A 53,095-nucleotide genomic window follows, 5' to 3' on the forward strand; every position below is an offset into this window, starting at 1 on the left:
GCGGCCGCGCTGCGTCCGCGCCCGCGGCCTGACAAAGAGCCAAGAGTGATTTGTAGGCGGCAATCTCGTAGTGCTCGAACGCGTCATTGGCGAATGTGTTCTTCAGTATCTCGTCGCCCGCCATCGAATGCCCCATCGCCATCATATTGGCCATGAACGACTGGGCGGTATCCTTCAGACTCGACGTACTTTCGCCGCAGGCGTCGAGGCACTCCTCCAGGCGCCGGAGCTGCTCGTTGGTCTCGCTGAGATGGCTAATCACCCTTGACTTCACCTCGGGGTATTCGTCGAGCCGTTCCGACTGCCGCTCCATCAATTCTCGTGCCTGAACCTCCATTGCATGTGCGTTTCGTAGCCCGATGACGAATATGTCGCGCGCCGTCTGTGCCATTTGTCTCTCCTTCTTGTTCCTAGGAAACCGACGGGCAAAAACATTACCCGATGTCCAATGTTCCTATTCGGAGGCACGTGCGCTCTTTATTCGCAGAATAGCCAACGCACGATGCTGGTGCTCGGAATTGAAGGCCGGAATGACCGCACGGGGTTAGGAACAAACCACAGCCCCCACGGTTGCGGGACTGATCATGCCCCAACCTTCGAGGACCTTTCCATGTACCACCATGTCAAGAAGCTGATGTTCACTGTCCGCGTCGATGAGCCGGACCCCCGGTTTGGCAACATGCTTCTTGAACAGTTCGGCGGCGCCAACGGCGAACTGGCCGCGGCGATGCAGTATTCGATACAGGGCTTAAATTGCGAGGATCCTGATCGTAAGGATCTGCTGATGGACATCGGCACCGAAGAACTGAGCCATCTCGAAGTTGTAGGTACCCTCGCCCGCATGCATCTCAAACCATCCAAATTTGATCGTCAGGCTGCCGAGGCGGATCCGCTGATTGCGATTGCGGGCGGCGGAGGCGTGAATTTGTTCAATTCACAAGGAAACGCATGGACCGCGGATTACCTGAAAATCACAGGCGAGCTAGATGTCGACCTGCGCAGCAACATTGCCGCAGAAGCGCGAGCCAAGATCGTCTATGAGCGGTTGATCAATTTCTGCGACGACGCTGGTACCAAGGACGCCCTGCAATTCTTGATGACCCGCGAAATCACCCATATGAAGGCCTTCGCGCTGGCGCTCGAGAGCCTGGCCAAGCCAGCCCTCAGTATCGGCCGTATCGCGCCCACCCCCGGCCTCGTCGACCAGTTCTTCAACGATTCCACCGGTAGGGGCGATCACGGCGAGATCGACACCCGCGGTCCCTGGAATGAAGGTGGCGATTGGGTCTTCACGGAATCGCCAGCCATTCAGGCCGGAGACCCGGGACCAGCGACAGCGATCGTCACGGAAAGCTCGCCCCCGGCAGACGAGGCTGGCCTTAGCGACCTCCTGATCGACGAACTCCGCGACATCCTGCATGCGGAGAAGCAGCTGACCAAGGCGCTGCCCAAGATGGCCGAAGCGGCACGGTTCGACCAGTTGCGCGAGCTGTTCGAACAGCATCTGGCCGAGACCGAGAACCAGATCGAACGTATCAACGAGTGTTTCGAGCTTCTCGGCAAGTCCGCCCGCGCGAAGCCTTGCAAGGGCATGATGGGTTTGGTCGAGGAAGGTCAGGAGATCATGGCCGAGGGCGAACAGAAGGAAGATGCAGCCGCCGATTTGGCCTTAATCGGCGCCGCACAGCGCGTCGAACACTATGAGATCGCAGGCTATACTACTGCGCGCAACCTCGCCCAACAGCTGCGCCACAGTGCAATCGTCAGCTTGTTGTCAAAGTCGCTGGCCGAGGAGGAAAATGCAGACCAACTACTCAACCAGGTCGCCCGCTCGCTGATGTCGGTTGCAAAAATGCCGGACGCGATTGAGCGGGCTGAATAGTCAAGCATGAGAGGAATCGCGCACTCCCCGATGATCCGTCGCGCGTCCTCGGAGTGCGACGGATTTAACGTCTGGTCCGCGAAGCTATCGAGAACCCGAACTTGGCCACAGCAAGCGTCTTCGCGAGACGCCGGCCGGTAAGCGCCAGTTCGGCAGCGCCAATCCCATTTGAGCGGCGAGACTGCCGCGCCCTTTACGGGCATGAATAATGGCGGCCCTGCTCGGTCCGCGTGCCTTATCGGCAACTGACTTGGCCGTCACGTTCTCGCCGGCCAGGATCTTCGCCTCGAATGCGCCGCGCTGACTGCGGCAGCGACGGACTCGCCGGCGCCACGAGCGCGCCCAGTTCCGTGCCTTGCCTGTGACATCCGGGGCTTCCTGGGGAAATAAGATGCTTTGGGTCCAACTTGGGTCCGCGTTCGCATTGCGTTCGACGGGGCCTTACGGTAAGCGATTGAAATTCCTGATCTGGAAGGGTGGCCGAGTGGTTTAAGGCACCGGTCTTGAAAACCGGCGTGCCTGCAAGGGTACCGTGGGTTCGAATCCCACCCCTTCCGCCAATAGATCAATGATATCAGATCATTATTGGGGAAGGCGGACCCTTGAACGGTCCGCTCAAACGCCCTTCCCGCGTTCTTGCGGCAAGTTGCCCAACACTGATTAAGAAAATTGGAACCGTATTTTGCTCAATTGTGTTGGGGTTGCATTGGCACTGCTGGAGGCGACCAGAATGACGGATGAGCAGCTAGCTCTTCAGGCCGTTCGTGATGCCCAGGGCATACTTGAGGAATACTTGCAGCCGCGACCGCGCAATAACGAGCGGGTCATCCTTGATAGATTGGTGGAAGTATTGGAGCGGCCCGAGCTTCTGGTCGCCGTCAACCGGATGCAGCGCGGCCTGTAGGGGCCTCGCCGCCCGCCTCCGCCGCTTCACTGGCCTTTGCAAGTGCCAGCCAATCGGCTGCGAGCATCAGCCAGGCATCTTCGTCCGCCGGACAACGAGCCTCCGCTGCGCGGTCTTTGCATTCCTGAGCTAGCTGACGAAACCGGATCAAATCTTCCCTCATGGCGGAGCTACGCTCCAATTGAGCAAAAGTTGCAGAGGGCCAGTCACGATGAGCGAGACACCGGATATCCCGGCCTATTCCCGCGCCGGGACCAAATAAGTTGCGGCGGCGTCATATCCCCGTGGCATGTGTGTTGCACTTCAACGGGTACTGGGGATTTCAGGGGCCCAGGACGAAACAGGCGCCGTTGGGACAGCGTATTTCGAGCCCGGCGGCGTATCTTTTGAGGCACGCTTTCAGCGATCAAGCTCACGGTCCGGCCAGGGATTGCGGCCGTCCCTCAGCCACAGCAGTGCGTCGGTCCAGAAGCCGGCCGCGTGACCGTCGTGGAAGAGATCGAAATGACCGATGCTCTTGCGACCGTAATCCGACGGCTCGAGCAGCACGGCCGTGCGCGGCGTGCCGGTGTAGTAGCCCAGTGTGCGGCGGATCGCAGGCACGGTGCCGAGTTCGTCGTCCGACACGGCGATGGCGAGGATCGGCGCCGTGACCGCCGCCATCCGTGACAGAACCGCTTGCCGCTCGCCGCGCGGATGGCTGCGCTCGAAGCGAGCCCTGCGAAAACTCCATTCATTGGCAACGCCAGCGGGCAGATCCTCCAGCCAGCCGAGCCTGCGGCCGGGAAAGTAGCCGCAGAGGGCGGTCATGACGGGCATGGCGACATGCCATTTGAGGAACAGACCGGCCCGCCGGCGCGGCGCATAGTCGCCCCACCAGGCATATTGTGCGCCAACCGTCAGCATCCGCTCGATCAAGCCGGCGCTCTCGGCCAGGCCCGGCAGGAAACCGCCGATGCTGTGGCCGACGACGATCAGGCGAGCCGACGGCAAACGCTCACGCATGAAGCAAAGCGCCGCCTCGAAATCGAGTTCGCCCCAGTCGCGCCAGCGATAGCCGCAGCCTCGCAAGCGGGACGGCCGCGAAGCCCCGATGCCGCGATAATCATAGGTGAGGACGTCGAATCCATGGTTGGCCAGGAAGCATGCGTAGCGATGGTAATAGCGCGCCGCCACCCCTGTGGCCGCATTGACGATGATGCTGCCGAAGGGTGCGCCGGCCGGCGCAAGCCACAGATGAGCGCCGATCGTCACGCCGTCGCGGCAGGAAATCGTGACGGCCGTTCCATCCTCAATCGATATGCGTAGTGCCACCTTGGTCATGTCTGCGACGATAAGAGGTGGCCAGCGTTGTGTATATTCACTGGTCAGTATACATAAGCGCCCATGAGCGAGACTGGCCGTTCGACGCGTGAGCGCATTCTTCAAGCCGCCGGCAAGTTGTTCTATGGCGAGGGCATCCGCGCCGTCAGCGTCGATGCAGTGGCGGAGAAGGCCGGCCTCACCAAGCGGACGCTCTACTATCATTTCCGCAGCAAGGACGACCTGATCGCGGCCTATCTGGAGATCCGCGACCAGCCAAATCTGGCCCTGTTCAAGCGGTGGTTCGCCGAGGCCCAGGGCGATGTGGCCGCAAAGGTCGAAGCGATCTTCCGCAATCTGGCGCGGTCGGCGCGGCATTCCAAATGGAAAGGTTGCGGCTTCCTGCGCACCTCGGTCGAATTGGTCAACCTGCCCGGCCATCCGGCGATGGTGATCGGGCGAGCGCACAAGAAGCGTGTCGAGGACTGGCTCTGCTCGGTCTTCGAGGAGGCGATCGCCTCGCGCGAGGCCCGGCAACTTGCGCGGCAGATCATCCTGCTCATGGACGGCGCGTTTGCGGTCGTCCTGCTGCATCGCGATCCAACCTATATGGAAACTGCCGGAGCAGCGGCCGCCCGCCTCGTCCGCGGGATGGTGTCGACGCCGCGCAAGTCAATCAAGGCTGCCAAGATCGGGCGGACCATCCGGCCCCGGATTGGCTGACGCGCGATCGAGCGTTCCCGCCACCCGGCGCGCGACCGACGGCCAGCGCATCGTGCGGCGGATCGTTGCCGCTTTCGTGAAAAATGGTGCACATTTTGAGAAGCATGGTGCGACCAAATTCTGCATGACAGGCTGTGTTCGCGTTATCCGAACACCCGGTCGAAGCGAAGGATATCCAATGCGATTTGCGCTTTGCTTGGGCGTGCTGATCGTGCTGTGCGCGGCTGCCGAGGCGGCGACGATGCGTCGCGCCAGACATCCGGAGCGGCACTTTCGTCTCGAACAGCCCGTTGTTCCGGCTCCGCCCAAAGGCTTCGCCGTGCCCGGCTGGACCGACGAGGAAACGCGACAATGGATCAACGGCGCCTCGGGCCCCAAAGGCTAGAGCAAGGGCTGGTGAACGCGCGCCAGGCACGTCGCAGTAGCCAAGCTCGGCGCGGAATGCTACCCGACAAGGATGGCGGCAGTCCCCGATGCGCAGCTAGGCACAGGCAAAACAGGAAAACTGGGTTTCCTGCCGCGCCTCGAATCCTTGCGTGGCATCGCGGCGGTTTCGGTCGTCGGCTATCACATCACCAGCCAGTTCACCGACACCTACGTCACGGGCATGGCGCCGGTCGTGATGTTCTTCGTGCTCAGCGGCTTCGTGCTGGCGCGCTCGCTGCAGAACAATCCGAACCCGATCACGTTTCTGCGGCATCGCCTGTTCCGGCTCTTCCCCGCCGCGATCGGGGTGGTCGCGCTGCTGACGCTGCTGCATCATCAGTACGGCTTCTATGTCGGCTACGAAACGAAATTCGATCCGCTCAACATCGTGCTCAACGCGATCATGGTCCGCCACGACATCAACGGCGTGATGTGGTCGATGACGGTCGAGTGCTTTGCCACGCCGGTGATCCTGCTGTCGTTCTGGATCTTCCAGCACCTCGGCCCGCGGCCGCTCATGGTGTCGATCGCTGTCCTGTTCGGACTCTCGTTCTGGGGCGCCTATGTGCATCTGCTCGGCGGCATTGCCAACCTCGCGCCGCTCTACGCTTTTGTCGCCGGCGTGCTCTTGCAGATGCAGGGCGGGCGGACGGCCGAGCGGCTCCGCACGGCCGCTGTCTGGATCCTCTCGATCGCGGCCATCGCCCTGCTCTGCTTTTGCGGAGCACAGAAGCAGACTGCGCCGATCATTGCGCTGGAAACCCTGAGCTCCTCGCTGCTAGTGCTGCTGGTTGCCTTTCGAAGCGCGATCGGCCTGTTCGCCGTTCTCGATCTTCGTCTCGTCCGCTTCTATGGCCGTATCTCCTACAGCTTCTATCTGCTTCACCCGATCGGCATGTCGCTCGCCGCCCGGCTGCTCGACGCGAGGGATCTGCCCGTCCTGCTCGCGATCTCGGTGACGACGATCGCGGCCATCGCCCTGACGACGCCGATGGCCTGGTTCTCCTGGCGCTATATCGAGAAGCCCTTCATCGCGCTGAGCCGGCTGGCCGCAAAACAGCCGTCGCCGGCAAGTGCGATCGAACCTGGGGCAAGTGGTGTCTCTTGCACCGACATCAGAGAACGATGTCGAGGAGGCGCCGAAGATACTCTAAACACCTTTGGAAACGAGTGACGAGATCAACATTGCCCGGAGCAAAACACCCCAATTGTTCGGATGCACTCCGTCGTGCGTGAGGGCCCGATGGTTGGCCTTGCCGACGCCGCTTGAACTGAAAAGATCAAGACATTGGATGCGGTTTATTTCTGCCACCCGCAGCATGGCGGCGACGTAGTCGCGGAGAAAAACTCCCACCTCATTCGGATATACGTCGCTGTCGCGATCGTCGTAGGTCGGTAACCACCACGGCGTGATCAGAAAGATCCGCGCCGTAGGGCAGGATTTCCTGAGGAGCGCGATCGAATGGTTGAGAGCTCCTTTGAAGGTCTCGCGGCCTACGTCATCGTCCGAGCCGATCGGACGATCGTAGCGGAATTCATTGGCGCCATACTCCAGGCCAATGTGAGTGACGCCTGAAAAATTCGTCGCTTGCAGGTTGCCGAGAGACGAGTCGCGGACCGGCTCTCCGGTTCGTTTTTGTGCAGACCAATCGCCTGAGGCGATCGAGCTGGCGATGGCGTAGAGTGAAACGGGGTCGAGTGACGGAAATTTATGTTGACCTGCGCACGAGCCAGGAAAGGCGCCGTTTATGGCGAACATTCCGAGCCGCTCGCCTATGATGCTCGGTGCGGCTCCGCCATGGGTCGAGCCGGTGCCGGCACTGATGCTGGTTCCGAGCTGAAGATAACAACCGCCACGCATGGTATTCCGGCTGCCAGCCCAAAAGGCTGTGCCCAGCAGGCCTGCCGCGCCGATCCCCAATGTCTTGAGAAAAGCCCGCCGCTCCATATTCGGGCTCTCTAGCATCGACGACTTCGTCCGGGCAACTTTCGGGGTAGTTTCGTTTGCACTTCCAAGCAACCCATCCGCAGCTATGAACCGATGCTGGTCTTGACCTGGAATCCGAGACAGCGGCTATCCGGGTTTCCCCGCGCCCCGCCACTACTCCACTCCTGTGCGGATGACAAAATGGATTCCGTCGCATCGTCCCGGAACGTCAGCGGAGAAAAATTCGCCAGCGATTCCAAGGCGGTTTGCCCCGTCCCAGCAATCGGCACTATGACACCGGGCGTCTCATCCAAATGAGGGGCGGCGCGATCATCACGAACGTTGCGGTGAGATGCGTGGACGCGGGTGTTGCGAGTGGCGAGCACGACTATCCGTGGATGGCGAAGTCGACTTTCCCTGCGCCCTCCGATATCGAGGAGGTGAAACGCAAAGCTCGGGCACGCGATGCCGGCAGAACGCGGAGTCACATCCCTCATCTACACTCCACCGTCATGCCCGCGAAGGCGGGCATCCAGTAGCCGGCAGCCTCTCGACTCAAAACACTGCCCTCTCTGGAATACTGGATCGTCCGCTTTCGCGGACGATGACAGCGGAGAGCTGTTTGAAATTTGAATCGGACTCGTAGGATGGTAGAGCGAAGCGAAACCCATCATTCGCGAGACTTGCTCCATCGCGATGGGTTTCGCTTCGCCCTACCCCGCCCCAGCCGCGACGCATATTCGATCGCTTCGGTCAGGCAATGTCAGGCAGTGCCGGGGTCGACGGAGGCCCGGACGGATCGATGGCCTTGCTGAGCCGCCCGACCTCCTGCGCGAAATGCGGCCAGAAGCCTTAATTGCTGCATGATGCTGTGCCGGAAATGGGGGCACGTCGTAGGCGCCGCCTTCGCTGGACGCAATCCAGCAATGGCGATGCCCCCCGGCTTTACGCTAGAATGTGCGTTGCTCCAATGCAGGAGGTGTGGCGATGCCGAGAAAGGGAATCACCGGCCACGACGAATGGGTCATCACCGAGGCGCTGGCGACGGCGCTGGTCGCCCTCGAACAGCTTCCGCCCAAACACCAGCCGCGACCGCATATGGAAGACATCCGAAAATTGCTTGCCGCCGGCTGCGATCGCGGAACCGTCACCCTGCACCTGGCCCAGGCCAAGTGCCGGCTGTTTCCGGACGCCGATCCGCTGGCGATCTACGAGGAATACGGGCTCAGCGACGGCCAAGGCTAAGACTTTAAAGGGTGAGACCTTAGCGGCTGATCCGCCAGATCGTGCCGTTGGCGTCCTCGGTGATCAGCAGGGCGCCGTCGCGCGCCACGGCGACCCCGACCGGGCGTCCCCAGACCTCGGAATCGTTGATGACGAAGCCGGTCGCGAAATCCTCGTACTCGCCGGTCGGCACGCCGTCCTTCAGGCGGATGCGGATCACCTTGTAGCCCGTGCGCTTCGATCGGTTCCACGAGCCGTGCTGGGCCGCGAAGACGTCGCCGCGATATTCGGCGGGGAAGTTCTGGCCGTCATAGAATGCGAGGCCAAGCGACGCGGAATGCGCCTGCAAGAGCACGTCGGGGACCGTGATCTTGTCCTTGAGGTCGGGGCGCGCGCCGACATGCCGAGGATCCTCGTTGGCGCCGATGTAGAACCACGGCCAGCCATAGAACGCGTTCTCGCGGACGCGGGTCACATAATCGGGCACGAGGTTGTCGCCGAGGCCGTCGCGCTCATTGGTCGAGCACCACGGCACGCCCGTTTGCGGCTGGATCGCAAGCCCGACGCAATTGCGGATGCCGGTGGCAAAGATGCGCTGGTTCCTGCCGTCGGGATCGAAGGCAAGCACCGCGCCACGATCGGTCTCGTTGCCCCAGGCGGCGCCCAGCGGGCGCTCGCGGCTCCAGGCTTGCAGGCCTCCCGGAGGGCTACCCATGCCCTCCCCCGAATTGCCTGCGGAGCCGACCGAGACCAGCATCCGCGCATTGTCAGGCGTAAAGACAAGGTCGCGGGTCGAGTGACCCCAGCCATGCGGCAGATTGACGACGACCGTCTCCGGCTTTCCGGAAGCCTTGAGGTCGCCATTGCGATAGGCAAAGCGGACCACGCTTCCGGTGTTGGCGACGTAGAGCCATTGCGGATTGTCGCCACTCGGAAAGAATGCCATGCCGAACGGACGATCGAGGCCGGTGGCGTAGACTTCGTTGACCGACGGTTTGGCTGCCCCATCGGCGGCGCGCAGCAGGCGGATGCGCCCGGCGCGTGTCTCGGCGACGAAGATGTCGCCATTCGGCGCGGTCTTGATGATCCGTGGGCCGTTCAAGCCGTCAACGAACAGCTCGGCCTTGAACCCTGGCGGCACCTGCGGAATTGCGGAGGACGGCCGCGGCGCGACCCGCGACATGTTCGCAGTCGATGGCGTCGCGCCGGGCTTGGGCAGATCCCGCGGCGTGATCAGGCGCAGGGTGCCGGGCTTGTCACGCTGCCAATCGCCATAGGCGTCCGGTCCCTTCAGCACAGCCGGCTGTGCGCTTGCACCAGGCGGGATCATCAACGCGAGCAAGCTCGCAATCGCGACGCGTATTGCAATGGGCTTCCAGAGCATTTCACATCCTCACGCGAGATGACGATCTCGCGAACGCGCATCCATAGCGCAGAACCTTGGTAGGCTCATTTCACAATCTCGTCTGAGGTTGCGGCGATTTGGCCGTCAATGTCCTCTTGCCGGCGCCTTGAGATCGATCGAGCGCATGATCAGCGCGAGCGGGATCATCAGGGCGCCAATGACAGCCAGCGTCCAGAACACATCGATATAGGCGAGGAAATCGACTTGGCGCTGCAAGGTCTGGCCGACCCAGGCGATCGCCTGCGAGGCCGCATCGGAGGCGTTGGAGCCCTGCGCCTGGAAATAGCGCGTCATCGCGTCGATGGTCTGCTGGTAGCCGATGTCGGACGGCGCGGCATGCTCGACCAGCCGGCTCTGATGGAATTGCTGGCGCTGCGCCAGGACGGTTTGCGCCAACGCTACTCCCATCGAGCCGCCGATGTTGCGGGCAACATTGATCAGCGCCGAAGCCTGATTGGTCTTGTCCGGCGGTACGCCGTCGTAGGAGGCCGTCGTCACCGGCAGGAACAGGAATGGCAGGCCGATGCCGAGGAAGATGCGCGACCACGCCGCGTAGCCATAGGTGATATCGGGCGTGAGGCCGGTGAGATGCCACATCGAGAGCATTACGATGGTCGCACCGACGATGATCAGGTATTTCGGCTGCACGATGCCCACGAGCCTGCCCACGATCGGCATCATGATCATCGTGAAGATGCCGCCCGGCGACAACGCGAGCCCAGCGAGCATCGCAGTGTAGTTCACCTCCGCCTGCAGCAATTGCGGCAGGATCTGAGTGGTCGAGATCAAGACCGCGCCAGTGCCGAGCATCACCAGGAAGCAGGCTGCGAACTGCCGCCGGCCCAGCAGGCGGAGCTCGATGATGGGATCGTTGCGGGTCAGTTCCCAGGGGATCAGCGCCAGCAGGCAGAAGCCTGAGATCAGCGCAAAGGCCAGGATCATGTTGGATCCGAACCAGTCATTGCGCTGGCCTTCGTCGAGCACGAATTCGAGCGAGCCGAGTCCGATCGCGACCAGCACGAAGCCGACATAGTCGACGCGGAGTCCCTTGCGGAGCAACTCTCGCCGTTCTTCCTCCGCTCCGGACGGTTCCTTGACCAGCGTCCCCACCAGGAACAGGGAGATCAATCCCATCGGTCCGTTGATCAGAAACACCCAGTGCCAGGTATAGGTATCGGTGATCCAGCCGCCGAGTGTCGGCCCGATCACCGGCGCCACCACTACGGCGATGCCGTAGATCGCAAAGGCCTGACCACGCTTGGCCGGTGGAAACGAGTCGGCGAGGATCGCCTGCTCGGATGTCGCCATCCCTCCCCCGCCGAGTCCTTGCAGGATGCGGAACAGCACCAGGGATTCCAGACTCCAGGCAAACCCGCACAGCAGCGAAGCCACGGTAAAGGTGGCCACGCACATCATGTAGAAGCGCTTGCGCCCGATGACGGTCGAAAGCCAGCCGGAAATCGACAGCACGATCGCGTTGGCGACGAGATAGCTGGTGATGACGTAAGTGCTCTCGTCGATGCCGACCGCCAGCCCGCCCGCGATATGGCGCAGCGCGACGTTGGCGATCGTCGTGTCCAGCACCTCCATGAAGGTCGCGATCGAGACGACGAAGGCGATCAGATAGGGATTGTGTCCGCCGGCCGCCGAGCGCTCCGCCGACCAGCCGCCGGCCTGCGTCGCGTCAGTCATCGCACCTTCGTCCAGGGTACGACCGACATGCCGGGGCCGACGGGAACGTCATCGGGCCAATGATCGACCACGATCTTCACCGGCACGCGCTGCACCACCTTGACGTAGTTGCCGGTGGCGTTCTCCGCCGGCAGCAGGCTGAACACCGTGCCCGAACCGGGCTGCACCGAGTCCACGCGCCCGGTCAGCCTGCGGTTTGGATAGGCGTCGATCGTGAATTCGACGGGTTGGCCCGGACGCATGTCGCGAAGCTGGGTCTCCTTGTAGTTCGCCACGATCCAGACCTCGTCGGGCACGAACATCATGATGCTCTGCCCGGCCGTCGCAAGCATCCCCTTGGCGCCGCTGAGCTTGACGACGCGCCCGGACTGCGCCGCCGTGACGTTGGTGTATTCGAGATTGAGCTTGGCCTGATCGCGCTGCGCCTCCGCCTGCTGCAGCGATGCCTTGGCACTCTCCCGTTGGGCCTGCAGCGGCTTGATCCCGAGCTCGGCGACAGTGACTGCGGTCTTTGCACGGGTGGTATTGGCCTGCTGCGCCTCGAGATCGGACTTGGTCTGTTGCTGACGTTGCAGCGTGCCGGCGCCCTTCTGCAGGAGATCATCGGCGCGCGCGGCTTCCTGCTGGGCAAATTGCAGTTGCGCTTCGGCCTGCGCGAGCTGCGCTTTTGCCTGGTCGATCTGGGCCTGTTGGCTGTCGATCTGGGCCTCGATATTGGCGATATTGGCCCGCGCTGCTGCGACCTGCCCCTCCGCCTGCTCGACCGCGATCCTGTAGTCGCGATCGTCGATACGGGCGAGCAGATCGCCCGCATTGACATGCTGGTTATCCGTGACGGGTACGTCGACAAGGTAACCGCCGACCTTCGGCGCGATCGAGAAGCTGCGCGCCGCGATGAAAGCATCATCGGTAGATTCGTAGTTACGAACTTCGAGCCAGTAGATGCCGCCGCCGATCAGCGCAGCCAGGAGAACGCAAGCGCCTGCAATCGCGAGCAACCAGTGCTCGCGGAGCCGATCGAGCATTGACGGCCCGTCGGGCGTGGTCGGCGGACTGTCGCGCGTTTCGCTGACGTCCCTGAGTTCAGGCTTCTGCTCGGGAGCGCGTTCCGGAGGCCGTGTTTCTTCCGCGGACGGCCCACGCTCTCGGGTCGTGGCATCCACTGCAGCACCTCAAGCGAAGGAGATCATTTGCAATCGATCTGGCTAACCAAGCGGTCAGAACATGGTTCCCGCGAAGCCATCGATCGGGCGTAGTTGGCGATTGGAACCCTCGCGCATACCGACGGTTCTCAGTGCTTCATTGCACTCCAGATATCGCGGGGTTCGCTATGTCCCAGACCGTCGGTGATTTCGTCGTTCAACGGCTTCATGATTGGGGCGTGGAGCACATCTTTGGTTATCCGGGCGACGGCATCAACGGCGTGTTCGGCGCGCTCAATCGCGCTGGCGGAAAGATCCAGTTCATCCAGGCGCGGCACGAGGAGATGGCGGCATTCATGGCGTCCGCCTATGCCAAATTCTCAGGCCGGCTCGGTGTGTGCATCGCGACCTCGGGCCCCGGTGCCTCGCATCTCGTCACCGGGCTCTATGATGCGCTGATGGACCATCAGCCGGTGCTCGCGATCGTCGGGCAGCAGGCGCGCAACGCGCTCGGCGGCCAGTACCAGCAGGAACTCGATCTGGTCTCGATGTTCAAGGACGTCGCCGGCGCCTATGTCGCGCAGGCCTCATCGCCCGCCCAGGCGCGACATCTGATCGATCGCGCCGCGCGTATCGCGCTGGCGCGCCGCACCGTCACCGTGATCATCCTGCCGAACGATCTTCAGGATCTGTCTTACGAGGATCCGCCGCGCGCGCATGGCACGTTGCACTCGGGCATCGGCTATAGCGCGCCGAAGACGGTGCCGCACGACGCAGATCTCGATCGTGCGGCCGAAGTCCTCAATGCCGGCAGCAAAATTGCAATGCTGATTGGCGCCGGCGCCCTTGGTGCTGCGGATGAGGTGATCGCCGTCGCCAACAGGCTATCCGCCGGCTGCGCCAAGGCCCTGCTCGGCAAGGCCGCCCTTCCCGATGACCTGCCCTGGGTCACCGGTTCGATCGGACTGCTAGGAACCGAGCCGAGCTATCGGCTGATGACGGAATGCGACACGCTGTTGATGGTCGGGTCGGCATTTCCCTATTCCGAATTCCTGCCACAGGAAGGCAGCGTCCGTGGCGTCCAGATCGACATCGATGCGAGCATGCTGTCGATCCGCTTCCCCATGGAAGTCGGCCTCGTCGGCGATGCCGCCGAAACACTGCGTGCGTTGCTGCCGCGGCTTCGCCAGAAGCCGGCCGACGGCTGGCGCAGCGGAATCGAGGAAAATGTCAGGAGCTGGTGGAAGACGCTCGAGGACCGGGCGATGCAGCCCGCCAACCCGGTCAACCCGCAGCGCGTGACCTGGGAATTGTCGCCGCGGTTGCCGGAGCGTGCGATCATCACCAGCGACTCCGGCTCCTGCGCCAATTGGTACGCGCGTGACCTGAAGATGCGCCGGGGTATGAAAGCATCGCTGTCCGGCGGGCTGGCGTCGATGGGCGCCGCGGTTCCTTATGCGATCGCCGCCAAGTACGCGCATCCGGACCGCCCAGTGATCGCGCTGGTCGGCGACGGCGCGATGCAGATGAACAACATGGCCGAACTGATCACGGTCGCAAAATACTGGCGCGAGTGGAAAGATCCGCGCTGGATCGTCTGCGTCTTCAACAACGAGGACCTGAACCAGGTGACGTGGGAGCAGCGGATTATCAACGGTGATCCGAAATTCGAGGCGTCGCAGCGAATTCCCAACGTCTCCTATTCCCGCTTTGCCGATCTGATCGGATTGTACGGCATCTATGTCGACCATCCAGACCAGGTTGCGTCAGCCTGGGATCAGGCGCTCGCGAGCAAAATTCCGGTCGTACTGGAAGTGAAGACGGATCCCGAAGTGCCGCCCCTGCCGCCGCACATTACGTTCGAGCAGGCGAAGAATTTCTCGATCGCGCTCGCCAAGGGCGATCCCGACGAGGTCGGCGTCCTCAAAGGTACGGCACGGCAGGTGCTGGAGAGTGTTCTGCCTGGAAAGAAGTAACGGTACGCTGGAGACAATGGCGCGTATTCTGATCGGGACATCGGGCTGGCACTACGAGTCCTGGCGCGGGCCCTTCTTCCCGAAAGGCCTGCCGCTCAAGAACCAGCTTCGCTACTATGCCGGCCAGTTTCCGACCACGGAATTGAATGGCGTCTTCTATCGCACGCCGACGCCGGACGCGGTGAAGGGCTGGCGCGAGCAGACCGACGAGGATTTTGTCTTCGCCTGGAAGGCGTCCAAGTTCATCACGCATTGGAAGCGCCTGTCGGAGAACTCGGTGAACAGCCTCGAGCTGCTCGAAGACCGGCTATCGCTGCTCGGCAACAAGGCGGGCCCGATCCTGTTTCAACTGCCGCCGCAGTTTGAGATCAACCAGGATCGCCTCGCCTCCTTCCTCAAACTGCTGTCGAGGAAGCGCCGTTACAGTTTCGAGTTTCGTCACCCGAGCTGGTACGCGCCGAAGATCATGCGCCTGCTGTCTGACGCAAATATTTCGCTGTGCATTTCGGACCACCACGACGCGCCGGCGCCGTGGCGGCGCACCGCCGATTTCGTCTATGTCCGGGGCCACGGCCCTGGCGGTCGCTACAAGGGCCATTATCGCGGCCCGACATTGGCCGAGTGGGCCAAGCGCATCAACTCCTGGAAGAGGCAGGGCTGCGACGTCTATGTCTATTTCGACAACGACCAGAAGAGTGCCGCCCCCGCCGACGCGGCAAAGCTGCGACAATTGATTGGAGGGAAGCAATAGGAACCTCGCGAACCGCATGATGTTGATCGGAAACAGCTGCTCACGCGGCTTCGGATAATTCGAGGAGGATAAATTGGGATTGCTTTCGAAGGATATCAAAACGATGGACGACCTGCTCCTGCACGGCCTGCAGGATATTTATTATGCCGAGCAACAGATCACCAAGGCGCTGCCGAAGATGATCGAGCTCGCTACCAACCGCGATCTGACGCTGGGCCTCAAGAACCATCTTGAAGAGACCAACAAACAGATCGAGCGTCTTGATCAGGTATTCAAGAAGCTCGACAAGCAGCCATCGGGCACCGATTGTCCGGCGATCGATGGTCTGATCGAGGAAGCCAATGAGATTGCCGGTGAGATCGAGGATAAGTCCGTACTCGATGCCGCGATCGTGGCGAGCGCGCAGGCGGTCGAGCACTACGAGATTTCCCGCTATGGCACGCTGATCGCGTGGGCGGAAGAGCTCGGCCATGACGACATCGTGCGCTTCCTCAACACCAATCTGAACGAGGAAAAGGCCGCAAATACCAAGCTCAACACCATTGCGCTACGCAAGGGCGTCAATCGCAAGGCGGCCAGTTGAGCGCGTGAAAATCTGGGTCAAAAAAATGCCGGCTCGTGGCCGGCATTTTTCTTGACCGCGACGATCGTCATCGGCCGCCCGGCTGCTTGCCCATATTGTTGTTGGTACCGGGACCGACATTACCCTGGCTTGAAGGATTGGCTGCGCGGCCCGAGCCGTCGCCGGTGCCGGTCGTCATGCCTTTCCTGCTCGGGTGCGTACTCGTATGCGGTGTCGCGCCAGGCCCGACATTGCCCTGGCTGGATGCACCGGGCGCCGGTTGCGCTTGCTGCGCGAACGCGCCGCCGGCTGACAACGCAAGAATACACGCAGAGGCCAGAATGATCTTCTTCATCAGTTTCTCCTGGAGTTGAAGTGCGGCCTCAACCCGGCGCAGCCTGAAGGCGTTCCTATCGCCGCGGACGCAAGTTCGTGTACTTCGGAAGCCATGCCCAACAGATAAAGACCCCGCCAGTTATTTGCATAACCGACGGGGTGCTTTTCGGAGCTTTTTCTTCTTTCGGATCTCTCCGTCCGAAGTTATTTGCTCCGTCCCGCCAACGTCCGTGTGTTGTGGTCGTTCCCAATTTTCTGGAGCGTTCATCCAGAGCATATGAACCGGAACTCTAGACGTTTGTCTTGGTGCATTTCTTTACGCGAACCGGTGCCCGCTTTGCTCGAAAAGCGTCTAGTGGATGATGTCCAGCGGCAATCGGCAGATCTCGTCGCCATCTTCGTTGGTGACAAGGATCGAGTAGTGCCGGTTCTTCAGATCCGGATGTTCGCCGAGCAGCCGCCGCGCGATGTCATCGGCCGAATCCATGGCGGCGATGTCGTCAGGGAGTTCCGCGCCGCCTTGATCAGCGACGGTCTTCCTGTTGACGAGGTCGAAATGATAGAGCGGCATTTATCGCTCCGGTCGTGCATCATCTCACCAGAATAGGCACGGCGGTCCGATTTGGTTCCCGGCCGCGACGCGCTGTCCTATCCAGATCAAAATCCCGCCGGTCCGAAGGAACGCCGGTCCGCAACGTCGGTTAGCCGCTAAACAGCGACAGCGAGGTCTGCCATGAGAGTTTGCGATGCGATGACCCCCGACGTTCAGCTCTGCACTCCCGAGGACAGCTTGAAGGATGCGGCGGAGGCCATGGGCGCGCTCGGCGTCGGACTGCTACCGGTCGCCGAGAACGACCGCCTGGTCGGCATGGTGTCCGACCGCGATATTGCGGTTCGTGGCATCGGCATGGGCCGCGGACCGGAGGCCCGGATCCGGGACGTCATGACTACGGAAGTGAAGTACTGCTTCGAAGATCAGGATATCGATGAGGTCACGGCAAATATGGGCGAGATCCAGGTCAGACGCCTGCCTGTGCTCAATCGCGATAAGCGGCTGGTCGGCATCATTGCGCTTGGCGATATCGCGCAAGCCAAGGGCGGTGACGGTGCGGGCGTGGCGCTGAGCGAGATTTCTCGTCCCAGCGCCCAGCATGCACAGCTCTAGCGATGCGCGAGCATCAGCACGACAAGTTCGGCCTCAACCTTGAGCTGGTTTGCGCCACACTGGCGATTGTCAGTGCGGCGCTGCTCACGGGAATGCTGAGATATCTGTTGGGATGAACAGTCCCCGTCATGCGCGGCGGACCGCCGGCCCGTCGCCGATCTCGTTCGGGCGCTTGCGAATGTCTCTGTATTTGCCGACTGTCCTGATCGCTGTCGGGATCATCGTCACCTTGGGCGCGATCGCCTACTCGCGAATGATCTACGTCGAGTCCGACTAGATCTTACGTTCCGGAGGATAGGACCGGAGGGACAGTCTCGTCCGTCGCGATCTGCGGCTCGTCCCTCGTCTCGAACGTCATCGACAGGCCGCCCGTCGGATCGATAGCGCGCTCAAGCCATTTGATCGACTCTTCGATCCAGTGATCGCTATTTGCCGGGTCGGCTTGCGCTCTCGCCCGGCAGGCATCGGCCTGCGCCAGACAGGCAGCTTTGCGATCCATCGTCATCTCAGCGCGGCGATTGCAGTCCGGGTGACGTCAACCACTCATTCAGATGAGCGGCGGTTTCCGCCTGCCTTGCCTTCTTCAGCAATGCATCGCGTGCTTCACCTTGCGGCAACTGCTCTGCTGCAGCGCGCGCTTCGTCCGCCGCTCTCTGAAGCCGCTCGTCGAACGGCACGCTGTTCTTTCTTCGATTGCGTTTTGCCGTCATGGAAGTCTCCTGCTTCGCGAATGAGTACAGAATCGCGCTTTAAACAACCTATCGTCGCTAACTCAGGTTATTCCGCGCGAACAAAAAGACCGGCTGGGCGGAGAACGAATCGATCTGAAAATCGTCTACCCTGACGATCGTCATTCCTTCCGTAACCAAGGCTTGCCGTAGACTAAGGCTTGGCCTGCATGGCGGCTTCGCCCGGCTCCCGTGCCGGCACGCTCACATGCACTTCGTGACCCTGCCGAATTGCCAGCGATGCAGCGGCGATGGCCGACTCGAATGCGGACTCCTTCGTCGCATATTCACCGTTTACGACACCGTCGTGCAGCACCCCCCATTGGTCGCGAATCGGTACGATGGCGTATTGCGCAAGTCCCATCTTCCTCTCCGTTGCAGATGTCTTCGCGATCACTTCTTGTCGGGATTGTTCGGGCGAACGACCGTGTTGGTCTCAGGCATCCTGTCCCTGCCCTCATCGGCATTGTCGTCCCGCCCGCCCGAAGTCGATGTCCCGCTGCCGCTTCGGCTGGGTCTGGTTGCGCTGCCGGTCGTCGGCGCAGAGCCTGGTGTTGCGGAGCTCGCGGCCGGGTCTCCCGTGGTCGATCCGCGCCCGCTTGGAGCGCCACCCGCTTGCGCCAGTGCAAGCGTGGAGCACAGTGTGAGTCCGAAAGCCAAAGAAAGTCGTGTCAGTTTCATCGCGAACCATCCTTGAGATGTCGATGAAACTAATCAGCCACGAACGAGAACGTTCCTAATTGCGGTTCCCGATGCCCGATCTGTCGTAGTCACGCGGAGCGTGAACTGAGTGCCGGCTCCGGTCCTGGCGCATTCACGTCCCGATAGGGAATCGCTTCCGTGCGCGGCTTTCCCTGCAGCGGCACCGTGAGCCGGCAGACCAGGCCTTCCGGACGCCAGTCGAAATCGGCCTTGCCGCCGAGTTGGGTCTCGATGCTGGCGATCACGCTTCTCGTGCCGAATCCCTTTGACGTCGGCTTGGTCACGCGTGGACCACCCGTTTCGACCCACGCCAAGATCAGCTTGTCGCTTTGCACTTCCCAGGTGATGCCGAGCCGGCCCGGCAGCGCGGACAGGCTGCCATATTTCGCGGAGTTGGTGACGAGCTCGTGCAGCGCCAGCGCCAGGGTCTGCGCCGTGGCCGGCTCGAGCTGGACTTCCGCACCCTCATACTGGATTTGTCCGGCTTCCGAATAAGGCGCAACCTCTTCGGCGACCAGTCGCCGGATTTCAGCGCCTTGCCAGCTCGACAGCGACAGCACGGTGTGAACCCGCGCCAGCGCCGTGATGCGGCCTTCAACCGCCTGCACATAGGCGTTGACGTTCTGCGCACGCGTCAACCGCACGATCGACTGCGCCAGCGCCAATGCGTTCTTGGCGCGATGATCGACTTCACGCGTGAGCAGGCTCTGCCGTTCTTCGGCGCGCTTGCGGTCGGTGATGTCGACGGTGACGCCACTGACGCGCACCACCCGGCCGTTTCTGTCGGTGGTCGCTGCCGCCGTGCCGACGCACCAGCGCACCTCCCCATCGGGGCGGATGATGCGGAATTCAGCCTCGTATGATTTCACGCCCTTCGCGAATTCGGTCCAAGCCTCGCGCAAGCCGTCGAAATCCTCGGGATGAAACAGCGCCTGAATGTTGGCGGAGTTCAGCTCGAAGCTCTTGGCATCGACGCCGAAGATCTTGTACTGGCCGTCGTCCCACATCCAGTCGCCGTTGACCCAATCCCAGTCCCAGGAGCCCATCTTGCCGGCGGCAATCGCCATGCTGCGGCGCTGTTCGCTTTCGACCAGCCGTGCGGTCGACTGCTCGAGCTCAGCGGTGCGCGCACGGACGCGGTCCTCAAGCTCGGAATTGAGCCGCTCCAACTGCCGGGTCTTGCGGTAGAGCTCGGCGAATACGCGGATCTTGGCGCGCAGCACTTCCGGCACCACCGGCACCGGAACGTAGTCGACCGCGCCCATCTCATAGCCGCGCAGCCGATCGAAATCGCTGACCTGGATCGCCGAGATGAAAATCATCGCGGTCTTCTGGAAGCGCGGATGCTCGCGGATCATGGCCGCGAGCTCGAAACCGTCGAGCTCGGGCATGCAGACGTCGACCAGGATGACGGCAACCTCGTTCTTGAGCAGAAACTCGAGCGCTTCCCGCCCCGACGCGGCCACCACCAGATTCTCGCCGAGCTCCTTCAGGATCACTTCATAAGCCAGCAGCTTCGCCGGCTGATCGTCGACCAGAAGGATGTTTACCTTTTCGTGGTCCATCATCTTCATGCCGCTTCAGCGATGTAGCCACATGCGGATGGCGAGCAGCAATTGCTCGGTATTCACCGGCTTGGCTAGATAGTCCGACGCGCCCGCTTCCAGGCATTTTTCACGGTCGCCCTTCATCGCCTTCGCGGTCAACGCGATGATGGGAAGACGGGCAAGCGTCGCATTCTGCCTGATCACGCCGATGGTCTGATAGCCGTCCATCTGCGGCATCATGATGTCCATCAGGACGATGGCAATCTTGGGATTGGACTCGACCAGCGCGATCGCCTCGTGGCCGGTCGTCGCCGTCAATACCTTCATACCGCGACGTTCGAGCACGCTGGAAAGCGCGAAGATGTTTCGCGCATCGTCGTCGACGAGAAGCGCCGTCTTGCCAATCAGATCCTCATCTGAACTGTTAAGTTTCTCGAGCATCCTCTGTTTTTCAATCGGCAATTCCGTGATGACACGGTGCAAGAACAGTGACGTTTCGTCCAGCAGACGCTCCGGCGATTCGACGCCTTTTACGACAATGCTGCGCGCCATCGTATGAAGCTCGGCATCCTCCTCGGCCGAGAGTTCCCGTCCGGTGAACACCACGATCGGAACATTGGCCAGGCTTTCGTCCTTGCGGATTTCGTCCAACACCTCAAAGCCGCTCATGTCCGGCAGCCGCAGATCCAGCACGACGCAGTCGCAAGGATTGCTCCGCAAGGTGGAAAGAGCCCCCGCTCCCGTGCCCGCGGTGACGATCTCGACGTCCTTGTGATCCAGCAGTTCCTTGATGCTGAGCTGTTCGGCGGGATTATCTTCCACGATCAGAAGCCGCTTGCGCCGGGGCCTTGCATATTCCTTGATCTGGGCAAGCGCCGCGCTGACGCCCTCGGTCGTGGTGGGCTTGTTGACGAAGGAGAAGGCGCCGCGCGCCAGCGCATGCTGCCGGTCCTCGTCGAGCGTGATCACCTGCACCGGAATGTGCCGCGTCAGCGGATTGTGCTTGAGCTGGCTCAGCACGGTCCAGCCGAGCATGTCGGGCAGGAACACGTCGAGCGAAACCGCGGTCGGCTGGAACTGCTTGGCCAGGTCCAATGCCTCGGCCCCGTGGTTCGCGACCAGGACCTTGAAGCCTTTGTCTCGCGCGAGATCGACCAGGACCCGCGCATAGTGCGGGTCGTCTTCGACGATCAGGAGGATCATGTCTCCGGGCTCGAGATCGAGCCGATCGTCGAGCACCTCGGCAGCAACGCGCTCCTGCGTTGCGGGCGCCTGCAGCGCCGGAGCACCCCCCTGCGACAAGGGCAGCGCCGGCGGCACGCGAAGTGCACCGCTTGGGCCGGAATATTTCAGCGGCAGATAAAGCGTAAAGGTGCTGCCCCTGCCGGGCGCGCTCCGCAGATGGATCTCGCCGCCGAGCAGGCTCGCAAGTTCGCGGCTGATGGCAAGGCCCAGGCCCGTGCCGCCATATTTGCGGCTGGTGCCTGCGTCCGCCTGCTGGAACGCTTCAAAGATCAGCTTCTGCTTGTCCAGGGGGATGCCGATGCCGGTATCGCTCACCTCGAAGGCGACGACCGCCGGCGCGGTGTTGAGGATCGGATGTTCGGCGCTCCAGCCGCCGACTGCGGCCGAGACGGTCAGCTTGACGCCACCCTCGGCGGTGAATTTGAAGGCGTTCGACAACAGGTTCTTCAGCACCTGCTGCAGGCGCTTGGAGTCGGTGACCATGCTGCGGGAAAGCGTCTCGTCGACCTCGATGCTGAACAACAGATGACGGTTTTCCGCCTCGTGCCGGAACGGCCGGCCCACGGTTTCGAGCAGGCTCGATGTCAGGATTTCCTCGGCATCCACGGTGACGGTACCGGACTCGATCTTCGAGAGGTCGAGGATGTCGCTGATCAGGTTGAGCAGGTCGGTGCCCGCGCCGTGGATGGTACGGGCGAATTCAACCTGTTTCGGCGACAGATTGCCATCCGGATTTTCCGACAGTTGATGGCCAAGGATCAGGATACTGTTCAAGGGCGTGCGCAACTCGTGCGACATGTTGGCCAGGAATTCGGACTTGTATTTCGAGGTCAGTGCAAGCTCGCTCGCCTTCTCTTCCAGAGCGCGGCGCGCCTGCTCGATTTCCTGGTTCTTGCGCTCGACCTCGACGTTGCGTTCGGCGAGCTGCTGTGCCTTCAGTTCAAGCTGCTCGTTGGTCTGCTGCAACTCCCGCTGCTGCGTCTGAAGCTCGCCGGCGAGCTGCTGCGACTGCTGCAGCAGACCTTCCGTCTGCATCGTCGCTTCAATACTGTTGAGCAGGATGCCGACGCTGTCGGTAAGCTGTTCGACGAATGTGATCTGCGAGGCGGTGAACGACGCGAGCGAGGACAACTCGATCACGGCCTTGACCTGGTTCTCGAACAGCACGGGGAACACGACCACGTTCTTCGGCAGCACCCGCATCAGCGCCGAGTTGACCGGCACCACGTCACCCGGAATATCCGACAGCAGCCGCTGGCGCTTGTCCAGTGCACACTGGCCAATCAGCCCCTCGCCCATTCGCACATATGGCGGATGCGGATTGGCGCCGTCATCGGCATACGCGGACAACAGACGCAGCCGCGGGTTCTCGGCGTTCTCGACCTGGTAGATCACGCCCATATGGGCGTTGATCACAGGCGCCAATTCCGCCAGCAGCAGCCGGCCCACGGTCGACAGGTCACGCTGGCCCTGCAGCATGTTGGTGAACCTGGCGAGATTGGTCTTCAGCCAGTCCTGCTCGGTGTTCCGCTCCGTCGTCAGACGGAGGTTGCCGATCATGGTGTTGATGTTGTCCTTGAGCTCGGCCACCTCGCCGCGGACGTCGACCTGGATGGTGCGGGTCAGGTCGCCTTTGGTCACCGCGGTCGCGACTTCCGCGATGGCGCGGACCTGCGAGGTCAGATTGGCGGCCAGCAGGTTGACGTTGCCGGTCAGATCCTTCCAGGTGCCGGCAGCGCCCGGCACGTTGGCCTGGCCGCCGAGCCGGCCCTCGACGCCGACTTCGCGCGCCACGGTCGTGACCTGATCGGCGAACGTCGCCAGGGTCTCGGTCATGTTGTTGATGGTGTCGGCGAGAGCGGCCACCTCCCCTTTCGACTTCACGGTCAGATTCTGCTTCAGATCGCCATTGGCCACTGCGGTCACGACCTTGACGATGCCGCGCACCTGCTCGGTCAGATTGGCGGCCATCACGTTCACGGTGTCGGTCAGGTCCTTCCACGTGCCGGCGACGCCGCGCACCTCGGCCTGGCCGCCGAGCTTGCCTTCGGTGCCGACTTCGCGCGCCACGCGCGTCACTTCGCCCGCAAACGCGTTGAGCTGGTCCACCATGGTGTTGATGGTGTTCTTCAGCTCGAGGATTTCGCCCTTCACGTCGACGGTGATCTTGCGCGACAGGTCGCCGCGCGCCACCGCCGTCGTGACTTCGGCGATGTTGCGCACCTGCGTGGTAAGGTTCGCCGCCAGCAGGTTGACGTTGTCGGTGAGATCCTTCCAGGTGCCGGCCACACCCGGCACCACGGCCTGGCCGCCCAGCCTGCCCTCGGTGCCGACCTCGCGCGCCACGCGCGTCACTTCCGCCGCGAAGGAGCGCAGCTGCTCCACCATCGTGTTCAGCGTTTCCTTGAGCAGAAGGATCTCGCCGCGGACGTCGACGGTGATCTTCTTCGACAGGTCACCGCCGGCGATCGCGGTCGCGACTTCGGCGATGTTGCGCACCTGCGCCGTGAGGTTCGACGCCATGAAGTTGACGTTGTCGGTGAGGTCCTTCCAGGTGCCCGCGACCTCCGGCACTTCGGCCTGGCCGCCGAGCTTGCCTTCGGTGCCGACCTCGCGCGCCACGCGCGTCACCTCGGAGGCGAAGGCGTTGAGCTGGTCCACCATGGTATTGATGGTGTTCTTCAGTTCCAGGATTTCGCCCTTCACGTCGACGGTGATCTTGCGGGACAGGTCGCCTCGCGCCACGGCGGTGGTGACTTCGGCGATGTTGCGGACCTGCGCGGTCAGATTGCCCGCCATCGAATTGACGCTGTCGGTGAGGTCCTTCCAGGTGCCCGCGACGCCGGGCACGTTCGCCTGGCCGCCCAGACGCCCTTCGGTGCCGACCTCGCGCGCCACGCGCGTCACCTCGCCCGCGAAGCGGTTGAGCTGGTCGACCATCGTGTTCAGCGTTTCCTTGAGCTGCAGGATCTCGCCGCGCACGTCCACCGTGATCTTGCGCGACAGGTCGCCGCCGGCGATCGCGGTCGCGACCTCCGCGATGTTGCGGACCTGGGCCGTGAGGTTGCCCGCCATCGAGTTCACGGAGTCGGTCAGGTCCTTCCAGGTGCCGGCGACGCCGGGCACTTCGGCCTGGCCGCCCAGCTTGCCGTCGGTACCCACCTCGCGCGCGACGCGCGTGACTTCGCCGGCAAACGCGTTGAGCTGGTCCACCATCGTGTTCAGCGTCTCCTTCAATTGAAGGATTTCGCCTGACACGTTCACCGTGATCTTCTTCGACAGGTCGCCCTTCGCGACAGCGGTTGCGACTTCGGCGATGTTGCGGACCTGGCCGGTCAGGTTCGATGCCATCGAATTGACGCTGTCGGTCAGGTCCTTCCAGGTGCCGGCGACGCCGCGCACCAGCGCCTGGCCGCCGAGCTTGCCTTCGGTGCCGACCTCGCGCGCCACGCGCGTCACTTCCCCGGCGAAGGCGTTGAGCTGGTCGACCATGGTGTTGATGGTGTCCTTCAACTCCAGGATTTCGCCCCGCACATCAACGGTAATCTTCTTCGACAGGTCGCCGCCGGCAACGGCCGTCGTCACTTCGGCGATGTTGCGCACCTGCGCCGTCAGGTTGGATGCCATGAAGTTGACGTTGTCGGTCAGATCCTTCCAGGTGCCGGCCACGCCGAGCACGTTGGCCTGGCCGCCGAGCTTGCCTTCGGTGCCGACCTCGCGCGCCACGCGCGTCACTTCGGAGGCGAAGGCGTTGAGCTGGTCCACCATGGTGTTCAGCGTCTCCTTCAACTGAAGGATTTCGCCTGACACATTCACCGTGATCTTCTTGGAAAGGTCGCCGCCGGCGATCGCGCTGGCGACGTCGGCGATGTTGCGGACCTGCGCAGTCAGGTTGGACGCCATGAAGTTGACGTTGTCGGTCAGGTCCTTCCAGATGCCGCCGACGCCGGGCACCTGCGCCTGGCCGCCGAGCTTGCCTTCGGTCCCCACCTCGCGCGCGACGCGCGTCACTTCGGAAGCGAAGGCGTTGAGCTGGTCGACCATCGTGTTGATGGTGTCCTTCAGCTCCAGGATTTCGCCGCGCACATCGACCGTGATCTTCCTCGACAGGTCGCCGCGTGCCACCGCGGTCGTCACGTTGGCGATGTTGCGCACTTGCGCGGTCAGGTTGCCGCACATCGCGTTGACGGAATCGGTCAGGTCCTTCCAGGTGCCGGCCACGCCGGGCACGATTGCCTGGCCGCCCAATTTACCGTCGGTGCCGACCTCGCGCGCCACGCGCGTCACCTCGGAGGCAAACGAGCGCAGCTGGTCGACCATGGTGTTGATCGCTTCCTTGAGCTGCAGGATCTCGCCGCGAACGTCGACCGTGATCTTTTTCGACAGGTCGCCATTGGCGACCGCAATCGTCACCTCCGCGATGTTGCGGACCTGACCGGTCAGGTTGTTGGCCATCGAGTTGACGCTCTCGGTCAGGTCTTTCCAGACGCCGGTCACCTCCGGCACCTGGGCTTGCCCACCGAGCCGGCCCTCGACGCCGACTTCCCGCGCCACGCGCGTCACTTCCGACGTGAACACGCCGAGCTGCTTGATCATCGTGTTGACGATGTTCGCCGACTGCAGGAATTCGCCGCGCAGCGGACGGCCTTCGACGTCGAGCTGCACGGTCTGCAGCAGGTCGCCTTGTGCGACCGCCGCGACCGCGCGCGTCACTTCCCGGGTCGGCCACAAGAGGTCGTCGATCAATGTGTTGATCGAACCTTCCATGTCTGCCCAGGAGCCGCTCGAAAGGCCAAGGTTCACGCGTTGGCGGGTCTGTCCCTCACGGCCGACGACCTGGCCGACGCGCTCGAGCTGCTGGGCCATGCGCTCGTTCGCTGCGGCGATCTCGTTGAATGCGTCGGCGATCTTGCCGTCGATCCCGAGATAGTCGCCGCGCATGCGCACGGTGAAATCGCCAGCCCGCATCGCCTGGAGGGACTGCAACAGATCCTGGGTGGGATCGATCTTGCCGTTTTGTCTGTTACGGCGCGGTTCGCCACGATTACGAGGAGCGGGACCAAGATCGGTCATAAAATTCCCCTGCACGCTGGTCGGCTTTAGATTTTTCGAAATCCCGAACCATCGGACGCATAAGAAGGGTACGTTGCGATCTAATCAAGCCAGAAAAAATGAGCGGTAACTTTTGGATAAGGCCGAATGTTAACAATGAGAGATCTTATGGAAGGTTCCCGGCTGCCGGGAACTTTTTTGCGACCGGTCAGCGAACCGGCTGGACCCAAAGTTTAAAGCGGGAACGAAACTCTCACATTGGCGTTTGCCGTCCACGGGGCAGGATTTCAGATGGCCAAGAAGACAAAACAGCTCGAAAGGGATTACTTCGAGAGCGAGCGGAATTTCCGCCTTCTGGTCAAGAACGTCACCGATTACGCGCTCTACATGCTGAGCCCTCAGGGCATCGTCGCGAACTGGAATGCCGGCGGCGAGCGAATCAAGGGTTACGCACCAGAGGAAATCATCGGCCAGCATTTTTCGCGCTTCTATACCCCGACGGATCAGGCGGCAGGCAAGCCTGCGCGCGCATTGAAGATCGCCGAGGAGACCGGCCACTACGAGGACGAAGGCTGGCGCGTCCGCAAGGATGGCTCGTTCTTCTGGGCGAGCGTTGTGATCGACCCGATTCGCGATTCCTCCGGCCGCCTGATCGGCTTTGCCAAGATCACCCGCGATATCACCGAGCGGCGGGAAGCCCAGCTCAGGCTGGAGCAGGTGCAGCGGCAGCTTGCGGAATCCCAGAAGATGGACGCGCTGGGTCAACTGACCGGCGGTGTCGCGCACGACTTCAACAATCTGTTGATGATCATCTCGGGTAATCTGCACAGCATCAAGAAAGACCTGACGAGCCCGCGGGCTTTGCGCGCCCTGGGCGCGATCGAGACCGCGACACAGCGTGCCGCGTCCCTGACCAGCCAGCTCCTCAGCTTCGCCCGACGACAGAGCGTCAATCCGCGGACCATCGACATCGATCGCCAGATCGCGTCGGTGCGGGAGGTGATGGCCAGCGCGCTCGGCAGCATGATGACATTGCAGATCGATATCCAGCCCGACATCTGGCCGGTCTTCATCGATCCCACCGAGTTTGAAACCGCTCTCCTCAACCTTGTCATCAACGCCCGAGATGCGATGCCGGACGGCGGTGCCGTTACCGTGTCGGCGCGCAATGATCCGGACAACAATCAGGTTTTGATCTCGGTCGAGGATACCGGCACAGGCATACCGCAAGATGTGCTCAGCAAGGTGTTCGATCCGTTCTTCACCACCAAGCCCATCGGCAAGGGAACCGGTCTCGGTCTCTCCCAGGTGCACGGCTTCGTCCACCAGGCCGGCGGGAAGGTCGAGATCGACAGCGAGTTCGGCAAGGGCACCACCGTCCGCCTGTGCCTGCCCAGGAGCGACGCGACGGAGCATCCCGAACAGGAGGGCTCGATCAAGCAAGCCTCCGCGACCGTCCTGCTGGTCGAGGATAATCCCGCCGTGGCCGACGCAAGCGCCGGGCTGCTCGAGCAGCTCGGCTACACCGTGCGCTGGGTGCCCAACGCCGAAACGGCGCTCCGCGAGATCGAGGCCGACGATGTCGACCTGGTGTTCAGCGACATCATCATGCCCGGCAAGATGGACGGACTGAAGCTGGCGCGCACGATCAGGGAACGAAACCCGACGCTGCCGGTCCTGCTCACCACCGGCTATTCTGATAGCGCCAAGCACGTCAGGATCGATTTTCCGGTCCTCCGCAAGCCCTACCAGCTTCACGAACTCAGCCGCGAGTTATCCAAGCTGACCGGGCATGGCTGATCCGCGCCCCGCGGTCGCCATTTCTTCCGCCGCGCAGGAACCTGGCCGCCCCCGGATCGGTTGTCGCGACAGCCATGGGAAGTGCTGCTGGAGCATTGATGGCCAATGACGATCCGCAAGAGACCGCCGAAACGCAGCAAGCTCGCGCACGCGCGGGATCTGGCGCCGGGTCGCGCGCTCATGCTCGACGATGTCGGCTGCGATGAACTGCTGGACGATTGGATGGTCGCCTATCCGGCCACCGAGCCGGTTCCGGCGGGCGCCTGACAGCCTTGCCGCGCGTGCAAACTGCGGGATTCAGGGAACGATCATGGTCAAGCTCAAGGACAAGGTGACGGGCAAGCTGAAGCAGGTCGTGGCCGAGGTCGTGGGCGACGGCAAGCTGCAACAGGAAGGCAAGAAGCAGGAAGAAAAGGCCAAGGAGAAGCCCAACGAGTTGAACCCGCTTGGCGACCTCAATCAGCTGACCTAGAGCATTTTCGGTTCTGATTGAATCAGAACCGAAGCTCTAGATTCTTGTTTTGACGCGTTTTCTTCACGCGAACCGGTCTCCCCTTCACTTCGCTCGAAAACGCTCTAGCTCGCCGGAGGCCAGCTTCCCCGTACGAGCCGAATTCGCTCGATGCGCCCGCACTGCTCGCAGCGATATTGAATGACGTCCTTGCCGTCGTCGCTCGGGGTGCTCCTCTCGAGCCGCATCGTCTGCCTGCAAACGACGCAGGAGATCAGTGTGAGCAGCGGGTTGCGATCGTCATTCATCGTTCCCGTCCGACACAAAACTCTTCGAAGTTAACCTATGTGACGGTTGCGCCGGCCGAAATGGGCCATGTTGTCACCATTCCAGTTGTTAATTGATTGCCGCGGGGGCACGAGCCTATGGAACGTAAGCGATCTCCATTGGAGCAACAGGCGGCCGACGCGCTGCGCAGGGCACGCCGCCTTCCCGTCGGCGCCGCCCGCAACGATCTTCGCGAGCTTGCCCTCGGATTGCTGTGGCTGCACCGCCGTGGCATGGAGGCCGTGCTCGAAGGTCGTCTCCAAGCGTTTGCCCCGCTGAACCGCTCGTTTTCCGAGACAATCGTCGATTGACGGCTCCGTGACGGAAACATCGGGCGACGCGGCGCAGGATGCTCGCCGTGTCATTCCGGCCGCCAGAGGTCGACCAACTGCTCGGCCTTGGCGAGGTCGATCTGCTCGGTGAAGCGCAATCGGTACATCGTCATCAGGGCGTCGTGACCGGCATCGGAGGAACTGCACAGCGCGTCCTCGACGATGATCACGCGGAAGCCGAGATTGACCGCATCCAGCACCGTCGAGAGCACGCAGACATCGGTCTCGGCTCCCGTCACGATGACGGTATGCACCCGCTTCTCGAGCAGCAGACTGGCGAGTGGCGAACGAAAGAACGCCGAATAGGTCGATTTGTCGATGATCAACGCGGGCGGCACGTAACGCGCCAGCTCGGGTACAAGATCGAGCTGCGTTCCGCCGAGCGCCTGTCGCGTCGCGACTTTCCAGCGCTCGAAATAGGGCCGCCACTGGCCGCGTGCCTCCTCCGGCGAGTTCGGCGTGATGAAGCGGGTGAAGATCGTCCAGGCGGCGTAACGCGCCGAGATGTCGGCAATGGTTGGCAGCACCCGCTCCATCCACGGCGTTTCCCAGATGCCGCCCTTGGCGAAGATGGTCTGCATATCGACGCAGAGATGGACAGCGTCTTTGATCGGCTTCATTGCAGAATGCCCGGCTGACGACTGATTGCTGCGAGCGTCGCGACGGCCAAAAGGGTCCGGCGGAAACTGGCTCCGCCGGTCAGTTCTAGGGAGGAGCCCCACGGGGCCTCGGCACATCCTTGTTCATGGCGGTGGTTGCATTGGTGTGGAGCCGGCGCCGGTTGCCTACGTTTCGTTCTGCTCGTAGCGGCGCCGCGCGACCTCCTCGCCGGAGCGCGTCGCCTGCCGGTTGCGGAAATGATATTGCAGCGTCCCGTAGATCAGGGCGGTGAGAAGAACCAGAGCCCCGATGCCGTAAGCGATTTCAAGGCCCATGCGAACCTCCTGAGTTAGAACAAAGACGATCGCGCACCCTCCCGTTCAGTCAAAGCGTGAAAGCCACGTACACGAGCAGCGCGATCAAGAGTGCGAAGCCGATGCTGATCGTCGCAAGCATTGCCTTCGCCATGCGCCCTCCTGGCTTCGCGCGTTTACCGGTTGATGGGTCACCGTCCGACGCTCAAACGCGTCAGTGTGACTAAAGTTGCCTGTAGAACCTTGGCGCGTCGGTCAGCCGCTCTTCTCGGCGCTATCGATACTTTCGCGATGGATCTCGTTCCCGGCCTCATCGAGCACAGCAACCGCATAACCCTTGCCGAGATATTCCTGCCTGCTCTCGGCGATATCGATCGCCAGTCGCTTGGCGACTGCGAGCGCCTGGTCGCGGTCGTCGACGGGTCGCCCGGTGACATCGAGCGCCCGCTCATGATCGACAAGCCGGAAGTGATAACGGTTCATGGCGGCGCTCGCGGGCGGCAGTGGACTTAGCTGGTATTGCTCTCCCGCCACTTTTCCAGGTCTGGTTTCGGGCCGCCGGATCGTTGCTCCTTCTCCGGCTTCTCCTTCCACGGTTTGTCGGTCTGCTTGTGCGACCCCCAGTCGGTCTGCTGCCGGGGATCGTCGAGTGGCGTTTCCTTGCTCATGCGACACCTCCTTTAGGGGGCAAGCGCGGGAGCCAAATCGGTTCCTAACGCGGACGTTCCGTCGCGGTCTCGCAGCGCCTCAGGGGCCGCCTGCCACCGAACCGGCGATCACCATCACGAGCGCGTCGAGATCGATCTTGCCTTCGACGCGGAGATCGGTGGATCCCTCAACGCGGAGCGCCTGCGGATTATTGTCCGCCTGGCGCTGCAGTTCGCCCACGATTGCTTCCTTCAGCTTCTCCTCGAGCATGCCGGCTTCCTCATATCCATGCGCTTACGCGACCAGTATCGCGCGCTTGCGCTTGAAGCGCCGATAGTCGTCGATCGCCTTGTTCGAAAGCAGAAGCCGCCGCCGCTCGCCCCGCCGCACCATCAGTTCGATATGGTCGACGAGAAAGCGGCTCGCGACTGCGGCATCGTCGAGTTCGCCGGTGCGCTCAAGGAAATCCCAGGCGATCTGCACCGAATGTTCGATCAAGATGGGTAAAGACTCGGTCATGTGTTCCTCGCGGTAAAAAAACGCGCGGAAACAACGTCCGTTCCTGGTTGGATTCGGAACGGGCGGGAGCACATCGTGCAGTCGCGCCATCCCCTGCGCACGGATCCGCAGCACGGGTCCGCTGGCGAGGCTGATTGACGCGTTCAATCCTTCTTCGGTCGCGCAACCGGCTGGCGTTTCAGGTGCTCTCTCACATCGGGCAGCCGTTCGCTGCCGCCGGCGGCTTTCCACTGACCGATCAGCACAGTCATCTCCGAACGCATGGCAAGCAGCCGGTGGGCCGCTTCCGTGCAATCGTGATCGTGATTGACCTGATCGCGGATCACGCCCTCGGCAACGATCATCTCGTCCCGTAACGCACTGATCTTGCGACGGATTTCATTAATTCTATTGTCCATGCCTTGTTAGAACGAAAATAGAACATAAAGTCAAGTCACGGATTTGAGAACCATGAGGGAAATCATGAATACACCGGCCGCGAAATATGGCGGGGTGCGTCAGCGCGTCGGCGCCCAGATGACCCGCGCCCAGGCATTACGGTTGAAGGGGCTTGCCGAGGAGGCCTACCAGCCGAAGCAATATGCCCGAGACCTGAGCTTTGACGAGGCCGAGCGGCGCATTCATGCGCTGGAGGCGGAAATCGCGCTGGCGGATTCGTTCTAGTAAAGACCGTACGGAACCGAAACCTCACGCGGCATGAGATGAAACTCTGACAATTCCGGAACGCTCGCTGCGGCCATCCGTTGAGCTTTGCGTCACTACAACGGAGACAGCGAAATGAACCTCAAGCTCTTAACAGCAGCCGCAGTGCTCTCCACTGCGATCGTCGCGCCGGCGCTGGCGCAGGATCCTGCCGCGAGAGCGCCGTCCCGCCAGGTTCAGGATCAGCGCGCCTATCATCACCGTCACTATGGCGGCACCGGCTTCTGGCCGGGTGACGTCGCCGCCGGCGTGGTTGGCGGCGCGATCGGAACGGCGGGCGCCATTGCAACCGCTCCGTTCCGCGGCAGCTATGCCTATAATGACCCGTATGGTTACAACAGCGGCTTCGTCTGCCAGCCCGGAACGATGTTCATAGGCGCGGATGGCCGACGGCGCATCTGCCAGTAACGATCACGCAAGATGAGCTGGAGAGGCGGTCATGAAGGCCGCCTCCTTCTTTTTGGACGATCGCCTATGACCGCTTGCTGGTGGAGGACAAGCTGTGACCGTGTTCGTACAGGCGTGGCCGAATCGCGGCGATTTGCCTAAGCAAGGCGCGTTATGGCCGCGAACAAGGTAACAGCGGTACAACACGGCGGCTCGGGCTGAATTCGCCGCAGCCGCATCTGGGGGCCGTCTTGGAGACCGGGCGGCCCGTTTCTCCTCAGAGCAGTTTTGCGCGCACGAACAGCGAGCGCAGCGCATTGGTCGCCGGGATCGCCAGCATTGCGTTGTCTGCGGCTTTCTCCAGCGCGCTGACCGCCTCGTCATGCAACTGGCGGAATTCCATCCACTCCACCGAATTCAGATTGGTGATGAACCGGTAGGCCTGGCCGACGGTGGCAATAGTGACCGTCTCGCCGTTCAATTTGATCTTGAACGTCGCCTTCAGCGGTGTGTCGGAACTCGATACATCACCCATGACGCGGTTGTGCAACGGACACAGCCAAAGTCAATCTAATTCTGCGCCCACCGCCCCGGACATTCATCCCAACAGACCTGGATGTCTGTTAGCTTTCTCCGGGGTGATTCGTGCTCGCGGACAGCAAAGATACATATCTGGATGCGCTCAATCCTGCGCAGCGGCGCGCCGTCGAGCACGGCGTCGGCCGGGACGGAACCGTTGGTGCGCCGCTTCTGGTGATCGCCGGCGCCGGATCAGGCAAGACCAACACGCTGGCCCACCGCGTCGCGCATCTGATCGTCAGCGGTGCTGACCCACGCCGCATCCTCCTGATGACCTTCTCGCGCCGCGCGGCGGCGGAAATGACCAGGCGCGTCGAACGGATCGCCCGCCGCGTGCTCGGCGACAATGCCGGCGTCATGACCGATGGCCTGAGCTGGTCCGGCACTTTTCATGGCATCGGCGCGCGACTGCTGCGGGAATATTCCGAGCGCATCGGGCTCGATCCGTCCTTCACCATCCATGACCGTGAGGATTCCGCCGACCTGATCAACCTTGTCAGGCACGACCTCGGCTTCTCCAAGACCGAGACCCGCTTCCCGACCAAGGGCACGTGCCTTGCGATCTATTCCCGCTGCGTCAACTCGGAGACGCCGGTCGAGAGCGTACTGGGCTCGTTCTTTCCCTGGTGCTCGGGCTGGGCGAACGACCTGAAACGCCTGTTCGCCGCTTACGTCGACGCCAAGCAGCAGCAGAACGTGCTCGATTATGACGACCTCCTGCTCTATTGGGCGCAGATGGTGACCGACGCCGCGCTTGCCGACGAGATCGGCGGCCGCTTCGACCATGTCATGGTCGACGAATACCAAGACACCAACCGCCTGCAATCATCGATCCTGCTCGCGCTGAAACCCGGCGGCACCGGGCTTACGGTCGTCGGCGATGACGCGCAATCGATCTATTCGTTCCGTGCCGCCACGGTCCGCAACATCCTCGACTTTCCGGACCAGTTCACGCCCAGGGCGGAGATCATCACGCTCGACCGCAACTATCGTTCGACCGAGCCGATCCTGTCGGCCGCAAACGGCGTGATCGCGCTGGCCAAGGAGCGCTTCACGAAAAATCTCTGGACCGAGCGGACATCGTCGCGCAAACCGCAGCTCGTCGCCGTCCGCGATGAGGCCGATCAGGCCCGCTACATCGTCGAGCAGGTGCTCGCGAACCGCGAGGAAGGCGCGCTGCTCAAGCACCAATCGGTCTTGTTTCGAACCTCCTCGCATAGCGGTCCGCTGGAAATCGAACTCACCCGCCGCAACATTCCCTTCGTGAAGTTCGGCGGGCTCAAATTCCTCGATGCCGCCCATGTCAAGGACATGCTGGCGCTGTTGCGCTTCGTGGAGAACCCGCGCGACCGCGTCGCCGGTTTTCGCATCCTGCATCTGTTGCCGGGCGTCGGGCCGAGCTCGGCGCAGCGGGTGCTCGACCGCATGGCCGAGGCTGCCGATCCGATTGCCGCGCTCTGCGCCCTGCCCTCGCCGCCGCGCGCCGGCGAGGACTGGAAGGGGTTTGTCCGTGCGATCGAAAACCTCCGCTACTCCGAATGGCCGGTCGATATCGAGCAGGCACGGCTGTGGTACGAGCCGCATCTCGACCGCATCCATGAGGACGCCGAGGTCCGTCGCGCGGATCTGATCCAGCTCGAGCAGATCGCAAGCGGCTACCCGTCGCGTGAGCGCTTCCTGACCGAACTCACGCTCGACCCGCCGGATGCGACCAGCGACCAGGCCGGACCGCCTTTGCTTGACGAGGATTATCTGATCCTGTCGACGATCCATTCCGCCAAGGGACAGGAGTGGAAGTCGGTCTTCGTGCTCAATGTCGTCGACGGCTGCATGCCATCGGATCTCGGCGCCGGCACCAGCGCCGAGCTGGAAGAGGAGCGCCGCCTGCTCTATGTCGCCATGACCCGTGCCAAGGATGATCTGCACCTGGTCGTGCCGCAGCGCTTCTTCGTGCACGGCCAAAGCGCCAAAGGCGACCGGCACATGTACGCCTCACGCACGCGTTTCATCCCGGAAAGGCTGGCGGTGCTGTTCGAGCGCACCACCTGGCCGATCGCTCGCGCGGCAGCCGCTGCGCCGGCAGATCGTGCAGCGACAGTCGACATCCGCGCCAAGATGCGCGGGATGTGGCGCTAGCCGGGACAGCGATCGGGAACGATCCCGGTCGCGCCACGTTGACGGCAAGTCCGAAACTTTGCGACGGCGTCCCTGGCGGATGACGAAGCCGCGCCAGAGCCGTCTTTCGATAACCCATCGTGAAAACCTTCCCGTATGCCGCGCCGTTACCTTCTCGAGAAGACCTGCTTGAGGTAGCAGAGTCCCTCGTAAGTCAGCCGCGTCTCGCGGGTCTCGCCCTTCGCGACTTCGCCTTCCAGGAACGTCTCGAGCTCCGGAAGCGCGCGCTCGAACTGCTCCGTGATGCCCATCATCACGCAGGTTTCCTTGATGCGTTCGATCGGTTTTTCAAGAACGTCGATTTGAACCATCGCCTTCAAATTCATGATCCCACGCTTTGTTCCGACCGCCGCGGCGAAAGCCCGCCGCCAGTCTCGGAGAATCATCTGCTTGATCGCTTAACCGGCCATGAGTCTACTTGCCATGCGTGTCAGCAAGAAGAATGAACGATCGGACAAGGCGGCGCGGCTGTGGCCTCTGCTCGCTCTGAACTTCTTCATGGCCGACATGCAGTCCGGTATCGGACCGTTCGTCGGCGTCTTCCTACAGGCCCACGGCTGGGCGAGCGGCTGGATCGGGACCGTGATGACGATAGGCAATGTCGCGGGCATGCTGATCACGACTCCGATCGGCGGATTGATCGACGCGAGCCGCCGCAAGCGCGCCTGGGTGATCGTGCCGGGCGTCGCCGTGGTCCTCGCCTCGGCGCTGATTCTGCTCTCGCAGAATTTCTGGGCCGTCGCCGCATCGCAGATCGCGACCTCGCTTGCGGGCGCCGCCATCGTTCCCGCCGTCACGGGCATCACGCTTGGCATCGTCAGGCAGAAAGGCTTCAACCGCCAGAACGGCCGCAACCAGGCCTTCAACCATGCCGGCAACATGGTCGGCGCCGCGGCATCGGGCTATCTCGGCTGGAAATACGGCTACACGGCCGTGTTCCTGCTGGCGGCGCTCTTCGGCGTCATTGCGATCGCCTGTGTGCTCTTGATCCCAGCAAAGGCCATCGACAACAACGCCGCGCGCGGCACCAAGGAGGATGATCCTGAGAGCCAGCCCAGCGGCTTCACCGTGCTCGCAAGGCACAAGCCGCTCCTCGTCGTTGCCTTGGCGCTGGCCGCCTTCCATCTCGGCAATGCCGCGATCATTCCGCTGTATGGCTTGGCCGCGGTCGCCAACGGCCAGGCGAAGGGCCCGGATTTCGTGGCAACCACCATCGTGATCGCCCAGGCTGTGATGATCGTGACCTCGATCGTCGGCATGCGCGCGGCGGAAAGCCGCAGCTATTGGCCGGTGCTGCTGGCGTCCTTCCTGGTACTGCCGGTGCGCGGCATCCTGGCGTACTTCCTCACCGGCTGGTGGGGCGTGCTGCCCGTGCAAATTCTTGACGGTATCGGCACCGGCCTGCAGAGCGTCGCGGTCCCCGGAATGGTTGCCCGCTCGCTGAACGGGACCGGTCGCATCAATCTCGGACAGGGCGCGGTGATCACCGTTCAAGGCATCGGCGCCTCGCTGAGTCCGGCCCTTGGCGGCTGGATCGCGCAATGGATCGGCTATCCGCCCACGTTTGTCCTGCTCGGCGCGCTCGGCCTGGTCTCGGTCGCGCTATGGGTCGGCTTTGCCTCCGAGATGAAGAAATATTGATGCCTATAGGCACGCTCTGGTTCCGGCGAACCGGCGTACTTACATGCCGATGATCACCCCTCCGTTGATATCCCTCCGTGAAGAAATCCGTGGTCATCGTTGTTCTGCTGATTGTCGTTCCGCTCGCTTTGTCGACGGTTACCTATTTGCTCGGAGATCGCCGCGTCAATTGGCAGACGGCCGACCGCTCGAGCGCCGGCCTGTTGCCCAAGGCCTCGGAACATCCGGACGCTGTCATCCGCGTCTATGCCGCGCGTACCGTACGCTGGCGCGGGATCTTTGCCGTCCACACCTGGATCGTGGTCAAGGAGCGAGATGCGCCGCGCTACAGCCGCTACGACTGCACCGCCTGGGGTCAACCGATCCGGGTTGACGGATTCGTTGCCGACGGCCGATGGTTCGGTGCCGTGCCGGAAGCAATCGTGAGTGTGGACGGCGCGAATGCCGAGCAGTTGATCCCGAAGATCCGCGCGGTCATCGAGAATTACAGATTTCGCGCTTATGGCGATTATAGCGCCTGGCCGGGTCCAAACTCGAACACATTCGTTCAGGCGGCGCTCGACGCTGTCCCTGAGCTGCAGGCGGTGCTGCCGCCGACGGCGATCGGCAAGGACTATCCTTACCGGGGTGAATGGTATGGCATCACCGCGTCAGGCACCGGTGTCTTCGCCACATTGGGCGGCTATCTCGGTCTGACGATCGGCTGGATCGAAGGGATCGAGCTGAACTTGTTCGGCGGAGTTCTTGGCATCGATATCCGCCGCCCTGCCCTGAAGTTTCCCGGCATCGGCCGGCTCGGCCTGCCGCTCGCTCAGTCATAGGCCGGCTGCGGGCTGGTCATCAGAAGAAGGCATTCACTCGCGGAGTATCTCGTTGCCCGTTCTCAATCGTACGACCAGCGCCGCCTTGGGATTCATTGTCCTGCTTGCATTGCTTGCTCTGCCGCCAGGTCGGGAGGCGAAGGCGCAAAGTACGACTGCCGCCGCTGTCGCCAAACCGGTATCACTGCCCGACATCGCGATCGGCTCGCCGAACGCGCCAGTAACGATCACCGAATATGCCTCGATGACCTGTCCGCATTGCGCAGCGTTCGGCGAGAACGTCTTTCCGATGCTGCGTTCGAAATATATCGACACCGGCAAGGTCCGGTTCGTGTTTCGGGAATTCCCGCTCGACATCAAGGCAGTGGCCGCCTCGATGCTGGTGCGTTGCATCGGCAAGGACGATGCGGAAAAACATTTCGCTGTGATCGAGACGCTGTTCAAGCAGCAGGCTCGCCTGATGGATCAAACCAAGGACACGCTGTTCCTGGTCGGCAAGCTCAACGGGATGAGCGAGCAGGAAGTCGAAAGCTGCGAGACCGATCAGGCGCTGCTCGACAAGATCGCCGCTGACCAGCGCTATGCAATGCAGACGCTTAACGTCGACGCCACGCCGACCTTCTTCGTCAATGGCGAACGATGGAAGGGCGCGATGTCCTACGAAGAGCTGGAAGCGAAGCTCAAGACCCTGCTCAAGCGCTAGAGCATTTTCGCGCGAAGTGAGACGCCGGTCCGCGTAGAGAAAGCGCGTCAAAACAAGACCTACTTCCTGCTCTCGCACATGCGATTGTGCAGAGCGGGATACATCGCCTCATCGTCGCAACGCAGACGTGCCCCGCGTGTTGGCGGGCTTGCCGTTCACCGCGGCTCAAGGATAGCTTCGTGCGCCATAGGCGGGGCGATGGGCGCGACGCTCGCTTGAATCAAAATGAACAGGCGCCAAGGGGAAACGCCATGTTCGAGATTCTCGATCGCCGGAGGCGTCTGACCGGCAACCAGATCAAGATCCTTTCGGCTGCCATCATCGGCGACGCGCTGGAATTCTTCGATTATTTCCTAATCGGTTTCGTGCTCGCCTTCCTGATCGGGCCGTGGAAGCTCACCTTCGGACAGTCCGCGATCGTGCTGATGAGCTCCGGTATCGGCGCCATCATCGGGGCCTACGTCTGGGGATGGCTTGCCGACCGGATCGGGCGCCGCATCGTGTTCGTCGGCACGGTACTCAACTTCTCTATCGCCACCGGCCTTCTGTACTTCACCCCCGACAATGGCTGGATCTATCTCACGATCATGCGCTTCTTCGTCGGCACCGGCGTCGGCGGGCTCTATTGCGTGGATCTGCCGTTGGTGCAGGAGTTCATGCCCTCCCACAAGCGCGGCTGGGTCGGCGGGCTCGTCACCTGCGTGATCCCGCTCGGGGTCGGGCTTGGCGCCATCCTTGGTGCGGTCATGGGCTCCGACCAGTGGCGGCTGTTGTTTGCGATCGGCGTGTTGCCATCACTGCTCGTGCTGCTGGTCCGGCTCTGGGTGCCGGAGAGCCCGCGCTGGCTGTGCCGCCAGGGCCGCTACGAGGAAGCGCGCAAGTCGCTCGCCTGGGCGCTGCAGATGGAGCCGTCCTCCCTGCCGCTGCCGTCGGCGGCCGATGCCGGTCCGGTGACCAAGACGAACTGGCTCGACCTGTTTAAATACCCACGCAGCCTGCTCGTCTCCTGGCTCGGCAATGCCGGCGCCCAAACCGGCGTTTACGGCATCACTTTGTGGGCGCCGGCGCTGTTCGTGCTGATCCTGAAGGTGACGCCGCAGGAGGCCGCCAAGATGATGATCCTGCTCAGCATCTCCGGTTTCCTCGGCCGCATCTCGTTCTCATTTCTGTCGGAGCTCCTGGGACGGCGGACGTCCGGCGGTCTGCTCGGCTTCGGCGCAGGCGCACTGACGATCATCGCAGGCTATCATTACGATGCGACGCTGTTCGGCGTCTCGGCGTTCTGGCTGATCCTGACCCTGGCGTTCTTCTTCGCCGACGGCGGCTTTGCCATTGTCGGGCCCTATGCCGCGGAGGTCTGGCCCTCGCATCTTCGCACCACCGGCATGGGCTCGGCCTATGGCTTCGGCGGCATCGGCAAGATCATCGGTCCGGTCGGCCTCGCGCTGATCGTCGGCTCCAGCAACTATCTGAAGCCCGATGTGCCGCTGACGCAGATCCCGACCGCCTTTGTCTATCTCGGCTGCTGGTTCCTGATGGCCGGCCTTGTCTATTACTTCCTCGGCATCGAGACCAGGGGCAAGTCGATCGAACAGATCGATCGGGAGCTGACGGCCGGAGCCGACATGGCGGCGACGGCGTCGGTTCGGCAAGCCTAGGAGGCGAGCGATGATCGCGACGTCTGCCGAACTCGCGGGCGATCCAGCGGTGATCGCCCGCGCGAAAGCTGTCCAGCCGCTGGTCGCAGCGGCCGCAAACGAGATCGAACAAACGCGTCGCCTGCCGCCGGCCCTGCTCGACCAGCTCCATCATCACAGGCTGTTTCGCCTGCTGCTGCCGCGGTCGTCGCAGGGGATCGAGACCGATCCCCTCACCTTCTTCCATGTCATGGAGACCATTGCGCAGGCCGATGCCTCGACGGCGTGGTGCCTGAGCCAGGCCGGCGGCTGCGCGATGGCGGCCGCCTATCTCGACCTGCCAGTCGCGCATGCCGTCTTCGGCGATCCTCGCGCAGTGCTGGCCTGGGGTCCCGGCCCCAAGGTGAAGGCGGTCGAGTGTGAGGGTGGCTACCGGGTCACCGGCGTGTGGTCATTCGCTTCGGGCGGGCGACACGCCACCTGGCTCGGCGCGCACTGCCCGGTCTATGCGGCCGACGGCTCGCCGAAACGGGACGCCAATGGCGCACAGATCGAGCGCACAATGCTGGTGCGGACCGAGGACGTCGAGTGGACCGACGTCTGGAATACGGTCGGCCTGCGCGGCACCGCCAGCGACCAGTTCACGCTGAACGACTTCTTCGTCCGCGCCGACCATTCGATCACCCGCGAATTCGAGCGCGAACGCCGCGAGGCCGGCCCGCTCTACCGGATGGGGTCGGGCACCTGCTACCAGGTCGGCTTTGCGGGAGTAGCCTGCGGCATCGCCCGCGGCGCGCTCGACAATTTCGTCGACGTGGCCCGCAACAAGGTGCCGCGCGGCGCCAGGAGTCCGCTGCGTGACAACGCTGTGGTGCAGTCCGGCCTCGCCCAGGCCGAAGTCCATCTGCGCGCCGCGCGCGGCTTCGTGCTGCAGTCGATGGCCGACATCTGGAAGGACCTCGTCGCCGGCAACGACATCACGGTCGAGCAGCGGATCACTGTCCGCATGGCCGCCACCCACGCCATCCACAAGGCGCGCGAGGCGGTCGACTTCGCCTATAATGCCGCGGGCGCAAGCGCGATCTTCGAGGGCCATCCGCTCGAACGCCGCTTCCGCGACATCCACACCGTGACGCAGCAATTGCAGGGCCGGCTCAGCCATTTCGAAACCGTCGGCGCCTGGATGATGGGCGCCGATTGCGATCTCACCTTCGTCTAGTTTGCTTGAGGAGAACACCATGCCGCTCGGCCGACTGCAGCACTACACGATCGAACCCCAGGATCTCGAGAGGACCAAGAACTTCTATTGCGATGTGCTTGGGCTCGAGAACGGCGAGCGCCCGCCGCTCGATTTTCCCGGCTACTGGCTGTATTCCGGCGGCATCGCCACGGTGCACCTGATGGGCACCCGCAAGCCGCGCGAGGGCATCGTGGTGCGCGGCACCGAGAAGACATACGAGGACACCGGGCGGCTCGACCACATCGCCTTTTCCGCCACCGACATCGACGGCGTGCGCGCCCGCCTGCGAGAGCACAACGTCACGTTCCGCGAAAGCATCGTGCCCCGCACCGGCGACACCCAATTCTTCTTCTACGACCCGGACGGGGTCGGTGTGGAACTGAACTTCGCCAAGGCCTGAAACAAGGCCTGAGCGAGCGTTCCCGGCTCCTCGCTCTTCGGCCAGCCCCGGGCTGGCCGAAGCCATTTTGTGACGTCGTGCCAACGGGTTCCCGACAAGACCTTCAATCAGCCATAAGTCCGGCCTGAATCAGTCGAGGTTTCTTCAACTTTGCATGACGATTGGAGGGGCCGCGCCGCTGCGGCAGGATAGCCGGGTGCCGCGCCTTCAACCTACCCCAGGGCATGGTTACCCGGCTATTCGTGGTGGCGTATCTGGTCAGTCCAATCCGCGTTCGTGGCTGAGGCGGACCATTTCGTTGATGAAGAACTGCTTCTGCTTGTCGTCGAGACTTGCATAAAGCGGCTCGGCGGCATCGGCCACGTTGCGCTGGTCAACGGCGCGGTCGTTGAGGAACTGGGCCTCATTGCGCATCTGTTCGATGACGTCGTCCGGCGGATCGCGCTGGGCGCGGGCGATGCGCAGGTTGACGCGATCGGCACCGTTGTGACCGAGATAATGCATCGCACTATTGAACGCCCCCCAATATTTCTCCTGCTCGGGCGTCAGGTTGAGCTCCTTCTTGATGCGCTCGATATTGGCGTCGCTGTTGGCGACGATCTGTTCGGCCGTGAGCTGCGGCACGCTCGCCTGGGTCAGCATCTGCGGCTGCTTGGCGGCCTTGTCCTTGGCAGCCTTTGCGGCCTTGCTGCTTTTGGCTGAGCCGCCCCGCCTGTCGGCCGGTGCCGGGTTGTTGGTGTTGGTGCCGGTGAGCACGCCGGTCACCCCCGTGACCACGCCAACCACACCTCCGATCGCGCCGCCCAACACGCCACCGACCGGCCCGGCCGCCTTGTTGCCTTCACGGGCGCCCTGCTGGACACCCTGAACCAACCCTTGCGCATCTGCAGGCGGTGACGCGGTCATGGACAGGATGGCGGCTGCCGCCAGCGCGGCGCAGAGCCTCAAGCGCGCACGCAGCTTCAATACCAGGCTTGGCATTATCGGAGTCTCCATGGTCGATCGTGGGTTACCGGTCTGACGTTCGATTGCGGCTGAAGGACAGCCGGCTTCGGACTTTACCGTTCTCGCCGCGAGCAGGTCTACCTGCTGGCCCCTTGGTGTGACGACGAAAAGCCGCGGGCGGCCGCCGGCTTCGTGGCTCCGCCGCCGCTCGCGTGCGCCGCAAAAAAGATTCGCACCACACCTGCCGCAGACATGGTGCGAAGATTAAAAGGCCCGACTGCCTGCAATTTGTACACAACGTTAGTTTTAGGAAAGGATGCACCTGCTTTCTCGACAGGCGCCAACAATTCTGCTCTGATCGATAACGAGGAAATCGCCCCGCCGCCTCGAATGCGGCGAGCAAAAAACAAAAAACGAGATTTCGGAAGTCTTTGACCGTCGGCTCACCAGGGAGGGAACGCCATGTCGCGGAAGAAGCTGTCTCGACGAGAATTTGTTGCGGCTACAGCGCTGTCATCGGCAGCGCTGATCACGGCTCCTTACATTCGCGGCGCACACGCAGCCGGCAAGCTGTCGATCGCCTTCTGGGATCACTGGGTGCCGGGGGCCAACAAGGCTTCCACCGAGTTGGTCAATGAGTGGGCCGAGAAGGAGAAGGTCGAGGTCACCATCGACTACATTCCGAGCCAGGGAAACAAGAACATCCTGACTATTGCCGCTGAAGCCCAGGCCAAGTCAGGCCATGACATTTTCCAGATGCCGACGTGGTGGCCGCATTCAAATGCCGAATTGCTGGAACCTGTGAACGACATCATGGAGCCGATCATCAAGGAGAACGGCGCCGTGAACGGCACCGTCACCTACCTCGGTCAGGCCAACGGCAAGTGGCTTGGCGTTCCCGCCTCCGTCGGCAGCCAGATCAAGGGGCCTTGCTCGCGTATCGACCTGATGAAGAAGCACGCCGGCATTGACGTGCAGGAGATGTATCCGGCCGGTTCACCGCCCAAGGCGGACAACTGGACCTTCGATACGTTCTTGAAGGCGGCGGAGGCCTGTCACAAGGCCGGTGTTCCTTTCGGCATCGGCCTCGGCGAGACCAGCGACAATGTCGACACGGCCGGCGCGATCTTCCAGTCTTTTGGCGCGCAGCTCGTCGACGCCAAGGGCAATCTTACGGTCAAGACCGACGCGGTGCGCCAATCGCTCGAATTCTACAAGAAGCTGCTCGCCTTCCTGCCACCGGACGTCCCTTCATGGGACGACGCCTCCAACAACAAATGGCTCGTCTCCGGCAGAGGCGCCCTGATCATGAACCCGCCAAGCGCCTGGGCGGTCGCCAAACGCGATGCACCGCAGATCGCCGAGCAGTGCTGGACCCACGGCTTCCCGGCCGGACCAAAAGGTCGCTTTGCGCCCTATCTGCCGTTCTTTTGGAGCATCTGGTCGTTCTCGAAAAACAAGGAAGCGGCCAAGAGCCTGCTGGTCCGCCTGTCGAAGCCGGCCTCGATCGAGAAGATGGTGGTGGCCAGCGGCGGCTATGACCTCCCGGCCTATGAAAAGCTGACGACGCTGAAAGTCTGGCAGGAGGAAGGGCCGCCCAAGGGCACGCTCTACCACTACCCGAACCCCCACAATCACCAGACGCTGTCGATCGCGGCTTCACCGGCCCCGCCCAAGGTCGCGCAGCAGATCTACTTCCAGGCAACGCTGACCAAGATGTGCCTGAGGTACTTCCAGGGTGAAAGCATGGAGAAGACGCTCGCTTGGGCCGAAGGCGAGTGTGAAGGCTTCATGCGCAGCTAATGCGAGATGCGTCGCCTGGCGGTGGCCGCGGCTGCCGCCAGGGACGCATCGCTTGCAGCCGGCCTCGCTCTTTTTCGTTTCGAAGAACCATCCGCGCCAGGGAATGCATCATGGTTGATGTCGCATTTCAGCAGAACCGCGTTCAGGCGACGAAGGCTGTGCGCAAACGCAACGGCTTGCATAAGGCGCTGAAGCGTAAATCGACCGTCGCGTTCCTGATGACGCTGCCGCTGATTCTCCTCATCGCGGTGCTCGTGGTCTATCCGGCCTTCTACTCCCTGCATCTGGCGACGCTGAACAAGTCGATGACGAAGTTCGTCGGCTTGGGCAATTTCGAGTTCCTGTTCAAGCGCGACACGTTCTGGCTGGTCGTGAAGCAATCCTGCATCTTCGCGATCTCGGCGGTGATCTTCAAAGCGCTGATCGGCTTCATCGTCGCGCATTTCGTGCACAACGTTCCCGCCAACAAGCAGCGCCGATGGCGCGGCATGCTGCTGGTGCCCTGGGTGATCCCGCCGGCGATGAGCACGCTGGCGTGGCTGTGGTTGTTCGACCCGTCCTACAGCGCCTTCAATTACACGCTGTCCTTCTTCGGCATCGGACCGATCCCGTGGACGGGCGACGCCAATTGGGCGCGCTTCTCGGTCATCCTCGTCAACGTCTGGTATGGCGCGCCCTTCTTCATGATCATGTATCTGGCGGCGCTGAAATCGGTGCCCGAACAGCTCTATGAGGCGGCCGCGATCGACGGCGCCAATTGGTGGCAGCGCATCTGGTACGTGACGCTGCCGATGATGCGCAACATCATCGCGATCACGACGCTGTTCTCGCTGATCGTCACCTTCGCCAATTTCGACATCGTGCGCATTCTGACCGCCGGCGGCCCGCTCGATCACACCCACATCTTCGCGACCTGGGCGTTCCGCGTCGGCATCGAGGGCAGCGACATCCCGCTCGGCGCCAGCGTCTCGCTGTTCATGGTGCCGATCCTCGCGGTCGCCGCGATCTTCATCCTGCGTGATATCTCCAAGCGGGGGAACGAAGCCTGATGAGCGCAATCACGATCGACAAGGCCGGACCGACCCGCAAGGTCAAATATGGCAGCATGAGCCGCGACCGCGCCTGGGCGCTGCGCTGGTCATACTTCTTCCTGGTGCTGTTCGCGATCTTCTCGCTGACGCCGCCGCTCTACATGCTCATCACCTCGCTGAAGAGCAGCGCCGAGATCTCGGCGGCGACCAATCCGTGGTGGGTATATCATCCGACGCTTGAGAACTATATCGGACTGCTGACGTCCAATCAGTTCCTGCGCTTCTTCTGGAATTCGGCCTGGGTCTCGATCTTCGTCGTGACCATCACCATGCTGATCAGTGTGCCGGCCGCCTTTGCGCTGGCGCGAATGAAGTTCTGGGGCTCGGCCACGCTCGCGACCGGCGTGTTCCTGACCTACCTCATTCCGGACACGCTGCTGTTCATCCCCCTGTTCAAGATGTTCGCGCTGGTCGGCGACTGGACCGGAATCCAGCTCATCAACCGCTGGTACGTGCTGCTGTTCATCTATCCGACGCTGACGGTGCCGTTCTGCACCTGGATCATGATCGGCTATTTCGCCTCGATCCCGAAGGAGCTCGATGAGGCCGCGATCATCGACGGCGCCTCCTGGTTCCAGACATTGACGCGGATCTTCATTCCGGTCGCGCTGCCCGGCCTGATCGCGGCGACGATCTTCGCCTTCACGGTCTCCTGGGCGCAGTTCCTGTATCCGCTGGTGTTCACGACCTCGACCGATCAGCTCGTGCTGCCGGTCGGCATTATCACCACGCTGATCAAGGGCGACGTGTTCAACTGGGGACAGATCATGACCGGCGCGCTGCTCGGCGCCGCGCCGCCGCTGATCATCTACGCCTTCCTGATGGACTATTACATTGCCGGCCTGACCGCCGGCGCGACAAAGGGTTGAACTCATGGCCGAAGTTTCGCTGCGAAAAGTCGTGAAGCGTTATGACGAAGTCGAGGCGGTGCGCGGCATCGATCTCGACATCGCCGACCATGAGTTCGTGGTGCTGGTCGGTCCCTCCGGCTGCGGCAAGTCGACCACGCTGCGCATGATCGCGGGGCTGGAAGATATCTCGGATGGCGACATCATGATCGGCGGCGACGTCGTCAACGATGTGCCGCCGAAGGATCGCGACATCGCGATGGTGTTCCAGAACTACGCGCTCTATCCGCATATGACGGTGGCGGAGAACATGTCGTTCGGGCTGCGGCTGAAGCACTATCCCAAGGCCGAGATCAAGACCCGGGTCGCGGAAGCCGCGCGCATGCTCGATATCACCGACCTGATCGACCGCAAGCCGAAGCAGCTCTCCGGCGGCCAGCGCCAGCGCGTCGCCATGGGCCGCGCCATCGTGCGCAATCCGAAGGTGTTCCTGTTCGACGAACCCCTGTCCAACCTCGACGCCAAACTGCGCGTGCAGATGCGGATCGAGATCAAGAAGGTACACCAGAAGGTGCGGACCACCACTGTCTACGTGACCCACGACCAGGTCGAGGCGATGACGCTCGCCGACCGCGTGGTGGTGATGAACCACGGCCGCATCGAGCAGATCGGCACGCCGAACGAGCTCTACCACAAGCCGGCGACCCGTTTCGTCGCCAGCTTCATCGGATCGCCCGCGATGAACTTCGTTCCCTGCCGGCTTGAGGATGTCGGCGGCCGCATGCATATCCGCCTGACCGACCGCCTCGCCTTCCCGGTGCCGCCGGCACGTGCCGCCCGCTACCAGGCGGTGCTGCGCACCGACAAGCTCCTGCTCGGAATCAGGCCGGAACACATCACCGAAGCGAGGCAGCATCTGGAGCCTGGAGTCGAGCCCTTCGACGCTGTGCTCGACGTCACCGAGCCGATGGGCATGGAGACCCTGGTCTATTTCACCCTGGATGGCACCCAGATCTGCGGCCGGGTCAATCCCAATGCCGGCGCGCAGGATGGAGCTCCGCTCCGCTTGGCTGTGGACCTCAACAACATCCATTTGCTAAATGAGGTGACGGGCGTCGTCCTCTAGAGCCTGATCCGGAAAAGTGGAAGCCGATTTTCCGAAAAGATCAGGCTCAAATAAGCGTTAGGATTGTGATCCGATTCATTGAATCGGATCATAATCCGACGACGCAAGGCAGACTGATCAAGGGCAGGAAATGGCCACCAACAAGAAGAAGATTTTCGTCACCCAGACATTCTCACCAGGAGCACGGGCTCTCCTCAGCGAACGGGACGACATCGAACTCGTCGAATTTCCCAATCTGATCTCCGCCAAGGATTTCGAGGCTCTGCTAAAGCAGCATGCGCCGGTCCATGGCGTCGCGCTCGGCGCCACCCGTTTCGGCGAGCCGGAGCTCGAAGCGTCCGGAGACATGAAGGTGGTGACGCGGATCGGCGTTGGCTACGACGCGGTCGACGTCCCCGCGCTCTCGCGCCGCAAGGTGCCGCTGATGGTGGCGGGCACGGCGAACTCGCCGTCGGTGGCCGAGCACGCCTTGTTCATGATGCTGACGCTGGCCAAGCGCGCGCAGGAAATGCATGCCGTGGTCAAGGACGGCACCTGGGCGAACCGGCTCGGCGTGCTGCCCTTCGACCTCTACGGCAAGACGGTGCTGATCGTCGGCTTCGGCCGCATCGGCTCGCGGACGGCCAAACGGTGCCTCGCGATGGAGATGCAGGTGCTGGTTTACGATCCCTACAAGCCGGCCAGCGAAATCGCAGCCGCCGGCTGCGAGGCGGTGCCGGATCTCGACGCGGCGCTGCGACGTGCCGATTTTGTCACCATCCATTGTCCGAAGACGCCGGAAACGATTGGGATGTTCAACGCGGCACGCTTCAGGCTGATGAAGCTGACCGCCTATCTCATCAACACCGCCCGCGGCGGCATCGTCGACGAGAGGGCGCTGCACGACGCGCTGGTGTCGGGCAGGCTTGCCGGCGCCGGACTTGACGTGTTCGAGCAGGAGCCGCCTGCGGTCGGTCAACCCCTGCACAGCCTACCGAATGTGATCATGGCCCCGCACGTTGCCGGCGTCACCGTCGAGGCTGTCGAGCGGATGAGCGAGCAGACCGCGCGCAACATCCTCAGCGTCCTCGATGGCGCGCCGCTGAGGCAGAACGTCATCAACCAGGACGTGCTCAACTAATCCGCCGGAACCGTCTATCTTCGAACGGGCCGACAAAAGATCGGCCTGTCATCAAAACATGACCCGTTCGGCTCCAGGTGTGGAATTATGGCTTTCAAGGAATTCGGCAATTACGACGCGGTGGGCCTCGCCGAGCTGGTCCGTAACAAGCAGGTCACCGCGCGCGAACTGCTCGACGAGGCGATCGCCCGCACGGCCAAGGTCGATCCGCAGATCAATGCCGTCGTCGTCAAGCATCACAACTACGCCGAGCAGCAGATCGAGAGGGGATTGCCGGACGGGCCCTTCACGGGGGTGCCGTTCCTTCTGAAGGACCTCGATCTCCTGCAGGGAACGCGCACGACCTCGGGCGCCAGCGTCAACCGGGATTTCGTCGCCGACCACAGCAGCACCCTCACCCAGCGCTTCCTCGACACCGGCGTTGCCATTTTCGGCAAAACGTCGAGTCCGGAATTCGGGTTGATGCCGACCACCGAGACTCGCCTGTTCGGGCCGACCCGCAATCCCTGGAATCTCGCGCATTCCTCGGGCGGCTCCTCCGGCGGCGCCGCCGCCGTTGTCGCCGCGCGTATCCTGCCCGTGGCGCATGCCAGCGATGGCGGCGGCTCGATCCGCATCCCCGCTTCCGCCTGCGGCGTGTTCGGCATGAAGCCGAGCCGGGCGCGCAATCCGGTCGGTCCCGACCGCGGCGAGGGCTGGAGCGGATTTTCCACCGCACATGTCGTCAGCATCAGTGTGCGCGACAGCGCCGTGATGATGGATGCAATTCATGGTCCGGAGCCATGGAGCCTCTATATCGCGCCGCCGCCGGCGCGGCCGTTCTCGCAGGAGGTCGGCCGGGATCCCGGCAAGCTGCGCATCTCCTTCACGGACAAATCACCGTATGGGGAGGCGATCGACCCGGAGGTCGCCGCAGCCGTCCGCGACACCGCAAAACTGCTCGCCGGCCTTGGCCATCACGTCGAGGAGCGCGCACCCGCCCTTCCCGCCGATCCTGCTGTGGTCATGACCGCCATCGTGAGTGCGAACACGGCGGTCACAGTGCGGACCATCGAGCAGCGTATCGGCCGCTCGGTGACGCCGGACGATCTTGAGACGCTGTCGCTCGCCAGCGCCGACAATGCGCAAGGCATCGGTTCGGCGGACTACATCACCATGCAGCTTGCGGCGTTCCAGATCTCACGCAGCCTCGCGATCTTCTTCGAGGGCTGCGACGTGTTCCTGAGCCCGACGCTGTGCACGCCGCCGATCCGGCTCGGCGAGATCAACACCATGTCGGAGGACCTGGCGCATATCGGGCCGATCCTGCGGCGCTATATGCCGGGTACCTCGATGTTCAACATGTCCGGCCAGCCCGCGATGTCGGTGCCGCTGGCCTGGAGCAAGGACGGCCTCCCCCTCGGCATGATGTTCGCGGCCAAGCTCGGCGACGAGGCAACACTGTTTCGGCTGGCCGGCCAGCTCGAGCAGGTGCGTCCCTGGAAGGACAAGCGTCCACCGGTATGTGCGTAGTGGAAAAGCGGCCGCAGGGCCAAAACTCAGCCCCATTCCGGGGTTGAGTAGACGGGACGCGTCGGCAACCATGGTCGCCGACCCAACCCGAGGACAGAGATTTTGAGCCAGAGCGATCCTACCGATAACGCGCTTGCGGCCATCGCCAGCATTTTGGACGAGCAGCAGACGCCTCCAGCGCTCGAGAAGCCGCAGGCCGAGCCGGCGGCGGTCGAAGAGCAGCCCGCGAGCCCCCCGCCGCTGGAGGCCCATGGCTATTCCAAAGTTGGCCCCGGCCCGATGGCCGCTCTCCGCTTCAAGTGGACCGTGCGCGAGCAGGATGGCCAGTATTATGTCGACGAGACCATCGGTGAGAATTCGAAGCCCCTGGTCAGCGGCCCCATGGGTCGGGAGGCCGCGATCAACTTCGTCGATGACCGCGAGGCCGACGCACATCGGCGCTTTGAGATCCTGAAGCAGGAGATGTCCAGCCGTGCCGCAGTCGCCAGCCTGGTCCGCGAGGAAGGCGGCGAGATCTAACCAGAGCGTTTTCGAGCGAAGTGGACACCGGTTCGCATAGCAATCAAGTTTACGCAGATTGCGTAGACTTATCTGCGCAGAAAACGCGTCAAAACAAGAATCTCGCTACGGCTGTCTTGGCGGCCCCAGAAAATCCTTCTTGACGAGATCGACGCCGGCGTGACGCAGGATGTCGTAGGCGGTCGTGACGTGAAAGAAAAACTGCGGCATGCTGAAGCTGAGCAGCAGCGACCGCCCGGTGAAAGCCCGCTGCGTCCCGCTCTTGAACGTGAACACCACCTCCTTGTCGCCGCCCTCGTCGATCGCGGCACGCGGCAGGCTCTGGACGAAATCGATCGTGGCCGCAATCCTGAGCTTGAGTTCGTCGGTATCGGGCTCGATATCACTGAACCTGAGCGGTTCGTGCCCGGCCAGCAGCGCGCAGCAGGCAACCGCATGGCGATTGGCTTCCCCCACCTGCTGTCTGAGACTGTACATGTTCGGAAAGAGCCGCATGCCGAGCAGCACCGCAGGATCGAAGTTTCGTGTTCTCGCGTAGGCGGACGCACGATCGAGCAGGCCGGAAAGATTGTGAAGATACGGCACGAACACGCCGACCGATGCTTCGTAAGCTGAGATTGTCACGATTTTACTTCCTTTGGCTGGCTCGCCGCGCACATCTCATCTAAGCCCGGCGCAGCAAAACTATCATCGAGGCAATCGACGAGGGAAACATCGATGTTGCGTGCTTTCGCCGGCCTTGCGGCCGCCATGGTGATGATGGCCTCCGCCCAGGCCCAACCGGCGGCGTCGCCTTCGCGGCTCGACGACATCATCCAGCGTGGCACCTTGCGGGTCGGCATGACCGGCGACTATGCGCCGTTCAGCGTTGTCGACAAGACGACGTCCGGCTTCAGGGGATTCGATGTCGACATGGCGGAAGCGCTCGGCAAGGCGCTCGGCGTCAAGGTCGAATACGTCAAAACGGCCTGGCCGCAGATGACGAACGATCTGGAAGCCGACCGTTTCGACATTGCGATGGGTGGCGTCTCGATCACGCTCGATCGTCAGAAGAAAGGCTTCTTCTCGATCCCGATCATGCGCGAAGGCAAGACGCCGATCACCCGCTGCACGGATGTCGGCAAATACCAGACGCTCGCCGAGATCGACCGTGCGGGCACGCGCGTCATCGTCAATCCCGGCGGCACCAACGAGCGCTTTGCGCGGGCGCATGTGAAGAACGCCGAGATCAAGGTCTTCAATGACAATACCAAGATCTTCGACGAGATCGCCAAGGGCGATGCCGACCTGATGATGACGGATGCGTCCGAGACACGCTATCAGCAGAAACTGCATCCCGGCGTGCTCTGCGCGGTGCATCCCGATCAACCGTTCGACTTTGCGGAAAAAGCCTACTGGCTGCAGCGCGACGTCGCGCTGAAGTTCTTCGTCGATCAGTGGCTGGACATCGCAATGAAGGACGGCAGCTTCAAGCGCATCTATGCCGCCTGGTTCGAGTGATCCGGATCACGGGCCGGAAATTGACCACCTCACGAGCTCTAACTAGAGCGTTTTCGAGCGAAGTGGACACCGGTTCGCGTGAAGAAAACGCGTCAAAACGAGAATCTAGAGCTTCGGTTCTGATTCAATCAGAACCGAAAATGCTCTAGACTGGCGGCCAGCCGTTTGAACCAAAGCCGCTAGTACACGACTCACGTTTTGAAAGTGATCTAGGTCACGTTGCATCAGGTTGCTGATGTATAGCTTCGCTGACCGGGGATTCCTGCTCGGGAGGTCATCATGAAGAAGCTTCTGGCTATCGCTGCGCTTTTGCTTGGCAGCACCGCAGCGCAGGCCCAGTACACCTTCGAATATGGTGGCCACACCATCCGGATCGACCCCGATCGCGGCACCGTGCAGATTCCCGGCGTCTACGACAATACCGGCCGCAAACCCAAGCGCGCCAAGAACGAGGAAGGGACGCGCAAGCAGAAGTCGCAGGAGCAGGAGGCGAAGACCGATTCGCAATCCACCCCGGCTCCGGCCGCTGTTCCCGCTGCACCGCCTCCGGCGGCGACCGCGACCGAAGCCACAACCGCTGCCGTCGCGCCGAGCGACGCCGCGAGCGTGCCTCGACCCGCTCCGCCCAGCGCACCGGCGCCGCAGACCCAGCAGACCGTCGTGC

55 protein-coding genes, 1 tRNA gene and 1 pseudogene (1 of these 57 cut by a window edge) are annotated in these 53,095 nt (G+C 62.5%); 33 read left to right on the forward strand and 24 right to left on the reverse strand.

Going from position 1 to position 53,095, the window contains the following annotated elements; translation table 11 throughout:
- Positions 1-391, reverse strand: partial view of a ferritin-like domain-containing protein gene (locus I6F35_RS12600; protein WP_225117980.1) — the 5' portion only. 107 nt of this gene lie to the left of the window's left edge; only the first 391 of its 498 coding nucleotides appear in the window; it begins with the start codon at positions 389-391; its stop codon lies off the left edge, out of view.
- Between the two features lie 219 nt (positions 392-610).
- Here I6F35_RS12600 and I6F35_RS12605 point away from each other — a divergent pair, with 219 nt between their 5' ends.
- From I6F35_RS12605 to I6F35_RS12615, 3 genes are all read left to right on the forward strand, one after another.
- Complete coding sequence (locus I6F35_RS12605) at positions 611-1,882, forward strand: DUF892 family protein (RefSeq protein ID WP_225117981.1); 1,272 nt, start codon at positions 611-613, stop codon at positions 1,880-1,882.
- A gap of 470 nt (positions 1,883-2,352) precedes the next feature.
- Positions 2,353-2,442, forward strand: a tRNA-Ser gene (locus I6F35_RS12610).
- A gap of 170 nt (positions 2,443-2,612) precedes the next feature.
- Positions 2,613-2,786, forward strand: coding sequence for a hypothetical protein (locus I6F35_RS12615; RefSeq protein WP_225117982.1), 174 nt, complete (start codon positions 2,613-2,615; stop codon positions 2,784-2,786).
- 399 nt (positions 2,787-3,185) lie between these two features.
- Here I6F35_RS12615 and I6F35_RS12620 read toward each other — a convergent pair whose 3' ends face one another.
- On the reverse strand, positions 3,186-4,109 hold the full coding sequence (locus I6F35_RS12620) for an alpha/beta fold hydrolase (protein WP_225118042.1): 924 nt from the start codon (positions 4,107-4,109) through the stop codon (positions 3,186-3,188).
- 63 nt (positions 4,110-4,172) lie between these two features.
- Between I6F35_RS12620 and I6F35_RS12625 the strand changes: the two genes are divergently transcribed.
- From I6F35_RS12625 to I6F35_RS12635, 3 genes are all read left to right on the forward strand, one after another.
- Positions 4,173-4,811: a TetR/AcrR family transcriptional regulator gene (locus tag I6F35_RS12625; protein WP_225117983.1), complete on the forward strand. Its 639-nt coding sequence runs from the start codon at positions 4,173-4,175 to the stop codon at positions 4,809-4,811.
- Positions 4,812-4,989: 178 nt separating this feature from the next.
- On the forward strand, positions 4,990-5,196 hold the full coding sequence (locus I6F35_RS12630; protein WP_225117984.1) for a hypothetical protein: 207 nt from the start codon (positions 4,990-4,992) through the stop codon (positions 5,194-5,196).
- 72 nt (positions 5,197-5,268) lie between these two features.
- The gene (locus I6F35_RS12635) at positions 5,269-6,411 is read left to right on the forward strand and encodes an acyltransferase (RefSeq protein ID WP_225117985.1); all 1,143 of its coding nucleotides are present in this window, start codon (positions 5,269-5,271) and stop codon (positions 6,409-6,411) included.
- Here I6F35_RS12635 and I6F35_RS12640 read toward each other — a convergent pair.
- A complete protein-coding gene (locus I6F35_RS12640; protein WP_225117986.1) occupies positions 6,388-7,203 on the reverse strand; it encodes a GDSL-type esterase/lipase family protein in 816 nt (271 codons plus the stop codon). The two genes, I6F35_RS12635 and I6F35_RS12640, sit on opposite strands and share 24 nt — an antisense overlap.
- A gap of 948 nt (positions 7,204-8,151) precedes the next feature.
- Between I6F35_RS12640 and I6F35_RS12645 the strand changes: the two genes are divergently transcribed.
- Positions 8,152-8,409, forward strand: coding sequence for a hypothetical protein (locus tag I6F35_RS12645; RefSeq protein ID WP_130231366.1), 258 nt, complete (start codon positions 8,152-8,154; stop codon positions 8,407-8,409).
- A 19-nt stretch (positions 8,410-8,428) separates the two neighbouring features.
- On the opposite strand, the gene I6F35_RS12650 is transcribed toward I6F35_RS12645, so the two are convergent.
- The 3 genes from I6F35_RS12650 to I6F35_RS12660 form a co-directional block, all read right to left on the reverse strand.
- On the reverse strand, positions 8,429-9,718 hold the full coding sequence (locus I6F35_RS12650; RefSeq protein ID WP_225118043.1) for a sorbosone dehydrogenase family protein: 1,290 nt from the start codon (positions 9,716-9,718) through the stop codon (positions 8,429-8,431).
- 159 nt (positions 9,719-9,877) lie between these two features.
- Positions 9,878-11,485 carry a DHA2 family efflux MFS transporter permease subunit gene (locus tag I6F35_RS12655; protein WP_225117987.1) on the reverse strand — a complete coding sequence of 536 codons (1,608 nt, stop codon included), beginning with the start codon at positions 11,483-11,485 and terminating at the stop codon, positions 9,878-9,880.
- Entirely contained in the window at positions 11,482-12,648 is a 1,167-nt protein-coding gene (locus I6F35_RS12660) for an HlyD family secretion protein (protein ID WP_225117988.1), read from the reverse strand. The genes I6F35_RS12655 and I6F35_RS12660 overlap by 4 nt, the downstream gene beginning before the upstream one ends.
- 167 nt (positions 12,649-12,815) lie before the next feature.
- Here I6F35_RS12660 and I6F35_RS12665 point away from each other — a divergent pair, with 167 nt between their 5' ends.
- From I6F35_RS12665 to I6F35_RS12675, 3 genes are all read left to right on the forward strand, one after another.
- Positions 12,816-14,603: a thiamine pyrophosphate-requiring protein gene (locus I6F35_RS12665; protein ID WP_225117989.1), complete on the forward strand. Its 1,788-nt coding sequence runs from the start codon at positions 12,816-12,818 to the stop codon at positions 14,601-14,603.
- A gap of 16 nt (positions 14,604-14,619) precedes the next feature.
- Positions 14,620-15,354 carry a DUF72 domain-containing protein gene (locus tag I6F35_RS12670; RefSeq protein WP_225117990.1) on the forward strand — a complete coding sequence of 245 codons (735 nt, stop codon included), beginning with the start codon at positions 14,620-14,622 and terminating at the stop codon, positions 15,352-15,354.
- A gap of 73 nt (positions 15,355-15,427) precedes the next feature.
- Positions 15,428-15,937, forward strand: a complete 510-nt coding sequence (locus I6F35_RS12675) for a ferritin-like domain-containing protein (protein WP_225117991.1) — start codon at positions 15,428-15,430, stop codon at positions 15,935-15,937.
- A gap of 67 nt (positions 15,938-16,004) precedes the next feature.
- Here I6F35_RS12675 and I6F35_RS12680 read toward each other — a convergent pair whose 3' ends face one another.
- Positions 16,005-16,271, reverse strand: a complete 267-nt coding sequence (locus I6F35_RS12680; RefSeq protein WP_225117992.1) for a hypothetical protein — start codon at positions 16,269-16,271, stop codon at positions 16,005-16,007.
- A 333-nt stretch (positions 16,272-16,604) separates the two neighbouring features.
- The gene (locus tag I6F35_RS12685) at positions 16,605-16,823 is read right to left on the reverse strand and encodes a hypothetical protein (RefSeq protein ID WP_225117993.1); all 219 of its coding nucleotides are present in this window, start codon (positions 16,821-16,823) and stop codon (positions 16,605-16,607) included.
- A 162-nt stretch (positions 16,824-16,985) separates the two neighbouring features.
- Here I6F35_RS12685 and I6F35_RS12690 point away from each other — a divergent pair, with 162 nt between their 5' ends.
- Positions 16,986-17,417: a CBS domain-containing protein gene (locus I6F35_RS12690; RefSeq protein WP_225117994.1), complete on the forward strand. Its 432-nt coding sequence runs from the start codon at positions 16,986-16,988 to the stop codon at positions 17,415-17,417.
- A 280-nt stretch (positions 17,418-17,697) separates the two neighbouring features.
- Here the strand turns inward: I6F35_RS12690 and I6F35_RS12695 are convergent, their stop codons facing one another.
- The 5 genes from I6F35_RS12695 to I6F35_RS12715 form a co-directional block, all read right to left on the reverse strand.
- The gene (locus I6F35_RS12695) at positions 17,698-17,916 is read right to left on the reverse strand and encodes a hypothetical protein (protein WP_225117995.1); all 219 of its coding nucleotides are present in this window, start codon (positions 17,914-17,916) and stop codon (positions 17,698-17,700) included.
- A gap of 7 nt (positions 17,917-17,923) precedes the next feature.
- The gene (locus I6F35_RS12700; protein ID WP_028166426.1) at positions 17,924-18,127 is read right to left on the reverse strand and encodes a hypothetical protein; all 204 of its coding nucleotides are present in this window, start codon (positions 18,125-18,127) and stop codon (positions 17,924-17,926) included.
- A 172-nt stretch (positions 18,128-18,299) separates the two neighbouring features.
- Complete coding sequence (locus tag I6F35_RS12705) at positions 18,300-18,509, reverse strand: hypothetical protein (RefSeq protein ID WP_225117996.1); 210 nt, start codon at positions 18,507-18,509, stop codon at positions 18,300-18,302.
- A gap of 406 nt (positions 18,510-18,915) precedes the next feature.
- Positions 18,916-20,412: an HWE histidine kinase domain-containing protein gene (locus I6F35_RS12710; protein ID WP_225118044.1), complete on the reverse strand. Its 1,497-nt coding sequence runs from the start codon at positions 20,410-20,412 to the stop codon at positions 18,916-18,918.
- Between the two features lie 15 nt (positions 20,413-20,427).
- Positions 20,428-26,712: a HAMP domain-containing protein gene (locus I6F35_RS12715; RefSeq protein ID WP_225117997.1), complete on the reverse strand. Its 6,285-nt coding sequence runs from the start codon at positions 26,710-26,712 to the stop codon at positions 20,428-20,430.
- A 270-nt stretch (positions 26,713-26,982) separates the two neighbouring features.
- Between I6F35_RS12715 and I6F35_RS12720 the strand changes: the two genes are divergently transcribed.
- From I6F35_RS12720 to I6F35_RS12735, 4 genes are all read left to right on the forward strand, one after another.
- Complete coding sequence (locus tag I6F35_RS12720; protein WP_225117998.1) at positions 26,983-28,491, forward strand: PAS domain-containing sensor histidine kinase; 1,509 nt, start codon at positions 26,983-26,985, stop codon at positions 28,489-28,491.
- A gap of 105 nt (positions 28,492-28,596) precedes the next feature.
- Positions 28,597-28,758, forward strand: coding sequence for a hypothetical protein (locus I6F35_RS12725; protein WP_225117999.1), 162 nt, complete (start codon positions 28,597-28,599; stop codon positions 28,756-28,758).
- A 43-nt stretch (positions 28,759-28,801) separates the two neighbouring features.
- Positions 28,802-28,963 carry a CsbD family protein gene (locus I6F35_RS12730; protein ID WP_225118000.1) on the forward strand — a complete coding sequence of 54 codons (162 nt, stop codon included), beginning with the start codon at positions 28,802-28,804 and terminating at the stop codon, positions 28,961-28,963.
- 425 nt (positions 28,964-29,388) lie between these two features.
- Positions 29,389-29,580: a hypothetical protein gene (locus I6F35_RS12735; protein WP_225118001.1), complete on the forward strand. Its 192-nt coding sequence runs from the start codon at positions 29,389-29,391 to the stop codon at positions 29,578-29,580.
- Positions 29,581-29,630: 50 nt separating this feature from the next.
- Here I6F35_RS12735 and I6F35_RS12740 read toward each other — a convergent pair whose 3' ends face one another.
- From I6F35_RS12740 to I6F35_RS12770, 7 genes are all read right to left on the reverse strand, one after another.
- On the reverse strand, positions 29,631-30,221 hold the full coding sequence (locus tag I6F35_RS12740) for a cysteine hydrolase (protein ID WP_225118002.1): 591 nt from the start codon (positions 30,219-30,221) through the stop codon (positions 29,631-29,633).
- 165 nt (positions 30,222-30,386) lie between these two features.
- Positions 30,387-30,536 (reverse strand): hypothetical protein, encoded by a 150-nt coding sequence (locus I6F35_RS12745; RefSeq protein WP_225118003.1) that lies wholly within the window; start codon positions 30,534-30,536, stop codon positions 30,387-30,389.
- A 234-nt stretch (positions 30,537-30,770) separates the two neighbouring features.
- The gene (locus tag I6F35_RS12750) at positions 30,771-30,998 is read right to left on the reverse strand and encodes a hypothetical protein (protein WP_225118004.1); all 228 of its coding nucleotides are present in this window, start codon (positions 30,996-30,998) and stop codon (positions 30,771-30,773) included.
- Positions 30,999-31,024: 26 nt separating this feature from the next.
- Positions 31,025-31,183, reverse strand: coding sequence for a hypothetical protein (locus I6F35_RS12755; RefSeq protein WP_225118005.1), 159 nt, complete (start codon positions 31,181-31,183; stop codon positions 31,025-31,027).
- A 79-nt stretch (positions 31,184-31,262) separates the two neighbouring features.
- Entirely contained in the window at positions 31,263-31,433 is a 171-nt protein-coding gene (locus I6F35_RS12760) for a hypothetical protein (RefSeq protein ID WP_225118006.1), read from the reverse strand.
- Between the two features lie 24 nt (positions 31,434-31,457).
- The gene (locus I6F35_RS12765; protein WP_225118007.1) at positions 31,458-31,682 is read right to left on the reverse strand and encodes a hypothetical protein; all 225 of its coding nucleotides are present in this window, start codon (positions 31,680-31,682) and stop codon (positions 31,458-31,460) included.
- 143 nt (positions 31,683-31,825) lie between these two features.
- A complete protein-coding gene (locus I6F35_RS12770) occupies positions 31,826-32,080 on the reverse strand; it encodes a hypothetical protein (protein ID WP_225118008.1) in 255 nt (84 codons plus the stop codon).
- Between the two features lie 64 nt (positions 32,081-32,144).
- Between I6F35_RS12770 and I6F35_RS12775 the strand changes: the two genes are divergently transcribed.
- Both I6F35_RS12775 and I6F35_RS12780 read left to right on the forward strand, forming a co-directional pair.
- The gene (locus tag I6F35_RS12775) at positions 32,145-32,345 is read left to right on the forward strand and encodes a DUF3072 domain-containing protein (protein ID WP_225118009.1); all 201 of its coding nucleotides are present in this window, start codon (positions 32,145-32,147) and stop codon (positions 32,343-32,345) included.
- 114 nt (positions 32,346-32,459) lie between these two features.
- A complete protein-coding gene (locus tag I6F35_RS12780; RefSeq protein WP_225118010.1) occupies positions 32,460-32,792 on the forward strand; it encodes a hypothetical protein in 333 nt (110 codons plus the stop codon).
- A gap of 256 nt (positions 32,793-33,048) precedes the next feature.
- Here I6F35_RS12780 and I6F35_RS12785 read toward each other — a convergent pair whose 3' ends face one another.
- The gene (locus I6F35_RS12785) at positions 33,049-33,306 is read right to left on the reverse strand and encodes a hypothetical protein (RefSeq protein ID WP_225118011.1); all 258 of its coding nucleotides are present in this window, start codon (positions 33,304-33,306) and stop codon (positions 33,049-33,051) included.
- Between the two features lie 110 nt (positions 33,307-33,416).
- On the opposite strand from I6F35_RS12785, the gene I6F35_RS12790 reads away from it, so the two are divergent.
- Positions 33,417-35,486 carry an ATP-dependent helicase gene (locus I6F35_RS12790; protein WP_225118012.1) on the forward strand — a complete coding sequence of 690 codons (2,070 nt, stop codon included), beginning with the start codon at positions 33,417-33,419 and terminating at the stop codon, positions 35,484-35,486.
- Positions 35,487-35,632: 146 nt separating this feature from the next.
- Here the strand turns inward: I6F35_RS12790 and I6F35_RS12795 are convergent, their stop codons facing one another.
- Positions 35,633-35,851: a hypothetical protein gene (locus tag I6F35_RS12795; RefSeq protein WP_225118013.1), complete on the reverse strand. Its 219-nt coding sequence runs from the start codon at positions 35,849-35,851 to the stop codon at positions 35,633-35,635.
- A gap of 97 nt (positions 35,852-35,948) precedes the next feature.
- Between I6F35_RS12795 and I6F35_RS12800 the strand changes: the two genes are divergently transcribed.
- The 6 genes from I6F35_RS12800 (at position 35,949) to I6F35_RS12825 (ending at position 41,967) form a co-directional block, all read left to right on the forward strand.
- Entirely contained in the window at positions 35,949-37,166 is a 1,218-nt protein-coding gene (locus tag I6F35_RS12800) for an MFS transporter (RefSeq protein WP_225118014.1), read from the forward strand.
- Between the two features lie 89 nt (positions 37,167-37,255).
- The gene (locus I6F35_RS12805; protein ID WP_225118015.1) at positions 37,256-37,987 is read left to right on the forward strand and encodes a DUF3750 domain-containing protein; all 732 of its coding nucleotides are present in this window, start codon (positions 37,256-37,258) and stop codon (positions 37,985-37,987) included.
- Positions 37,988-38,072: 85 nt separating this feature from the next.
- Positions 38,073-38,690, forward strand: coding sequence for a DsbA family protein (locus tag I6F35_RS12810; protein ID WP_225118045.1), 618 nt, complete (start codon positions 38,073-38,075; stop codon positions 38,688-38,690).
- A 251-nt stretch (positions 38,691-38,941) separates the two neighbouring features.
- Complete coding sequence (locus I6F35_RS12815) at positions 38,942-40,348, forward strand: MFS transporter (protein ID WP_225118016.1); 1,407 nt, start codon at positions 38,942-38,944, stop codon at positions 40,346-40,348.
- A gap of 10 nt (positions 40,349-40,358) precedes the next feature.
- On the forward strand, positions 40,359-41,546 hold the full coding sequence (locus I6F35_RS12820; protein WP_225118017.1) for an acyl-CoA dehydrogenase family protein: 1,188 nt from the start codon (positions 40,359-40,361) through the stop codon (positions 41,544-41,546).
- A gap of 19 nt (positions 41,547-41,565) precedes the next feature.
- Entirely contained in the window at positions 41,566-41,967 is a 402-nt protein-coding gene (locus I6F35_RS12825; protein WP_225118018.1) for a VOC family protein, read from the forward strand.
- 258 nt (positions 41,968-42,225) lie between these two features.
- Here the strand turns inward: I6F35_RS12825 and I6F35_RS12830 are convergent, their stop codons facing one another.
- Positions 42,226-42,873, reverse strand: coding sequence for a Spy/CpxP family protein refolding chaperone (locus I6F35_RS12830; protein WP_225118046.1), 648 nt, complete (start codon positions 42,871-42,873; stop codon positions 42,226-42,228).
- Positions 42,874-43,374: 501 nt separating this feature from the next.
- On the opposite strand from I6F35_RS12830, the gene I6F35_RS12835 reads away from it, so the two are divergent.
- The 7 genes from I6F35_RS12835 to I6F35_RS12865 all read left to right on the forward strand — a co-directional run bounded on the left by I6F35_RS12835 (position 43,375) and on the right by I6F35_RS12865 (position 50,931).
- Positions 43,375-44,715 carry an extracellular solute-binding protein gene (locus tag I6F35_RS12835; protein ID WP_225118019.1) on the forward strand — a complete coding sequence of 447 codons (1,341 nt, stop codon included), beginning with the start codon at positions 43,375-43,377 and terminating at the stop codon, positions 44,713-44,715.
- A 110-nt stretch (positions 44,716-44,825) separates the two neighbouring features.
- Positions 44,826-45,764 carry a sugar ABC transporter permease gene (locus tag I6F35_RS12840; protein ID WP_225118020.1) on the forward strand — a complete coding sequence of 313 codons (939 nt, stop codon included), beginning with the start codon at positions 44,826-44,828 and terminating at the stop codon, positions 45,762-45,764.
- Positions 45,764-46,675 (forward strand): carbohydrate ABC transporter permease, encoded by a 912-nt coding sequence (locus I6F35_RS12845; protein ID WP_225118021.1) that lies wholly within the window; start codon positions 45,764-45,766, stop codon positions 46,673-46,675. The genes I6F35_RS12840 and I6F35_RS12845 overlap by 1 nt, the downstream gene beginning before the upstream one ends.
- A 4-nt stretch (positions 46,676-46,679) precedes the next feature.
- Positions 46,680-47,780, forward strand: coding sequence for a sn-glycerol-3-phosphate ABC transporter ATP-binding protein UgpC (gene ugpC / locus I6F35_RS12850; RefSeq protein WP_225118022.1), 1,101 nt, complete (start codon positions 46,680-46,682; stop codon positions 47,778-47,780).
- Between the two features lie 130 nt (positions 47,781-47,910).
- A complete protein-coding gene (locus I6F35_RS12855) occupies positions 47,911-48,900 on the forward strand; it encodes a hydroxyacid dehydrogenase (RefSeq protein WP_225118023.1) in 990 nt (329 codons plus the stop codon).
- Between the two features lie 87 nt (positions 48,901-48,987).
- Positions 48,988-50,412, forward strand: coding sequence for an amidase (locus tag I6F35_RS12860; RefSeq protein WP_225118024.1), 1,425 nt, complete (start codon positions 48,988-48,990; stop codon positions 50,410-50,412).
- A gap of 102 nt (positions 50,413-50,514) precedes the next feature.
- Positions 50,515-50,931 (forward strand): hypothetical protein, encoded by a 417-nt coding sequence (locus tag I6F35_RS12865; protein WP_225118025.1) that lies wholly within the window; start codon positions 50,515-50,517, stop codon positions 50,929-50,931.
- Between the two features lie 105 nt (positions 50,932-51,036).
- On the opposite strand, the gene I6F35_RS12870 is transcribed toward I6F35_RS12865, so the two are convergent.
- Positions 51,037-51,555, reverse strand: coding sequence for a DUF1993 domain-containing protein (locus tag I6F35_RS12870; protein WP_225118026.1), 519 nt, complete (start codon positions 51,553-51,555; stop codon positions 51,037-51,039).
- Between the two features lie 93 nt (positions 51,556-51,648).
- Between I6F35_RS12870 and I6F35_RS12875 the strand changes: the two genes are divergently transcribed.
- Positions 51,649-52,431, forward strand: a complete 783-nt coding sequence (locus I6F35_RS12875) for a transporter substrate-binding domain-containing protein (RefSeq protein ID WP_225118027.1) — start codon at positions 51,649-51,651, stop codon at positions 52,429-52,431.
- 279 nt (positions 52,432-52,710) lie between these two features.
- Positions 52,711-53,095: pseudogene (locus I6F35_RS12880) on the forward strand (DUF2147 domain-containing protein); the annotation flags it as partial.

Source organism: Bradyrhizobium sp. BRP22 (genome assembly GCF_020194175.1).
Lineage (GTDB): Bacteria > Pseudomonadota > Alphaproteobacteria > Rhizobiales > Xanthobacteraceae > Bradyrhizobium.

What these genes read in the sequence shown, in the direction of transcription:
- I6F35_RS12605 (WP_225117981.1), top strand. Translation starts at nt 611, where the DNA reads ATGTACCACCATGTCAAGAAGCTGATGTTCACTGTCCGCGTCGATGAG.
- I6F35_RS12615 (WP_225117982.1), top strand. Translation starts at nt 2,613, where the DNA reads ATGACGGATGAGCAGCTAGCTCTTCAGGCCGTTCGTGATGCCCAGGGC.
- I6F35_RS12620 (WP_225118042.1), bottom strand. Translation starts at nt 4,109, where the DNA reads ATGACCAAGGTGGCACTACGCATATCGATTGAGGATGGAACGGCCGTC.
- I6F35_RS12625 (WP_225117983.1), top strand. Translation starts at nt 4,173, where the DNA reads ATGAGCGAGACTGGCCGTTCGACGCGTGAGCGCATTCTTCAAGCCGCC.
- I6F35_RS12630 (WP_225117984.1), top strand. Translation starts at nt 4,990, where the DNA reads ATGCGATTTGCGCTTTGCTTGGGCGTGCTGATCGTGCTGTGCGCGGCT.
- I6F35_RS12635 (WP_225117985.1), top strand. Translation starts at nt 5,269, where the DNA reads ATGGCGGCAGTCCCCGATGCGCAGCTAGGCACAGGCAAAACAGGAAAA.
- I6F35_RS12640 (WP_225117986.1), bottom strand. Translation starts at nt 7,203, where the DNA reads ATGCTAGAGAGCCCGAATATGGAGCGGCGGGCTTTTCTCAAGACATTG.
- I6F35_RS12645 (WP_130231366.1), top strand. Translation starts at nt 8,152, where the DNA reads ATGCCGAGAAAGGGAATCACCGGCCACGACGAATGGGTCATCACCGAG.
- I6F35_RS12650 (WP_225118043.1), bottom strand. Translation starts at nt 9,718, where the DNA reads ATGATCCCGCCTGGTGCAAGCGCACAGCCGGCTGTGCTGAAGGGACCG.
- I6F35_RS12655 (WP_225117987.1), bottom strand. Translation starts at nt 11,485, where the DNA reads ATGACTGACGCGACGCAGGCCGGCGGCTGGTCGGCGGAGCGCTCGGCG.
- I6F35_RS12665 (WP_225117989.1), top strand. Translation starts at nt 12,816, where the DNA reads ATGTCCCAGACCGTCGGTGATTTCGTCGTTCAACGGCTTCATGATTGG.
- I6F35_RS12670 (WP_225117990.1), top strand. Translation starts at nt 14,620, where the DNA reads ATGGCGCGTATTCTGATCGGGACATCGGGCTGGCACTACGAGTCCTGG.
- I6F35_RS12680 (WP_225117992.1), bottom strand. Translation starts at nt 16,271, where the DNA reads ATGAAGAAGATCATTCTGGCCTCTGCGTGTATTCTTGCGTTGTCAGCC.
- I6F35_RS12685 (WP_225117993.1), bottom strand. Translation starts at nt 16,823, where the DNA reads ATGCCGCTCTATCATTTCGACCTCGTCAACAGGAAGACCGTCGCTGAT.
- I6F35_RS12690 (WP_225117994.1), top strand. Translation starts at nt 16,986, where the DNA reads ATGAGAGTTTGCGATGCGATGACCCCCGACGTTCAGCTCTGCACTCCC.
- I6F35_RS12695 (WP_225117995.1), bottom strand. Translation starts at nt 17,916, where the DNA reads ATGGATCGCAAAGCTGCCTGTCTGGCGCAGGCCGATGCCTGCCGGGCG.
- I6F35_RS12700 (WP_028166426.1), bottom strand. Translation starts at nt 18,127, where the DNA reads ATGACGGCAAAACGCAATCGAAGAAAGAACAGCGTGCCGTTCGACGAG.
- I6F35_RS12705 (WP_225117996.1), bottom strand. Translation starts at nt 18,509, where the DNA reads ATGGGACTTGCGCAATACGCCATCGTACCGATTCGCGACCAATGGGGG.
- I6F35_RS12710 (WP_225118044.1), bottom strand. Translation starts at nt 20,412, where the DNA reads ATGGACCACGAAAAGGTAAACATCCTTCTGGTCGACGATCAGCCGGCG.
- I6F35_RS12715 (WP_225117997.1), bottom strand. Translation starts at nt 26,712, where the DNA reads ATGACCGATCTTGGTCCCGCTCCTCGTAATCGTGGCGAACCGCGCCGT.
- I6F35_RS12720 (WP_225117998.1), top strand. Translation starts at nt 26,983, where the DNA reads ATGGCCAAGAAGACAAAACAGCTCGAAAGGGATTACTTCGAGAGCGAG.
- I6F35_RS12725 (WP_225117999.1), top strand. Translation starts at nt 28,597, where the DNA reads ATGACGATCCGCAAGAGACCGCCGAAACGCAGCAAGCTCGCGCACGCG.
- I6F35_RS12730 (WP_225118000.1), top strand. Translation starts at nt 28,802, where the DNA reads ATGGTCAAGCTCAAGGACAAGGTGACGGGCAAGCTGAAGCAGGTCGTG.
- I6F35_RS12740 (WP_225118002.1), bottom strand. Translation starts at nt 30,221, where the DNA reads ATGAAGCCGATCAAAGACGCTGTCCATCTCTGCGTCGATATGCAGACC.
- I6F35_RS12745 (WP_225118003.1), bottom strand. Translation starts at nt 30,536, where the DNA reads ATGGGCCTTGAAATCGCTTACGGCATCGGGGCTCTGGTTCTTCTCACC.
- I6F35_RS12750 (WP_225118004.1), bottom strand. Translation starts at nt 30,998, where the DNA reads ATGAACCGTTATCACTTCCGGCTTGTCGATCATGAGCGGGCGCTCGAT.
- I6F35_RS12755 (WP_225118005.1), bottom strand. Translation starts at nt 31,183, where the DNA reads ATGAGCAAGGAAACGCCACTCGACGATCCCCGGCAGCAGACCGACTGG.
- I6F35_RS12760 (WP_225118006.1), bottom strand. Translation starts at nt 31,433, where the DNA reads ATGCTCGAGGAGAAGCTGAAGGAAGCAATCGTGGGCGAACTGCAGCGC.
- I6F35_RS12765 (WP_225118007.1), bottom strand. Translation starts at nt 31,682, where the DNA reads ATGACCGAGTCTTTACCCATCTTGATCGAACATTCGGTGCAGATCGCC.
- I6F35_RS12770 (WP_225118008.1), bottom strand. Translation starts at nt 32,080, where the DNA reads ATGGACAATAGAATTAATGAAATCCGTCGCAAGATCAGTGCGTTACGG.
- I6F35_RS12775 (WP_225118009.1), top strand. Translation starts at nt 32,145, where the DNA reads ATGAATACACCGGCCGCGAAATATGGCGGGGTGCGTCAGCGCGTCGGC.
- I6F35_RS12780 (WP_225118010.1), top strand. Translation starts at nt 32,460, where the DNA reads ATGAACCTCAAGCTCTTAACAGCAGCCGCAGTGCTCTCCACTGCGATC.
- I6F35_RS12785 (WP_225118011.1), bottom strand. Translation starts at nt 33,306, where the DNA reads ATGGGTGATGTATCGAGTTCCGACACACCGCTGAAGGCGACGTTCAAG.
- I6F35_RS12795 (WP_225118013.1), bottom strand. Translation starts at nt 35,851, where the DNA reads ATGAATTTGAAGGCGATGGTTCAAATCGACGTTCTTGAAAAACCGATC.
- I6F35_RS12800 (WP_225118014.1), top strand. Translation starts at nt 35,949, where the DNA reads ATGCGTGTCAGCAAGAAGAATGAACGATCGGACAAGGCGGCGCGGCTG.
- I6F35_RS12815 (WP_225118016.1), top strand. Translation starts at nt 38,942, where the DNA reads ATGTTCGAGATTCTCGATCGCCGGAGGCGTCTGACCGGCAACCAGATC.
- I6F35_RS12820 (WP_225118017.1), top strand. Translation starts at nt 40,359, where the DNA reads ATGATCGCGACGTCTGCCGAACTCGCGGGCGATCCAGCGGTGATCGCC.
- I6F35_RS12825 (WP_225118018.1), top strand. Translation starts at nt 41,566, where the DNA reads ATGCCGCTCGGCCGACTGCAGCACTACACGATCGAACCCCAGGATCTC.
- I6F35_RS12830 (WP_225118046.1), bottom strand. Translation starts at nt 42,873, where the DNA reads ATGACCGCGTCACCGCCTGCAGATGCGCAAGGGTTGGTTCAGGGTGTC.
- I6F35_RS12835 (WP_225118019.1), top strand. Translation starts at nt 43,375, where the DNA reads ATGTCGCGGAAGAAGCTGTCTCGACGAGAATTTGTTGCGGCTACAGCG.
- I6F35_RS12840 (WP_225118020.1), top strand. Translation starts at nt 44,826, where the DNA reads ATGGTTGATGTCGCATTTCAGCAGAACCGCGTTCAGGCGACGAAGGCT.
- I6F35_RS12845 (WP_225118021.1), top strand. Translation starts at nt 45,764, where the DNA reads ATGAGCGCAATCACGATCGACAAGGCCGGACCGACCCGCAAGGTCAAA.
- ugpC (WP_225118022.1), top strand. Translation starts at nt 46,680, where the DNA reads ATGGCCGAAGTTTCGCTGCGAAAAGTCGTGAAGCGTTATGACGAAGTC.
- I6F35_RS12855 (WP_225118023.1), top strand. Translation starts at nt 47,911, where the DNA reads ATGGCCACCAACAAGAAGAAGATTTTCGTCACCCAGACATTCTCACCA.
- I6F35_RS12860 (WP_225118024.1), top strand. Translation starts at nt 48,988, where the DNA reads ATGGCTTTCAAGGAATTCGGCAATTACGACGCGGTGGGCCTCGCCGAG.
- I6F35_RS12875 (WP_225118027.1), top strand. Translation starts at nt 51,649, where the DNA reads ATGTTGCGTGCTTTCGCCGGCCTTGCGGCCGCCATGGTGATGATGGCC.